The organism is Actinokineospora pegani (assembly GCF_009745975.1).
Classification (GTDB): Bacteria; Actinomycetota; Actinomycetes; order Mycobacteriales; family Pseudonocardiaceae; genus Actinokineospora; species Actinokineospora pegani.
In genome coordinates this window covers 1-56,381 of record NZ_WHOL01000070.1, presented here as the reverse complement: position 1 = coordinate 56,381, position 56,381 = coordinate 1, and the positions used below count along the sequence as shown (strand labels likewise).

The 56,381-nt window shown below is 73.3% G+C and carries 54 protein-coding genes; 18 read left to right on the top strand and 36 right to left on the bottom strand.

Annotated features, from left to right (window positions below):
• Nucleotides 1–19 precede the first annotated feature (19 nt).
• The 5 genes from GCL84_RS10840 to GCL84_RS10820 all read left to right on the top strand — a co-directional run bounded on the left by GCL84_RS10840 (nucleotide 20) and on the right by GCL84_RS10820 (nucleotide 7,164).
• Nucleotides 20–991: a carbohydrate ABC transporter permease gene (locus GCL84_RS10840; protein WP_156755290.1), complete on the top strand. Its 972-nt coding sequence runs from the start codon at nucleotides 20–22 to the stop codon at nucleotides 989–991.
• Nucleotides 988–1,872, top strand: coding sequence for a carbohydrate ABC transporter permease (locus tag GCL84_RS10835; protein ID WP_156755289.1), 885 nt, complete (start codon nucleotides 988–990; stop codon nucleotides 1,870–1,872). The genes GCL84_RS10840 and GCL84_RS10835 overlap by 4 nt, the downstream gene beginning before the upstream one ends.
• 302 nt (nucleotides 1,873–2,174) lie before the next feature.
• The gene (locus tag GCL84_RS10830) at nucleotides 2,175–3,122 is read left to right on the top strand and encodes a choice-of-anchor P family protein (RefSeq protein WP_156755288.1); all 948 of its coding nucleotides are present in this window, start codon (nucleotides 2,175–2,177) and stop codon (nucleotides 3,120–3,122) included.
• Between the two features lie 188 nt (nucleotides 3,123–3,310).
• Nucleotides 3,311–6,718 (top strand): alpha-amylase family glycosyl hydrolase, encoded by a 3,408-nt coding sequence (locus tag GCL84_RS10825; protein WP_197523158.1) that lies wholly within the window; start codon nucleotides 3,311–3,313, stop codon nucleotides 6,716–6,718.
• A 95-nt stretch (nucleotides 6,719–6,813) separates the two neighbouring features.
• Nucleotides 6,814–7,164, top strand: coding sequence for an STAS domain-containing protein (locus GCL84_RS10820; RefSeq protein WP_156755287.1), 351 nt, complete (start codon nucleotides 6,814–6,816; stop codon nucleotides 7,162–7,164).
• An 81-nt stretch (nucleotides 7,165–7,245) separates the two neighbouring features.
• Here GCL84_RS10820 and GCL84_RS29205 read toward each other — a convergent pair whose 3' ends face one another.
• From GCL84_RS29205 to GCL84_RS10770, 10 genes are all read right to left on the bottom strand, one after another.
• The gene (locus tag GCL84_RS29205; RefSeq protein ID WP_235926144.1) at nucleotides 7,246–9,132 is read right to left on the bottom strand and encodes a serine/threonine-protein kinase; all 1,887 of its coding nucleotides are present in this window, start codon (nucleotides 9,130–9,132) and stop codon (nucleotides 7,246–7,248) included.
• A 187-nt stretch (nucleotides 9,133–9,319) separates the two neighbouring features.
• The gene (locus tag GCL84_RS10810; RefSeq protein WP_156755286.1) at nucleotides 9,320–9,970 is read right to left on the bottom strand and encodes an HAD family hydrolase; all 651 of its coding nucleotides are present in this window, start codon (nucleotides 9,968–9,970) and stop codon (nucleotides 9,320–9,322) included.
• Nucleotides 9,971–10,016: 46 nt separating this feature from the next.
• Nucleotides 10,017–10,844, bottom strand: coding sequence for a spermidine synthase (locus GCL84_RS10805; protein WP_235926143.1), 828 nt, complete (start codon nucleotides 10,842–10,844; stop codon nucleotides 10,017–10,019).
• A 99-nt stretch (nucleotides 10,845–10,943) separates the two neighbouring features.
• Nucleotides 10,944–11,933: a zinc-dependent alcohol dehydrogenase family protein gene (locus GCL84_RS10800; RefSeq protein ID WP_156755285.1), complete on the bottom strand. Its 990-nt coding sequence runs from the start codon at nucleotides 11,931–11,933 to the stop codon at nucleotides 10,944–10,946.
• Nucleotides 11,930–12,793 carry a carbohydrate ABC transporter permease gene (locus tag GCL84_RS10795; RefSeq protein ID WP_156755284.1) on the bottom strand — a complete coding sequence of 288 codons (864 nt, stop codon included), beginning with the start codon at nucleotides 12,791–12,793 and terminating at the stop codon, nucleotides 11,930–11,932. Before GCL84_RS10795 ends, GCL84_RS10800 begins: the two co-directional genes overlap by 4 nt.
• On the bottom strand, nucleotides 12,790–13,752 hold the full coding sequence (locus GCL84_RS10790) for a carbohydrate ABC transporter permease (RefSeq protein ID WP_156755283.1): 963 nt from the start codon (nucleotides 13,750–13,752) through the stop codon (nucleotides 12,790–12,792). The genes GCL84_RS10795 and GCL84_RS10790 overlap by 4 nt, the downstream gene beginning before the upstream one ends.
• Before the next feature lie 22 nt (nucleotides 13,753–13,774).
• Complete coding sequence (locus GCL84_RS10785) at nucleotides 13,775–15,121, bottom strand: ABC transporter substrate-binding protein (RefSeq protein WP_156755282.1); 1,347 nt, start codon at nucleotides 15,119–15,121, stop codon at nucleotides 13,775–13,777.
• A 97-nt stretch (nucleotides 15,122–15,218) separates the two neighbouring features.
• Complete coding sequence (locus tag GCL84_RS10780; protein WP_156755281.1) at nucleotides 15,219–15,980, bottom strand: DeoR/GlpR family DNA-binding transcription regulator; 762 nt, start codon at nucleotides 15,978–15,980, stop codon at nucleotides 15,219–15,221.
• 455 nt (nucleotides 15,981–16,435) lie between these two features.
• The gene (locus GCL84_RS10775) at nucleotides 16,436–16,840 is read right to left on the bottom strand and encodes a histone-like nucleoid-structuring protein Lsr2 (RefSeq protein ID WP_156755280.1); all 405 of its coding nucleotides are present in this window, start codon (nucleotides 16,838–16,840) and stop codon (nucleotides 16,436–16,438) included.
• Between the two features lie 276 nt (nucleotides 16,841–17,116).
• On the bottom strand, nucleotides 17,117–17,767 hold the full coding sequence (locus GCL84_RS10770; RefSeq protein ID WP_156755279.1) for a thiaminase II/PqqC family protein: 651 nt from the start codon (nucleotides 17,765–17,767) through the stop codon (nucleotides 17,117–17,119).
• A gap of 521 nt (nucleotides 17,768–18,288) precedes the next feature.
• Between GCL84_RS10770 and GCL84_RS10765 the strand changes: the two genes are divergently transcribed.
• The 4 genes from GCL84_RS10765 (at nucleotide 18,289) to GCL84_RS10750 (ending at nucleotide 23,595) form a co-directional block, all read left to right on the top strand.
• A complete protein-coding gene (locus tag GCL84_RS10765; RefSeq protein ID WP_156755278.1) occupies nucleotides 18,289–19,443 on the top strand; it encodes a coiled-coil domain-containing protein in 1,155 nt (384 codons plus the stop codon).
• Nucleotides 19,444–19,730: 287 nt separating this feature from the next.
• Nucleotides 19,731–21,833: a diguanylate cyclase gene (locus GCL84_RS10760; RefSeq protein WP_156755277.1), complete on the top strand. Its 2,103-nt coding sequence runs from the start codon at nucleotides 19,731–19,733 to the stop codon at nucleotides 21,831–21,833.
• A gap of 139 nt (nucleotides 21,834–21,972) precedes the next feature.
• Entirely contained in the window at nucleotides 21,973–22,644 is a 672-nt protein-coding gene (locus GCL84_RS10755) for a hypothetical protein (RefSeq protein WP_156755276.1), read from the top strand.
• Nucleotides 22,645–22,788: 144 nt separating this feature from the next.
• A complete protein-coding gene (locus GCL84_RS10750) occupies nucleotides 22,789–23,595 on the top strand; it encodes a TetR/AcrR family transcriptional regulator (RefSeq protein WP_156755275.1) in 807 nt (268 codons plus the stop codon).
• A 74-nt stretch (nucleotides 23,596–23,669) separates the two neighbouring features.
• On the opposite strand, the gene GCL84_RS10745 is transcribed toward GCL84_RS10750, so the two are convergent.
• Nucleotides 23,670–24,446: an ABC transporter permease gene (locus GCL84_RS10745; protein WP_156755274.1), complete on the bottom strand. Its 777-nt coding sequence runs from the start codon at nucleotides 24,444–24,446 to the stop codon at nucleotides 23,670–23,672.
• A complete protein-coding gene (locus GCL84_RS10740) occupies nucleotides 24,443–25,390 on the bottom strand; it encodes an ATP-binding cassette domain-containing protein (protein ID WP_156755273.1) in 948 nt (315 codons plus the stop codon). The genes GCL84_RS10745 and GCL84_RS10740 overlap by 4 nt, the downstream gene beginning before the upstream one ends.
• 75 nt (nucleotides 25,391–25,465) lie before the next feature.
• Between GCL84_RS10740 and GCL84_RS10735 the strand changes: the two genes are divergently transcribed.
• A complete protein-coding gene (locus GCL84_RS10735; RefSeq protein ID WP_156755296.1) occupies nucleotides 25,466–26,392 on the top strand; it encodes an LLM class F420-dependent oxidoreductase in 927 nt (308 codons plus the stop codon).
• Nucleotides 26,393–26,530: 138 nt separating this feature from the next.
• Here GCL84_RS10735 and GCL84_RS10730 read toward each other — a convergent pair whose 3' ends face one another.
• From GCL84_RS10730 to GCL84_RS10720, 3 genes are read right to left on the bottom strand one after another with little or no spacing between them, the layout of a single operon-like run.
• Nucleotides 26,531–26,740 (bottom strand): helix-turn-helix domain-containing protein, encoded by a 210-nt coding sequence (locus tag GCL84_RS10730; RefSeq protein ID WP_156755272.1) that lies wholly within the window; start codon nucleotides 26,738–26,740, stop codon nucleotides 26,531–26,533.
• The gene (locus GCL84_RS10725; protein WP_156755271.1) at nucleotides 26,740–27,219 is read right to left on the bottom strand and encodes a DUF2975 domain-containing protein; all 480 of its coding nucleotides are present in this window, start codon (nucleotides 27,217–27,219) and stop codon (nucleotides 26,740–26,742) included. Before GCL84_RS10725 ends, GCL84_RS10730 begins: the two co-directional genes overlap by 1 nt.
• A 39-nt stretch (nucleotides 27,220–27,258) precedes the next feature.
• A complete protein-coding gene (locus tag GCL84_RS10720) occupies nucleotides 27,259–29,259 on the bottom strand; it encodes a tetratricopeptide repeat protein (protein WP_156755270.1) in 2,001 nt (666 codons plus the stop codon).
• 246 nt (nucleotides 29,260–29,505) lie between these two features.
• On the opposite strand from GCL84_RS10720, the gene GCL84_RS10715 reads away from it, so the two are divergent.
• Both GCL84_RS10715 and GCL84_RS10710 read left to right on the top strand, forming a co-directional pair.
• On the top strand, nucleotides 29,506–29,973 hold the full coding sequence (locus GCL84_RS10715; protein ID WP_156755269.1) for an ATP-binding protein: 468 nt from the start codon (nucleotides 29,506–29,508) through the stop codon (nucleotides 29,971–29,973).
• Nucleotides 29,974–29,982: 9 nt separating this feature from the next.
• On the top strand, nucleotides 29,983–30,333 hold the full coding sequence (locus tag GCL84_RS10710) for a PRC-barrel domain-containing protein (RefSeq protein ID WP_156755268.1): 351 nt from the start codon (nucleotides 29,983–29,985) through the stop codon (nucleotides 30,331–30,333).
• A gap of 34 nt (nucleotides 30,334–30,367) precedes the next feature.
• Here the strand turns inward: GCL84_RS10710 and GCL84_RS10705 are convergent, their stop codons facing one another.
• The gene (locus tag GCL84_RS10705; RefSeq protein WP_156755267.1) at nucleotides 30,368–30,874 is read right to left on the bottom strand and encodes a hypothetical protein; all 507 of its coding nucleotides are present in this window, start codon (nucleotides 30,872–30,874) and stop codon (nucleotides 30,368–30,370) included.
• Nucleotides 30,875–30,930: 56 nt separating this feature from the next.
• Complete coding sequence (locus GCL84_RS10700; protein WP_156755266.1) at nucleotides 30,931–31,503, bottom strand: TetR family transcriptional regulator; 573 nt, start codon at nucleotides 31,501–31,503, stop codon at nucleotides 30,931–30,933.
• Between the two features lie 123 nt (nucleotides 31,504–31,626).
• Between GCL84_RS10700 and GCL84_RS10695 the strand changes: the two genes are divergently transcribed.
• From GCL84_RS10695 to GCL84_RS10675, 5 genes are all read left to right on the top strand, one after another.
• Nucleotides 31,627–32,262, top strand: coding sequence for a LuxR C-terminal-related transcriptional regulator (locus tag GCL84_RS10695; protein ID WP_156755265.1), 636 nt, complete (start codon nucleotides 31,627–31,629; stop codon nucleotides 32,260–32,262).
• A 243-nt stretch (nucleotides 32,263–32,505) separates the two neighbouring features.
• Nucleotides 32,506–33,219: a maleylpyruvate isomerase family mycothiol-dependent enzyme gene (locus tag GCL84_RS10690; protein WP_235926142.1), complete on the top strand. Its 714-nt coding sequence runs from the start codon at nucleotides 32,506–32,508 to the stop codon at nucleotides 33,217–33,219.
• A gap of 7 nt (nucleotides 33,220–33,226) precedes the next feature.
• Entirely contained in the window at nucleotides 33,227–34,132 is a 906-nt protein-coding gene (locus GCL84_RS10685) for an NAD(P)/FAD-dependent oxidoreductase (RefSeq protein ID WP_197523157.1), read from the top strand.
• Entirely contained in the window at nucleotides 34,133–34,630 is a 498-nt protein-coding gene (locus GCL84_RS10680; RefSeq protein WP_156755264.1) for a DUF6328 family protein, read from the top strand.
• Nucleotides 34,631–34,676: 46 nt separating this feature from the next.
• The gene (locus tag GCL84_RS10675; RefSeq protein ID WP_156755263.1) at nucleotides 34,677–36,269 is read left to right on the top strand and encodes an adenylate/guanylate cyclase domain-containing protein; all 1,593 of its coding nucleotides are present in this window, start codon (nucleotides 34,677–34,679) and stop codon (nucleotides 36,267–36,269) included.
• A gap of 122 nt (nucleotides 36,270–36,391) precedes the next feature.
• Here the strand turns inward: GCL84_RS10675 and GCL84_RS10670 are convergent, their stop codons facing one another.
• From GCL84_RS10670 to GCL84_RS10655, 4 genes are all read right to left on the bottom strand, one after another.
• Nucleotides 36,392–36,859 carry a carboxymuconolactone decarboxylase family protein gene (locus GCL84_RS10670; RefSeq protein WP_235926141.1) on the bottom strand — a complete coding sequence of 156 codons (468 nt, stop codon included), beginning with the start codon at nucleotides 36,857–36,859 and terminating at the stop codon, nucleotides 36,392–36,394.
• Complete coding sequence (gene sigJ, locus GCL84_RS10665; protein WP_235926140.1) at nucleotides 36,856–37,716, bottom strand: RNA polymerase sigma factor SigJ; 861 nt, start codon at nucleotides 37,714–37,716, stop codon at nucleotides 36,856–36,858. The genes GCL84_RS10670 and sigJ overlap by 4 nt, the downstream gene beginning before the upstream one ends.
• 389 nt (nucleotides 37,717–38,105) lie before the next feature.
• Complete coding sequence (locus GCL84_RS10660; protein WP_156755261.1) at nucleotides 38,106–38,732, bottom strand: DUF6801 domain-containing protein; 627 nt, start codon at nucleotides 38,730–38,732, stop codon at nucleotides 38,106–38,108.
• A 127-nt stretch (nucleotides 38,733–38,859) separates the two neighbouring features.
• Nucleotides 38,860–39,000, bottom strand: coding sequence for a hypothetical protein (locus tag GCL84_RS10655; RefSeq protein ID WP_156755260.1), 141 nt, complete (start codon nucleotides 38,998–39,000; stop codon nucleotides 38,860–38,862).
• A gap of 443 nt (nucleotides 39,001–39,443) precedes the next feature.
• On the opposite strand from GCL84_RS10655, the gene GCL84_RS10650 reads away from it, so the two are divergent.
• The gene (locus GCL84_RS10650; RefSeq protein WP_156755259.1) at nucleotides 39,444–41,693 is read left to right on the top strand and encodes an MMPL family transporter; all 2,250 of its coding nucleotides are present in this window, start codon (nucleotides 39,444–39,446) and stop codon (nucleotides 41,691–41,693) included.
• On the opposite strand, the gene GCL84_RS10645 is transcribed toward GCL84_RS10650, so the two are convergent.
• The 15 genes from GCL84_RS10645 to GCL84_RS10575 all read right to left on the bottom strand — a co-directional run.
• Nucleotides 41,635–42,561 carry a DMT family transporter gene (locus GCL84_RS10645; RefSeq protein WP_156755258.1) on the bottom strand — a complete coding sequence of 309 codons (927 nt, stop codon included), beginning with the start codon at nucleotides 42,559–42,561 and terminating at the stop codon, nucleotides 41,635–41,637. The genes GCL84_RS10650 and GCL84_RS10645 overlap by 59 nt on opposite strands.
• A 364-nt stretch (nucleotides 42,562–42,925) precedes the next feature.
• Nucleotides 42,926–44,140, bottom strand: coding sequence for an RNA polymerase sigma factor (locus GCL84_RS10640; RefSeq protein ID WP_156755257.1), 1,215 nt, complete (start codon nucleotides 44,138–44,140; stop codon nucleotides 42,926–42,928).
• Complete coding sequence (locus GCL84_RS10635; protein ID WP_156755256.1) at nucleotides 44,137–44,505, bottom strand: YciI family protein; 369 nt, start codon at nucleotides 44,503–44,505, stop codon at nucleotides 44,137–44,139. The genes GCL84_RS10640 and GCL84_RS10635 overlap by 4 nt, the downstream gene beginning before the upstream one ends.
• Before the next feature lie 90 nt (nucleotides 44,506–44,595).
• Nucleotides 44,596–45,432, bottom strand: coding sequence for an LLM class flavin-dependent oxidoreductase (locus tag GCL84_RS10630; protein ID WP_235926139.1), 837 nt, complete (start codon nucleotides 45,430–45,432; stop codon nucleotides 44,596–44,598).
• Nucleotides 45,433–45,483: 51 nt separating this feature from the next.
• On the bottom strand, nucleotides 45,484–46,332 hold the full coding sequence (locus GCL84_RS10625; RefSeq protein ID WP_156755254.1) for an LLM class flavin-dependent oxidoreductase: 849 nt from the start codon (nucleotides 46,330–46,332) through the stop codon (nucleotides 45,484–45,486).
• Nucleotides 46,333–46,373: 41 nt separating this feature from the next.
• Nucleotides 46,374–47,582, bottom strand: a complete 1,209-nt coding sequence (locus GCL84_RS10620) for an MFS transporter (RefSeq protein WP_156755253.1) — start codon at nucleotides 47,580–47,582, stop codon at nucleotides 46,374–46,376.
• Complete coding sequence (locus GCL84_RS10615; protein WP_156755252.1) at nucleotides 47,579–47,842, bottom strand: hypothetical protein; 264 nt, start codon at nucleotides 47,840–47,842, stop codon at nucleotides 47,579–47,581. Before GCL84_RS10615 ends, GCL84_RS10620 begins: the two co-directional genes overlap by 4 nt.
• 1 nt (nucleotide 47,843) lies before the next feature.
• Complete coding sequence (locus GCL84_RS10610; RefSeq protein ID WP_156755251.1) at nucleotides 47,844–49,100, bottom strand: glutamate synthase-related protein; 1,257 nt, start codon at nucleotides 49,098–49,100, stop codon at nucleotides 47,844–47,846.
• Nucleotides 49,097–50,080, bottom strand: coding sequence for an asparagine synthetase A (locus GCL84_RS10605; RefSeq protein ID WP_156755250.1), 984 nt, complete (start codon nucleotides 50,078–50,080; stop codon nucleotides 49,097–49,099). Before GCL84_RS10605 ends, GCL84_RS10610 begins: the two co-directional genes overlap by 4 nt.
• Nucleotides 50,081–50,097: 17 nt before the next feature.
• A complete protein-coding gene (locus GCL84_RS10600; RefSeq protein ID WP_156755249.1) occupies nucleotides 50,098–51,300 on the bottom strand; it encodes a methylaspartate mutase in 1,203 nt (400 codons plus the stop codon).
• Nucleotides 51,297–51,704: a cobalamin B12-binding domain-containing protein gene (locus tag GCL84_RS10595; RefSeq protein ID WP_235926138.1), complete on the bottom strand. Its 408-nt coding sequence runs from the start codon at nucleotides 51,702–51,704 to the stop codon at nucleotides 51,297–51,299. Before GCL84_RS10595 ends, GCL84_RS10600 begins: the two co-directional genes overlap by 4 nt.
• 100 nt (nucleotides 51,705–51,804) lie before the next feature.
• Nucleotides 51,805–52,281 carry a GNAT family N-acetyltransferase gene (locus tag GCL84_RS10590; RefSeq protein ID WP_156755247.1) on the bottom strand — a complete coding sequence of 159 codons (477 nt, stop codon included), beginning with the start codon at nucleotides 52,279–52,281 and terminating at the stop codon, nucleotides 51,805–51,807.
• Nucleotides 52,282–52,295: 14 nt separating this feature from the next.
• Complete coding sequence (locus GCL84_RS10585; protein ID WP_156755246.1) at nucleotides 52,296–53,096, bottom strand: GNAT family N-acetyltransferase; 801 nt, start codon at nucleotides 53,094–53,096, stop codon at nucleotides 52,296–52,298.
• Between the two features lie 69 nt (nucleotides 53,097–53,165).
• Complete coding sequence (locus GCL84_RS10580; protein ID WP_156755245.1) at nucleotides 53,166–53,372, bottom strand: MbtH family protein; 207 nt, start codon at nucleotides 53,370–53,372, stop codon at nucleotides 53,166–53,168.
• A 27-nt stretch (nucleotides 53,373–53,399) separates the two neighbouring features.
• Nucleotides 53,400–56,381 (bottom strand): non-ribosomal peptide synthetase (locus GCL84_RS10575; protein WP_156755244.1); only part of this gene is annotated, 2,982 nt, incomplete at its 5' end.

Below are 56,381 nucleotides of genomic sequence, written 5' to 3'. Positions count from 1 at the left end.
ACGACCGCTGGAGACAGCCATGTCCACAACCACAGAGGCCCCGCCGACACCCTCGCCGCCACCGCCCAGGCAGAGCCGCAGGGCGGGCGCGGGCAGGCTCGCCGCCGCGCTGGTCACGCCCACCATGCTGGTGCTGGCGCTGGTGGTCGCCTACCCGGTCCTGGCGGCCTTCCGGCTCGCCTTCTACCAGAAGAAGGACGGCATCGACCCGGAGACGGGTCTGCTGGAGCAGGGCGAGACGTTCGTCGGCCTGGAGAACTTCACCGACATGCTCGTCGGGGACGCGGGCGACCGCTTCCGCAACGCGCTGTTCAACACCACCTCGTTCACCGTCGTCGCGGTCTCGATCGAGGTCGTGCTCGGTGTGCTGATGGCGCTGGTGATGCACCGGGCGTTCAAGGGCAGGGCGCTGGTGCGGGCCGCCATCCTGGTGCCGTGGGCGGTGCCGACCGCGATCGCCGGTCTGCTGTGGCGCTGGATCTTCCAGGCCGACGGCGTGGTGAACAAGGTGCTGGACCTGGAGACGCCGATCCTGTGGACGACCGACGGCTTCCAGGCCTGGGTCGCGGTGGTCATCGCCGACACGTGGAAGACCGCGCCGTTCATCGGGCTGCTGGTGCTGGCCGGGCTGCAGGTCATCTCGAACGAGGTCTACGAGGCGGCCAAGCTCGACGGGGCCTCGCCGTGGAAGACCTTCTGGGCGATCACGCTGCCGCTGGTGAAGCCGACGCTGCTGGTGGCGGTGCTGTTCCGCATCCTCGACACGCTGCGCATGTTCGACCTGCCGTTCACCCTGATCGGTCCGGGCAAGGACGCCACGGACACGATCACCGTCATCGCCTACGAGGAGGCGGTGAAGTTCGGCAAGTACGGGCCCGCCTCGGCGTACTCGGTGTTCCTGTTCCTCTACGTCGCGGTCGTGGCGTTCGTGTTCGTCAAGCTGCTCGGCGCCGACGTGCTGGGCACCCGCGCGGGGAAGAAGGGCCGATGAGCACCACACTGGACCCCACACCGCAGGAGGTCTCCACGTCGCCCGCCGCGGCCAAGGACCGGGCCTGGTGGTGGTGGCTGCCCTACGCGGGCATCGGGCTGATCGTGCTGTACTGCCTGTCGCCGTTCTACTGGATGCTGGTGTCGAGCCTGCGCCGCACCAACGACATCTTCGCCGACTCGCCGGTCCCGACCCCGTTCTCGATCGAGAACTACACCGCGGCGTTCGCCGACAACAACGGCTTCCTGCGGGCGCTGCTGAACAGCTTCCTGGTCGCCGGGATCACCACGGTGCTGGTGCTGCTGATCGGCACGCTGACCGCCTACGCGCTGGCGCGGCTGGACTTCCGGGGCAAGAACGTGGTGCTGGGCATCGTGATGATCACCTCGATGTTCCCCACCATCTCGCTGCTGGTGCCGCTGCTGGAGCTGTTCAGCTCGATCGGCTGGATCAACACCTACCAGGCGATGATCGTGCCCAGCATGAGCTTCGCGCTGCCGCTGGCGGTGTGGAACCTGACGACGTTCTTCCGGCAGATGCCCACGGAGCTGGAGGAGGCGGCGCAGATCGACGGCTGCACCCCGGCGCAGGCGTTCCGCAAGGTGATCCTGCCGCTGGCCGCGCCCGGCGTGTTCACCACCGCGATCATCACGTTCATCGCGGCCTGGAACGAGTTCATCATCGCGCTGTCGGTGGTCAACGAGAAGGGGCTCAAGACCGCACCGGTCATCATCAGCCAGTTCACCGGCGAGTACGGCCGGGACACCCCCTTCGGCGCGCAGATGGCCGCGGGCGTGATCGTGACCATCCCGCTGGTGATCCTGGTGCTGCTGTTCCAGCGCCGGATCGTCGCGGGCCTCACCGCGGGCGGCGTGAAGTAGATCAGGGCTTTATCTGTCGAGGCGGCGGGGGCGTTACAGCCCCGCCGCCTCGAACTTTTTCCAGGACAGTGATATGCGACACGTCGCACCCGGTGTCGGCGCCGAAACCACGCGTGCTGTTCGAAGGATGTCCACTCGGGTCTATCCCGATAGGCGGAATTGTGGACTCCGGACGGGCTCCTGTTGCGTCATACCGCATCCACGCCGGAAAAGGTCACGGTTTGAAACTTGCCGGGGGCGCGGGCGTACCGCCATTCTGACGCACACCCACCCCCATTCGGTCCCCAGCTTGGAGAAACACCGTGCACCGTTCCCGTGCGCTCGCGCTCGCCTGCACCATCGCGGGCTCCGCTGCCCTGACCGCGCTCACCGCGCCGCTCGCGGTCGCCGAGGGCGGTCCGAAGGGCAGTGCCTTCGCCCTGTCGATCCAGGCCCAGGGCCTCGGCGTCGCACAGGTGCAGCTCGGCCCCGTCCCCCAGGCGACCTACCCGGCGGGCGGCGACAAGTCGCTGGTCAAGGCGGATCTGGACAAGCTCGGCGTGCACGCCAAGGTGATCAACGCCGAGTCCACCCTCACCGGTGGTGTCCTGACCAGCGCGGCGAGCATCGCCGACGTGGACCTGATGGGCATCCTCAAGGCGGAGGTCGTCAGCGCCACCTGCACCACCGAGGGCGGCAAGACCACCGGCAAGTCCACGCTGGCCGGGGTCACCCTGCTCGGGCACAAGATCGACGTCGCCGCGCGCGGCAAGATCAACGTCGCGGACCTGGCCACGGTGGTCCTGGACGAGCAGGTCACCGCCGAGGACGGCACCCTGACCGTGAACGCGCTGCGGGTGTCCTTCCTCGGCGGCAAGCTCAAGCAGCTCGGCGCGGGCGAGATCATCCTCTCCCAGGCCACCTGCTCGGGGGGCACCGGCAACGGCGGAGGGGGCGGCGACGACGACACCAACCCGACCACGACGCCCACCACCACCAAGGGCGACACCCCGGACACCGACGGCCCGGGCGACACCCCGGACAGCACGGACACCCCGTCGTCCACCGACCCGTCGACGACCACCGCCCCCGGCGACGGCAGCGGCGCCCCGACCACCAGCACCCCCGCCATCACCCCGGTCGCCAATGACGGCGACCTGGCCTCCACCGGCGCCAGCGGCATCCTGCCGATGACCCTGGGCGGCGTGGCGCTGCTCGGCGCGGGCGCGGGCGCGTTCTGGTACTCGCGCCGCAAGCGCACCACCGCGTAACACGCGCGCAGCAGACCCGGCGGGCCGTCCCTGACACCAGGGGCGGCCCGCCGCCGTCCTGGCGGGCGCCTGCCCGCCGCGCGTGGGAAAGCAGGGGTCGAGAGCGCCCGAACGGGTCTATCCCGCACCGCGGCTCCCGTGGTTTCGTGCGTTTCGCCCACCTGCGGGCGCGCGACAGGGAGGTCGGCATGGGTCCTCGGGGCGTTCTCGCCATGGCCGCGGCGGTGGCGCTGCTGCCGGTCACGGTGCTCGGCGCGACGGCGCAGCCGCCCGCGGGGCCGGGGCCGGGGCTGGCGGTGGCGTCGGTGGTCGACACCGCGCCCGGGGTGGGCAGGCACGACCGGCGGCTGGCAGGCGACGCGCTGCGCGCGGACCTGCGCGGCGAGCGGTTCTACTTCGTCATGCCCGACCGGTTCGCCAACGGCGACCCGCGCAACGACCGGGGCGGCACGAACGACCCCGACCGGCTCAAGACCGGGTACGACCCGGCGGACAAGAGCTTTTACCACGGCGGCGACCTGGCCGGCCTGCGGTCCAAACTGGACTACCTGGACGGCATGGGCATCACCGCGCTGTGGATGACGCCCATGTTCGCCAACCAGTGGGTGCAGGGCAGCGGCGCGGACACCTCAGCCGGCTACCACGGCTACTGGACCACCGACTTCACCCGGCTCGACCCGCACTTCGGGACCACGGCCGACATGCGGGCCCTCATCCGCGACGCGCACCGGCGCGGCATCAAGGTCTTCTTCGACATCGTCGCCAACCACACCGCCGACATCATCGAGTACACCGAGGGCTCCAGCGACTACATCTCCACCGGCGCCTCGCCCTACCTCGACGCGCGGGGCGACGTCGTCGACATCAAGGCGGCGGCGGGCAGGCCCGGCTTCCCCGAGCTCGACCCGGCGAAGTCCTTCCCGTACACCCCGGTCGTGCGGCCCGGGTCGCCGAAGAAGGTGCCGGACTGGCTCAACGACCCCGCGCTCTACCACAACCGGGGCGACTCGACGTTCAGCGGCGAGTCCACCGAGTACGGCGACTTCTCCGGCCTCGACGACCTGATGACCGAGAACCCGGTGGTCGTCGAGGGCATGAAGCGGATCTTCACCCACTGGATCGACACCCTCGGCATCGACGGCTACCGGGTCGACACCGTCAAGCACGTCAACATGGAGTTCTGGCAAGCGCTCGCACCGCACGTGCGGGCGTACGCGAAGAGCAGGGGCAAGCGGGACTTCTTCGTCTTCGGCGAGGTCTACGACTCCTCCGCCGCCAACACCTCCCGGTACACCACCGAGGGCCGCATGCAGGCCACACTGGACTTCCCGTTCCAGAGCGGCGCGCTGGACTTCCTGTCCGGCAAGGGCTCGGCCCGGCTGGCCGAGGTCCTGACCGACGACGACCGCTACACCGACGCCGACTCCAACGCCTCCTCGCTGCCGACCTTCCTCGGCAACCACGACATGGGCCGGATGGCCTGGATGCTGCGCGCGGCGGGCATCCCCGAGCGGGAGCTGCTCGACCGGCTCAAGCTCGGCAACGCGCTGATGTACCTGTGGCGCGGCAACCCCGTCGTCTACTACGGCGACGAGCAGGGGTTCGCGGGCGGCGGCGGGGACAAGCTCGCCCGCCAGTCGATGTTCGGCAGCACGACGCCGGAGTTCGCGGGCGAACGGCTCATCGGCGGCGACCGCACCGGGGCCGTGGACAACTTCAACACCGCCCACCCCCTCTACCGGCAGCTCGCCGAGCTGGCGCGGTTCGTCGACCGGGACCGGGTGTGGGCCGAGGGCAACCAGACCCTGCGCCACAGCCAGGGCGACGTGATCGCGTTCAGCCGCTCGACCGAGAACGACCAGCGCGAGCACCTGGTCGTCGCCAACTCGGGCGCCGCCGCGGCGACGGTCGAGATCCCGGCGTCCTCCCGCGCCTACCGCACCGAGTTCCCCCAGGCGGGGCCCGGTCCCGTCGCCGCCGACGGCGAGGTGCGGGTGACCATCCCGCCGATGTCGGTGCTCTCGTTCGTCGCGCTGGACAGGGCCAAGGCGGCGAAGCCGACCCCGACCCTGGTCGCGCCCGCCGTCGGGACCGTGCTCGACGGCCGGGTGGAGGTCCGCGCCGACGGCATCACCTCGCCGTTCGCCCAGGCCACCTTCGCCGCGAGGGTGGCGGGCAACCGGGACTGGACGGTGCTGGGGACCGACGACGCCGCGCCCTACCGGGTGTTCGCCGACATCGCCGCGCTGCCCGGCGCGGCGGTGGGCGGGGAGGTCGAGCTGCGGGTGGTCGCCAAGGACGCCGTGGGCAGGCTGGGGGCCGATGGCGCGACGCTGGTGCTGGGGGCCGCGCCGCCCGCGGGGCCGGGGGTGGGGCAGAGCCCGGAGTGGCTGGTGGTGCACTACGCGCGGCCCGCGGGCGACTTCGACGGCTGGGGCCTGCACGTGTGGGGCGACGTGGCGTCGCCGACCGACTGGGCGGCGCCGCTGCCGTTCGCCGGGGAGACGGCGTTCGGGCGGTTCGCGTGGGTCAAGCTCAAGCCGGGGGCCCGGCAGGTCGGGCTGATCACGCACAAGGGCGAGGAGAAGGACGGCGGCGACCGGCTCGTCGACCCGGCCGCGACCCCGCAGGTGTGGCTCAGGCAGGGCGCGGCCGAGCAGTTCGGCTCGGAGGTGGCGGCGACCGGGCAGGCCGTCGTGCACGTCGCCCCGGGCACGCCGGGCACGGCCGTCCGCGCGAACGGGCAGGACTACCCGCTGTCGGGCAGTGACGACTTCGGGTCGTTCGCCGTCGTGCCGACGACGGCGGTGCCGCTGGACTTCACGGTGGTGGGCGGGGTGTCGGGCAGGCTGACCTCCGGGTCGGCGTGGGTCTCCGGCGACGGTGTCTTCGCCAGCCGCGCGGCGGCGGAGAACCGGGCCGTCATCCACTACCACCGGCCGGACGGCGACTACGCGGACTGGACGCTCTACCACTGGACCGGGTCGTTGGAGCCCAGCCCGGGCTGGACGCGGTCGCGGCCACCGGACGGCGCCGACGGGTTCGGCGTGGTGTGGTCGGTGCCGCTGGCCCCGGGCGCGACCGGGCTGAGCAACATCATCCACCGGGGCGACGCCAAGGACCCCGGCCCCGACCAGTTCCTCGACGTCGCGGGCACCGGACACGAGGTGTGGTTCGTGTCCGGGTCGGCGCGCTCCGACGGGACCGCCTCGTTCGTGCTGCCGCCGTCGACCGCCCCGGCCGCCGACGCCGACCTGTCCCAGGCCACGGCCGCCTGGGTCGACCGGGACACCCTGGTCTGGGACATCCCGGCCGTGGCAACCGACGGCTACCAGGTCCGCTACGACCCGGCGGGCGGCATCGCGGTCGTCGACGGCCAGGTCCAGGGCGGCAAGGTGCTGCGGCTGGCGCCGTCCGGGGTGCTCGGCGGCGACCTCGCGGCCCGGTTCCCACACCTGGCGGGCAGGCAGACCTTCACCGTGCGGACCGCCGACGCCCCGCGCGTCGACGACGCGCGGGGCGCCCAGCAGGCCGCAGTCCACCTCGACTCCAGCGGGTCCCTGCGGCACGCCACCGGGGTCCGGGTCGCGTCATAAGCCTGGCCGGAGTCGCCCGAAGGGGGTCTGACCTGCGGTTTGCGTAGTATGCGCGCACTCCGGGTACGTGCGTGGTGACCAACGTAGGGAGTGACATGGTGATCACGGACTCGCCGCTGACTATCACGCACCACGCGAGCACTGACGGGCAACGGATCGCGCTGTCCGGGGATCTGGACTACACCAACTCCCCCGACCTCGACACACTGCTGCGCGACCTGGAACTGCGCGCGGGTGACACGCTCACCCTCGACCTGGGCAACCTCGTGTTCTGCGACTCCACCGGCCTGTCCACGCTGATCTCCGCGCAGCGCACGGCCGCGTCGGCGGGCGCCGCGCTGACCGTCTCGACCATCGACGTCAAGCTGGCCAGGGTCATGGAGATCACCGGGGTCGACCACCTCTTCGGGATCACCGAGGAAACGGTGCGGACCGAGGCGGTCTAGGTCGTGTTTCGAAAGCCGCTGTCCGCGATAGCCGCGCCGGGGTGGTCCCGACTCTCATCGAATGGACTTCCGAAACACGACCTAGCGCTTGGCGGGCTCGATCTCCTTGGCGGCGTGCAGTGAGCCGCCGTACCAGGTGAGGGCCGCGCGCAGATCCGCGACGTCGCGCTTGCGCCTGCGGCCGCCGCGCCACGGGGCGACCTGGGCTGCCCTGGCGGGCTTGCGGCCGCCGCCGTCCCGGGTCGTCCAGACGAGGAGCCAGGGGCTGCCGCCCCGGCCCACCTCGACCCGCGCGATCTCGCGCCAGTCGTAGCGCTCCCGGCGGCCCGGGCGGCGGACCGCGATGCCGCGCTCGTCGACCTCGATGACCGTCTTGGGCCGCAGGCCGCCCCACAGGCCCGCCAAGCCGATCATCCCGAACACGACCGCGAGCGCCAGCACCGGCCCCTGCACGCTGGGGTGCCTGCCGCCGTACGCGCTCACCGCCGTCGCCAGGCAGATCACGGCGCCCAGCGAACCGACCAGCCCCCACCAGAGCGCGCGCAACCGCCCGCTGCGGAACTCCCGGCGCCGGGGCGGCACCCCGCGCCGCCACCCCTCGCCCCGGCCGACCTCGGCGGCCACCACGGGCACCGCGTTCGACACCGCGCCGCGCCCCTGCTCGGGCCTGTCCTCCCCGGCGGGCTTGTCCACCCACCGCCGGACCGCGTCGACGACCTCGCCCAGCGCACCCGCCTTCGCGACGGGCACAGCCACCGCGGCACTCTCTGACGGACCGACGACCGGCACCTGGCCCGACACGGCCGCAGCCCCGGTCACCCCGCCGCCTGCCACCCCCGAAGGCGCGCCACCGCGTCCGCGCCCGACCCCCCAAGCCCTGGCGACTTCCTCCGCCCGCTCCACGTCCCGACGCCGCTCTTCCTCGTCGACCGGTGGCGAGACGGCGCCGAACGGGCCCGAACCAGGATCGTCCCGCCCGGGGGTCCCCCGGTTCTCACCGTCGCCGGGAATGGCGCTGGTCGTGCGATCGGTCGTCCACAGGCCCGGGTCGGCAGGCGGGGCCGAGTCCGCGACGCCGGTGTGCTGGCGGGTGCCGGGGCGGGGCACGGGGGCGAGCATCCGGGTTCGGTGCTCCTCGACGAACTCGCGGACGGGCCCGGGAAGCCAGTCGGCGTGCTCGGGGTGGCCGATCTCGTCGAGCAGGTCGTCGGGGGTGGGGCGCAGCTCGGGGCGCGGGTTGAGGCAGCGCGAGGCCACCGCGCGCAGGCGCGTGGGCATGCCCTCCAGGTCGGGCTGGCCGTGCACGATCCGGTAGAGGGTCGCCGCGAGGCCGGTGTCGCCGAAGGGGCCGCGGCCGGTCGCGGCGTTGACCAGGACCGAGCCGAGGGCGAACACGTCGCTGGGCGTGCCGACCGCGCCGCCCTCGATCTGCTCCGGGGACAGGAAGCCGGGGGTGCCCACGACCAGGCCGGTGCCGGTCAGGTCGGCGGCGGCGCCGCGCACGCCCTTGGCGATGCCGAAGTCGATGACGCGGGGGCCGTCCGAGGCGAGCAGCACGTTGGACGGCTTGAGGTCGCGGTGCAGCAGCCCGGCGGCGTGGATGGCGGCCAGCGCCTCGGCCAGGCCCGCGGCCAAGCGCAGCACGGCGGCCTCGGGCAGCGCGCCGTGCCGGTCGATGGCGTCGGCCAGGGTCGGGCCGGGCACGTACTCGGTGGCCAGCCACGGGCGCGGGGCCGAGGGGTCGGCGTCGACGACGGCGGCGGTCCAGAAGCCGCCGACGGCCCGGGCGGCGGAGATCTCCTGCCGGAAGCGGTCGCGGAACTCGGGGTCGCCCGCGAGCTCGGCGCGCACCACCTTGAGCGCGACCGGCCGCCCACCCGGCGACGTCGCCAGGTAGACCGTGCCCATCGCGCCCTGGCCGAGCCTGGACCGAACCGCGTAAGCGCCGACCCGTTCCGGGTCTCCCACCTGTACCGGATGCACGTGCTCCCCCTCCCGACCTACGCCAGCGAGGCTACCTACTGGCTGCCCGGAACGTGAGCGGCACTCCCGGCGGATCGTGGTGGAGCAGGTGGTGAACACCGCGCGAACCGCCCTCGGGGCCGTGGCCCGGCAGTGGCGCGGTCCCGCAGGCGCGGGGGCTCGTCCGGGCGGCTCAGCCCCGGCCGAACGGGCTGGTGTCCAGGTCGGCGACCAGCTCGATCACCGACGGGTAGACCGCCTCCGCGCCCGCCGCGGTCAGCTCGGACTCGGCGGTGCCGCCGGTGAGCAGGCCGACCGAGCGCAGGCCGAGCTTGGTGGCGGCGTGGAAGTCCCAGACGGAGTCGCCCAGCGCCACGCCGCCGGTGGCGCCGACCTTGGCCAGGGCGACCTGGAGCAGGTCGGGGGCGGGCTTGGTGTCGTCGACGTCGTCGGAGGTGGTGTGCGGGTAGGCCGAGGCGTCGAGCAGGGTCAGGAAGTGGTCGACGTGCTTGGGGTTGCCGGAGGTGGCGAGCACGATCCGGTAGCCGCGCTCCTCGAGCGTCTCCAGGAGCCGCTGGGTGCCGTCGAAGGGGCGCACCTCGTCGATGACGGCGTCGAACTCCGCCTCCCACGCCGAGCGGACCTCGTCGCCGAACGCGCGCTCGAAGTCCATCCCGGCCACCGCGGGCACCAACTTGTCACCGCCCATGCCGATCGCGCGGTGCAGCCGCCACACCGGCACCGTCCTGCCGTGCTTGCGGAAAGCCCGGTGCCAGGCGATGGCGTGGTGGTAGTTGGTGTCGACGAGGGTGCCGTCGACGTCGAGGACAGCCGTCTGCTCCATGCACGCGGGTGCCCGGCGGGCGGGCGCTCAAACGCCCGCGCGGGTCTCAGGCGAACAGGCCTGGTGGCGGCTGCGGGCCGCCGACCTGGTCGCCGTCGAGGATGGGCGCGCCGCGCCACTGGTCGATGTCCGCCGCGTCGACCACCCTGGCCGGGAACGGCGCGCCCGCCGCCCGACCGGCCAGGCCGGCGGTGGGCAGCGGGGCGGCGGAGGCGGCCAGGACCAGGTTGGCGAAGCGGCGGCCGCGCAGCACCGCGGGCTCGCCGACGAGGACGACGTGGTCGAAGACCTCGGCGAGGGTGCCCACGACCCGGCGGGCGAAGGGCAGGCCGGGCCCGTCGGTGACGTTGAGCGCGCACACCCCGCCCGGGCGCAGCACCCCGGCGACGTCCTCGACGGCGGACACGGTGATCATCCCGGCGGGCACCGCCGCCCGCTCGAACGCGTCGAGCACCACCACGTCGCGGCTGGCCGGGGCCGCCGCGCGCAGCGCCTGCCTGCCGTCGGCCACCTCGACCTCGACACCGGGCAGCGCGCGCAGGCCGAACAGCTCGTCCACCACGGAGACCAGCAGGTCGTCGGCGTCGACGACGCGCTGCGCCGAGCCGGGCCGGGTGGCCGCGACGTAGCGGGCGAGGGTGCCCGCGCCGCCACCGACGTGCAGCACGTCCAGCGGGCCGGGGCGCAGCAGGTCGAGCACGTCGCCGATCCGCCGCGTGTAGTCGAACTCGAGGTGGGTGGGGTCGTCGAGGTCGAGGTAGGACTGGGCCACCCCACCGACCGACAGCAGCCACCCGTTGTCGCGGTCGATGTCCTGCTGCACCTCCAGGACCCCGAACCGGACCTCGTACCGCCCTGGGCGCACGCCGCTCACCCGCACAGCAGACCACACGGCGAGAGCGCCCGCGCCCGCCCTCCGCCGCGGAGTGGGACCGGCGGGGCCCGGCGGACTATGGCCGGGCCCCGCCGGGGGTCAGCAGAGGACCTGGATCTTGCGGCCGACGCCGTTGCGGAACTTGTCCAGGGCCTCGGCGTAGTCCGCCAGGGGCATGCGGTCGGAGATGAAGACGTCCGGGTCCAGGACGCCGGTGGCGAACAGGTCGGCGGCTCGTTCGTAGGAGTGCAGGACGGCCATCGAGCCGGTGATCGTGATCTCCTGGTTGTAGATCTTGTAGGGCTCGATGGTGACCCGGGCCGAGTAGTCCGACACCCCGAACTGGAGGAAGGTGCCGCCGGGGGCGACCCGGCCCAGACCGTCCTGGATGGCCTTTTCGTTGCCGGTGGCGTCGATGACCAGGTCCCAGCCGCGGGGGTTGTCGAGTTCGTCGGCGGTGTGGGCGGTGTTGGTGACGCCCAGCCGCACGGCGGTCTTGAGGCGCTCGTCGTTGAGGTCGAGGACGTCGATGGACGAGGCGCCGGTGAGCTTGCCGAGCTGGAGCATCATCAGGCCCATGGTGCCGGAGCCGTAGATCAGGACCCGGCTGGCCATCTTGGCGCGCAGCACGTCGTAGCCGCGCACGGCGCAGGACAGCGGCTCGATCAGGGCCGCGTCCTCGGTGCGCACGTGGTCGGGGAGCTTGACGCAGTTGGCGACCGGGGCCACCGCGTACTCGGCCGCCCCGCCCGGCTTGGACACGCCGATGGCGTTCCAGCGCTCGCACAGGTTGTTGCGGCCGTCGCGGCACATGCGGCACTCGTGGCAGTACAGCGACGGGTCGACGGCCACCCGGTCGCCCACGCGCAGCTCGGTGACCTCGGAGCCGGTCTCGGCGACCACGCCCGCGAACTCGTGGCCGGGCACGATCGGCAGCGTGGGCGCGAACTCGCCCTGGAGGATGTGCAGGTCGGTGCCGCAGATGCCGCAGGCGGCCACGTCGACGACGACGTCGCGACGGCCCGGGGTGGGGTCGGGCACGTCGGTGACCTCCACCGAGCCGATCCCGGTGATGACAGCGGCCTTCATTTCACAGCTCCCAGCGAGAGGCCCTGGACCAGCTTGTCCTGGGCGGCGAACCCGGCGATGAGCACCGGGAGGGACACGACCACGGCCGCGGCGCACACCTTGGCCAGGAACAGGCCCTGGCTGGTGACGAAGCCGGTGAGGTACACCGGCGCGGTGCCCGCGACCACCCCGGTGAGCACCCGGGCGAACAGCAGCTCGTTCCAGCTGAAGATGAAGCAGATCAGCGCGGTGGCGGCGATGCCGGGCATGGCGATCGGCGCCACCACCCGCCGCAGCGTGGTGATCAGCCCGGCGCCGTCGATGGCCGCGGCCTCCAGGATCTCCCTGGGGACCTCGGCGAGGAACGAGCGCATCAGCCAGACCGCGATGGGCAGGTTCATCGAGGTGTAGAGCAGCGTCAGGAAGGAGATGTTGTCGAGCATGCCGCTGAACTGCGCCACCAGGTAGATCGGCAGCAGCCCGGCCACGACCGGCAGCATCTTGGTGGACAGGAAGAAGAACAGGACGTCGGTCCACCTCTCCACCGGTTTGATGCTCAGCGCGTACGCCGCGGGGATGGCCAGCAGCAGCACGATGACGGTCGAGCCGATGCTCGCGCTGAACGAGTTGACCAGCGGCGGCCACGGGCCCGCGCCGCCGATGCCGCCGAAGAAGTCGGCGTAGCCGTCCAGGGTCAGCGGCGCGAGCAGCGACGGCGGGTTGGTGGCGGCGTCGGGCTCGCTGTGCAGCGAGGTCAGCACCATCCACAGCACCGGGGCGGCGAAGACCAGCGCGCTGGCCCAGGCGATCACGCCCCAGGGCCGCCACGCCCTCCTGGTCGGGTTGGCCCGCGCGGCGGGCTCAGCGGTCGTGGTGCTCATCGGCCCTCCTCGGCCTTGAACAGCGACGACACCGTGCGCAGCGCGAACGTCGCAATGATGATCGAGCCGACGACCACGACGACACCGGCCGCGGAGGCCCGGCCGTAGTCCTGGGCCTTGTAGAAGGTCTGGTAGATCTGGTACGGCAGGTTCGCCGCCTCGAGCGAGGCCCCGGTGATGGTGAACACGGCGTCGAAGTTCTGCACGATGTAGATCGACCCGAGCAGCCCGCCCAGCTCCAGGTACCGCCGCAGGTGCGGGAAGGTCAGGTGGCGGAACACCTGGAACCCGGTCGCGCCGTCGATCGCGGCGGCCTCGACCACGTCCATCGGCCGCGACTGCAGCCCGGCCAGCAGGATCAGCATCATGAACGGCGTCCACTGCCACACCAGCGAGACGATGACCGCCGTCAGCGGCATGTCGCTGATCCACTCCGGCTGCGGGGCGTCGAACCCGAACACCCCGCCCAGCCAGGTGAGCCCGCCGTTGAGCAGGCCGAACTCGGGGTTGAACAGCGCGTGCTTCCACAGCAGCGCCGCCGCGACCGGCACGACCAGGAACGGCGCGATGAGCATGGTGCGCACCGCGCCGCGGCCGAAGAACCTCTGGTCCAGCAGCAGGGCCAGCCCCAGGCCGAGCACGAGGCTGACCACGACCACCACGGCCGTGAGCACGACCGTGTTGACCACCGAGTCGCGCAGCGCCGGGTCGGAGAAGACCGCGGCGTAGTTGTCCAGCCCCGCGAAGCCGCGGTCGTCCGGGTCCGACAGGTTCCACCGCAGGAACGAGATGCCCAGCGTGGCCAGGAACGGCAACTGGGTGACGATGATCGTGAAGATCAGCGCGGGCAGCAGCGGCGCCCGCCGCGCCCAGCGGGCGGCCCGGTCCAGGCCCGGGCCGGACCGCCCCGTCGACGACGCGCCCGCGCGGGTGGGCGGTGGTGCGGTCTCGAGCGCCATGTCGCTCCCCTCTCCCGGTCGGCTACTTGCGGTACTTCTCGGCGACCTTCTCGGCCAGGCCCTGGCTCTCCTCGAGCGCCTCGTCGACGGTCTTGCCGCCCGCGATGGCGGCGCTGACCCGCTGCGAGACCTGGGTGCCCAGGTCGGTGAACTCCGGGATGCCGACGAACTGGATGCCCGGCGCCGGGCGCCGCTGGACGCCGGGGTCGTCGGGCTTGGCGCCCTTGATCGCCTCCTCGACCGACTTGGCGAACGAGCCGCCCTTGGCCAGGTAGTCCGGGTTGGCGTAGGTGGAGGAGCGCTTGCCGTCGGGCACCTTCGCCCAGCCCTGGGTGTCGCCGACGAGCTCCTCGTAGCCCTTGCCCGAGGCCCAGGAGATGAACTTCCAGGCCGCGTCCTGCTTCCGCGACGCCTTCTGCACGCCGAACGCCCAGGTGTAGAGCCACTGCGAGGCCTCGGTCCGCACCGTCGGGGCCTGGGCGTAGCCCAGCTTGCCCTTGACCGGGGAGCCGTCGGCCTCGAGCTGGCCCGCGGCCGAGGTGGCGTCGTACCACATGGCGACCTTGGACTGGGTCATCGAGTTGAGGCACTCGGCGAAGCCGGACTGCGCGGCGCCGGGCTGGCCGTGCTCGCGCACGAGGTCGACGTAGAAGTTCGTGGCCTCCTTGAACTCCGGGGAGTTCAGCCGGGCCTGCCAGTCCTCGGTGAACCAGGTGCCGCCGAAGGTGTTGACCACGGTGGTCAGCGGGGCCATCAGCTCGCCCCAGCCGGGCAGGCCGCGCAGGCAGATGCCCTTCATCCCCGCCTCGGCGCCGTCGACCCGGGCGGCGATGTCGGCGACCTGCTGCCAGGTCGGCTTGGCGGGCATCCGCACGCCCTTGGCCTCCAGGACGTCCTTGCGGTACATCAGCATCGAGGCCTCGCCGTAGAACGGCTCGGCGTAGATCTTGCCGTCCTCGGCCTTGAGCGACTCGGCGATGGGCGGCAGGATGTCGGCCTGGTCGAAGGCGGGGTCGCCCTCGACGTAGTCGTCCAGCGGCGCCAGCCACTGGTTCTTGGCGTAGATCGGCGTCTCGTAGTTGGAGATGGTGGCGACGTCGTACTGGCCGGACTGGCTGGAGAAGTCCTGGCTGATCTTGTCCCGGACGTCGTTCTCCGGCAGCACGGTGAAGTTGACCGTGATCCCGGTGTCCCTGGTGAAGTTGTCCGCGGTCAGCTTCTGCAGGTCCACCATCTGCGGGTTGTTGACCATCAGGACGTTGATCGACTGGGCGTCGTCGGACGACCCGCCGCCCCCGGCGCCGCTGCACGCGGCCGCTGTGAGACCGGCCGCCGCGACAGCGGCGGCGAACCGCAGGTGAGACCTCATCGGCTTCCCTTCCTCCCGGCCGAGCACGGCCGTCCTCCACCGTGGCCACCGCTGGGGTTCGCGGTGCCCATGGACAGTTGTGGTCGTCGCGGTGGGCCTAGGTGCGCAGCACCTTCGGGCCCAGGGCCGCGTAGCGGTGCGCCTCGGCGGCGGGCAGCCCCGAGTCGGTCACGATCGTCTCGAAGTCGGGGACGCCGGCGAACCGGCTGAAGCTGGCCACCCCGAACTTGGTGTGCACCCCGACGAACACCCGGCGCCTGGCGACCTTGACCGCCTGCGCCTTGACCGCGCCGACCACCGGGTCGGGGGTGGTCAGGCCGTGCTCGCGGGAGATGCCGTTGGCCCCGATGTAGGCCAGGTCGATCACCATCTCACCGAGCATGGCCACCGCCCAGTGCTCGACGGTGGCCAGCGTCCGCCCACGCACCCGGCCGCCGAGCATGAGCACGGTGGTCAGCGGGGAGGTCGACAGGCTGGCGGCGGTGGGCAGCGACGCGGTGATGACGGTGAGCGGGCGGTCGGTGGGCAGCGCCTCGGCGACCAACTGCGGGGTGAACCCCTCGTCGACGAAGATCGTCTCGGCGTCATCGGCGCGCTCGGCCGCCACCTGGGCGATCCGCCGCTTCTCGGCGACCTTGGACACCGCCCGCGAGGCCAGACCGGTCTCGAACCCGGCGCTCTCCACCGGCAGCGCGCCGCCGTGCGTGCGGCGCACCAGGCCGTGCTCGTGCAGCAGCCGCAGGTCGCGGCGCACGGTCTCGGGGGCGACGGCGAACTCCGCCGCCATGTCCATGACCTCGACCCGGCCGTCGGTGCGGGCCCTGGCCAGGATGCGGCGCTTGCGCTCTTCGGCTTGCACGTCACCTCCCGCCGCTGGGACCGACCAGCCGAGTGCCTGCTCGGTCACCGGTGTGCCCGCTCGGGCACCGCTTATGAGTAGCACCGGACCCACGCCCGAACAACCCGGAGAAGCACTGCCCGAGCGGCCGAGTGGTGCCCGAAATCCCCGCGGGCCACGGGGCTGACCTGCGTCGTCATTCCACGTGATGGGTGACACATGCCCGAGTGCTGGTCGCGATGTGCCCGATTGGTCGCCACCGCGCCCGCGACCGCCCGGATCGCCGCCCGTCCGGTTCACCCGGACGGCGGCCACCGCGCCGCGTTCCGATCGGCCGCCCCGACCACGGCAGGCAATACGCGGGCCGGGGGAATAAGTCGGCCGCCGGGCCGCGGCGGTCAAGCGCGAAAACGGGCGCGGCCGTCCCCGGATTTCCGGGGACGGCCGCGCCCGTGACTGCTCGGTGCCCGAGTGGGTCAGCCGGAGAAAGTGGCCTTCTTCGCCGACCGGCCGCCCTTGGGCTTGCTGGTGTGCGCCTCCTCGAAAGCTTCCACGACCGCGGACGGGATGCGCCCGCGCTCGGAGATCTCGTGGCCGTTCTGGCGCGCCCAGTCGCGAATGGCCTTGGTCTGCTCCTTGGAGCGGGCCTCGCCACCGGCCTTGGCGACCGCGGCCGGGGCGGCGTTGCGCTTGATGCGGCCGCCGGTGCGGCGGGCGGCGTCGATGTACTCGGCCAACTCGTCGCGCAGGCGGTTCGCGTTCGCCTCGGTCAGATCGATCTCGTAGCGCACCCCGTCCAGGCTGAACTCGACGGAGCGAATGTCGTCACCAGTGGAGCCGTCCAGGTCGTCAAAGAGCTGGACAATTGTCTTCTGAGCCATGAGGGCACCTCGTGTGAGCACGTTAGCGTGGAACCGGCAGTTCGGTGTGGACCAAAAGTTAGCAGCAAGAAGCATTCACCGGCAAAGCCGACTCGCCCGGCAAATCCGGAACGACACGACCGGGTTAGCCCACGACGTGCTCGAAGCTTCCTCGTTTACCCGGCGACCGGCGCGGCGAGTGGCGATCGACACCGCCGCACCGCGCGCGGGGATGGCCATACCGACGGTTTATCGAGGATTTCTCGGCGGCCCTTTACCGTGAAGTCACACCGCGTGTCACGAGATGCCCGCGAGGGTGTTCCAGAACATCAGCTCATAGCCCTGGAGCAGGCGGCCGTACCCCATCGCCCGCTCGGGGGTCCACCCCGCGTCGAGCGCCTCCTGCAGGGCGCGGGCGTACCCCGCCTCCAACTCGGGAACCGGTGTGGCGAAGAGGTCGAAGAACGCGGTGGCGTCCCCGTCGAGGCCGTAGTGCTCGCGCAGGCCCGCGGAGACCGTGGCGCAGTACCCGCCCCAGGCCGCGAAGTTGCCCAGGATGGCCAGCAGGGCGTCGCGGGGGTTGCCGTTGAGCGCGAGCCAGGCCAGGTAGGAGGGGTAGGCCTGGCAGCCGTGCAGCGGCTCGTGCTCCGCGTCGGGGTCCAGGCCGATCGCGGTGGCGAAGTCGCGCAGCCCGGCCAGGGCGACCCCCTCGCCCCCCGCCAGGGCGGCGAACACCTCGCGCGCCGCGGGGTCGGTGGCCTGCGCGGCCAGTGTGAGGAAGGTGCGCCAGTCGCTGGGCACGATGCGCAGCTCCTCGGCCGCCAACGCCCGCAGCGAGGCGATCGAGGCGGTGCCGTCGGCGACCTTGGGCACGAACAGGTTGTCGTGCTCGCCGGGCATCAGGTCGCGCTGGGCGCCCGCCAATAACTCACTCGCCGACCGCGTCATCGCCTTCTCTTCCCTCCGCTGGCATCCGGGCGGGGTCAGCGTAGATCACCGGAGTCCCCGCGGACCTCCGCCGCGGACGCAGAGTGATCAGATGATCACGATTGCCCACCGCGCTTCCGCGCGGTGGGCGGTGGCGGGAATTCATTCCCCGGCAACGGGATCGGTCTCGAACTCCGACTAACGCGCGACTAGTGACAATCCCGACAACGATCGGCCTTCCAACCCGTAACGGATTGAGCAAGAGTCGACGCGACACCGGATCGACGTGCCCGGGCGGCACGTCCCACCACGTGGACGCGACGCCGGGCGGGAACCCCGCCCGCGTCGGCGCCGTTGTGACGATTGAGTGACAGGGCCGACAGCGCCCACATCGACGGCCCCACCCGCCGCGGTGTTCCCAGCAGCGGCGTTGTGTCGTCCTTTGTGGATCATCCGGGGGCGGTCGACGTTTGAGCTGGTCGCTTTCGGGGAAAAATACTGGTAATAAAGGAAAAGATCCACCACCCGGGAAGGAGACGATCATGGGCGCTTTCGACAGCTCGTGGCGGGGCTACCACCGGGGTCAGGTGGATCGCGCACTGGCCGAGCTGCGCGCGTCGGCGGCGCGGCACGAGCGGGTGGCGAACGCGCTCGTGGCCGATGTCACGGCGCTGAGCCAGGAGAACCAGGTGCTGCGCGGACGACTCGCCCGCATCCGGCGCGCGCCGCTGTCGGCGGAGTCGCTCACCGAGCGCCTGGCCGGGATGGTGGAGATCGCCCGCGAGGAGGCGGCCGAGCTGCTCTCGACGGTCCGGCTCGAGGCGGCTGGCACCCGGGCCGCCCTGGCCGACGAGCGCCGCAGGCACGACGCCGAACTGGACGAGGAGCGCAGGCAGACCCTCACCGAGCTGGCCGAACTGCGCGCCAAGACCGAGGCCGAGGTGGAGAACACCTTCGCCGACCTCGACGAGCAGCGCCGCGAGGCCGCGGCCGCGCTGGCCGCACGGCGGGTCGAGCTCGACGAGCTGCGCGCTCAGGTCGAGGCCGAGATCGAGACCGTGCGCGAGCGGGCCGAGGCCGAGATCGCCGAGCTGCGCCGCGACGCCGAGGCCGCCGTCGACGCCCGGCACGCCCAGACCGACGTCGAACTCGCCGACCGGACCGCCGCCGCCGAGCGGGTGCTGAGCACCGAGCGCGACCGGGTCGAGCGCGAGATCGCCGCGGCCAAGGCCCGGCTCACCGAGGAGCGCAGGCAGACCAGCGCCGAGATCGCCGCCCGGCACGAGGAGGCGGAGGCGGCCATCTCCGCCGAGTGGAACCGGGTCAGCGACGCGCTGGCCGCCGAGCGGGCCAAGGCCACCGGCGACGTCGCCGCCCTGCGCGCCTCCCGTCCGGCCGAGCCGGACCTGGACGTCGAGGCCGAGCGCGCGCGCATCCGCGCCGAGGTCACCGCCGAGGTCAGGGCTGAGGTCGAGGCCGCGGCGCGGGCCGAGGTCCGCGAAGAGGTCCTGACCGAGCTGCGCGCCGAACTCGACACCGCGCGGGCTGAGGCGCGCGCGGAGCTCAACGCCCTGGCCGAGCAGACCCTGACCGAGCTGGCCGAGCGCGAGGCGCAGACCGTGCGCCGCTGCGCCGAGGCCGAGGCGCGGGCCGCCGAGGCCCCGACCGTGCGCGTCCCGGCGCCCGCGGGCGCCTGACGTCCGCCCCACCCCCGGCGCGGCGTCCGCGCGGGGTGGGGTCGCCTGCCGGGCGGCGTGGACCGCCCCGGCGGGATCCCGGAACGCCTCCTGCCCGGTCCTCCCACCCCGCAGGGGAGCCGAGGACGGTGCGCGGACCGCTCGTCCTGTGTCATGCTGCTGGGCCAATCGGGTGATTCGCCGGATACCGCCGGTTCTGGCTCGGCGCCCGAGCCGGATGCGGCATGATCGTTGTCTGCCGACAGTTCACGGCGGCCGACGGTGGGCCACCGGGGAGATCCGGGGTGATGGAGACACGCAGCGGCGCCGACCGGGCGGCGCGAGGCACGTGGCTGGTGTACCTGCTGGCCGGCCTCGCGCTGGTCGTCGCGTACTTCTTCGTCCCGCTGTTCATCGGCGGCTTCCCGGCGAAGGTCGTGCTGTACTGCGCGCTCAGCGGCTCCGCGGGCGTGGCCGTGTGCTGGGGCGCGCGCCGGGCGAAACCGGGCAGCAGGCTGCCGTGGGCGCTGCTGGGCGCGAGCCAGTTGACCTACTTCACCGCCGACACCGTCTTCTACGTCTCGCACTACCTCATCGGGGTCACCGCGTTCCCGGCCTGGGCCGACCTGTTCTACCTGGGCCACTACCCGATGGCCGTGCTCGGCGTCATCCTGCTCATCCGCCGCCGGACCCCCGGGCGCGACGTGCCGGGGCTGCTGGACGCGGCGACGCTGGCCGTGGTGGCGGCGATGCTGTCCTGGGTCTACCTGATCGGGCCGCAGAGCAGGCGCGGCGGCTCGCTGTTGGCGGAGCTGGCGTCGGTGGGCTACCCGGTGATGGACCTGGCGCTGCTGACCGTGGGCCTGGGCCTGCTGCTGGGCGCGGGCGCGCGGCCCACGGCGTTCCTGCTGCTGGTGGCCTGGCTGGCGCTGATCCTGACCGCCGACACCATCTACGTCGCCCAGCAGGTCATGGGCGTCTACTCGGCGGGCAACTTCCTCGACGCGATCTGGCTGACCGGCAACCTGGTCATGGGCGCGGCGGCGCTGCACCCGACGATGGCGCGGGTCAGCGACCGGGCCCCGGTGCGCGACGGCACGCTCAGCCCGCCGCGGATCGCCCTGCTGGCCGGGGCGGCGCTGCTGGCCCCCACCGTGCTGGTGGTGCAGTACTACACGTCGACGCTGCGGGACGTCCCCGTCGTGGCGGGCGCGTGCGCGGTGCTGTTCCTGCTCACGATCACCCGGCTCGGCATCCTGGTGTCCGACCAGCGCAAGCTGGCGATCACCGACGCGCTCACCGGCCTGCACACCCGCCGGTTCTTCGAGGCGCAGCTACCGCTGGAGATGGCCAGGGCACGCCGGGCGCGGTCCTCGGTGGCCGTGCTGATCATCGACGTGGACCACTTCAAGACGATCAACGACCGGTACGGGCACCCCGCGGGTGACCGGGTGCTGGTCGAGATCGCCGCCCGGCTGCGCTCGACGGTGCGCGACGGCGAGGTGCTGGCCCGCTACGGCGGCGAGGAGTTCGCGCTCATCGTGCCGGGGGCCGAGGGCGAGACCCTGCACACGCTGGCCGACCGGCTGCGCGAGCAGGTCGCCAGCGCGCCGATCGTGGTCGACCAGGGGCAGTGGGTGGCGGTCACGGTGTCCATCGGCACCGCGCGCCACCCCACCCACGGGACCACCCCGGCCGAGCTGGTCGCCATCGCCGACCGCGCGCTCTACAGCGCCAAGGCCGCGGGCCGCGACCGGGTCGTGGTGGCCAGCGACGCGCCGCTGCCCGAGCATCCGCAGCAGCACCCGCGCGAGCATCCGGAGCTGGGCGGGTCGGAGTACCTGCACCTGGTGGCCGACGCCGTCGACGACCTGCTCGACGACCACGGGCACAGCCGCTCGGTGGCGCGCTGGTCGCGGATGCTGGCCAAGGAGTGCGGCTACGACGCGGAGCTGGTGCGGCGCGCGGAGCTGGCCGGGCGGCTGCACGACGTGGGCAAGGTGCTGCTGCCGCGCTCGGTGCTGGTGAAGCCGGACGAGCTGACCGAGCAGGAGTGGGAGCTGATGCGCCGCCACCCCGAGCACGGGTTCCGGATGGCCGCGCTGCTGCCCGGGCACCTGGGCGTGGCGCACGTGATCCGCCAGCACCACGAGCGCTGGGACGGCCGCGGCTACCCCGACGGCCTGGCCGGGCGCGACATCCGGGTGGAGGCGCGGATCGTGGCGGTGTGCGACGCGTGGGCGGCGATGCGCTCGGAGCGGCCCTACCAGCCCGCGATGTCGGTGGACCGGGCGCGCGAGGAGATCCGGGTGGCGCGCGGCACCCAGTTCGACCCGGACGTGGCCGACCTGTTCCTCGACCTGCACGCCAGGGGCGCCATCGCCGACCTGCACCTGGTCCACCGGGGCTGACGGCTCGGAAGCCGTGGACCGCTTGCGGCGCAGCCGATCGGTCCGTCCGGCCCGCCGAATAGCGTCAGGGTCTGGATCAGGGTCTTATCAAGGGTTGTCCCGGACGCGGCACGCCCCCGGGCAGCGCCAGGGTGTGGCCATGCGAAAAGCGGGGAAGAACCAGCAGCGGTGGCGGCGGCTCCTGGTGTGGCTGCACGTGCTCACCTCGGTGAGCTGGATGGCCCAGGCGCTGGCGTTGCTGGTGCTGCTGGCCACGGCCGAGGCGGCTGACGACCAGGCCGTGCGGGTCGCGGCCACCACGATGGCCGAGCGGCTGGACATGGTGCTGCTGGCGGCCATGGCCAGCACCTCGGCGATGACCGGGATCGTGCTGTCGGCCTCGACGGCGTGGGGGTTCTTCCGGCACCGGTGGGTGCTGGTCAAGTTCGCCATCACGCTCATTCAGCTCTATATCGGGATATTCGTGCTATCGGGAAACCTGTCCGACGCGGTGGCGGCGGCCGAGACCGGGGCGGCCTCGCCCAGCACCATCCTGCTCGGACCCGCGGTGATGGCCTCCGCGATCGCCTTCCAGGCCTGGTTGTCGGTGGCCAAGCCGTGGGGCCGGGGCCCGACGGCAGGCAGGCCCCGGCCCGGGACCGCGCCGACCTGGGTGTTCGTCATGGCCTGCGCCGCGGTCGCCGGTGAAGTGACCATCACCGCGATCGTCGGTAACCCGATGCCGCTACTGTCGTTGGTCACGGTGTTGGTCGCGGTCGGCAGGCGGTCCGCCGCGTCCTCAGTGGACTCCAACGCGACGGCCCCCGCGTGACCAAGTCCACACAGGACCTCGAGCCCGAGGACGGCTCGACATGAGCGGGGGCCGGAGGTCGCATGGCGCAAGTGGGAAAAGCCCCCTCTTGGGGGTCCGTCGACGGCGACGCGAACGCCTGGTACCCAGTACGATCGAGGCACGATGGCTAAGGACGGCGGGACCAGGGGTCGAAGCAGGGACCACAGCGGCGGCGGCGGCGATCCGACGCGCAGCCTGGCCCTGCTCTGGCGCGACCAGGCGCGGCCCGCGCGCGTCGGCCGCCGGGAGCTCAGCGTCGAGCGGATCGTCGCCGCGGCCATCGAGGTCGCCGACAGCGAGGGCGTGGTGGCGCTGTCGATGCGCCGGGTCGCCGACGCGCTCGGCGTGGGCACCATGTCGCTCTACACCTACGTGCCGGGCAAGGCCGAGCTGATCGACCTGATGCTGGACAAGGTCTACGCGGAGACGGGCAAGGCCGAGGTCGCGGGCGGGTGGCGGACCCGGCTCGAGCAGATCGCCAGGGAGAACTGGGCGCTGTTCCACCGGCACCCGTGGATGCTGCAACTCGGTGTCAGCCGGGCCCCGCTGGGCCCGAACGTGATGCGCAAGTACGAGTACGAGTTGAGCGCGCTGTCCGGCCTGGGCCTGGGCGAGGTCGAGATGGACACCATCCTCACCGTCGTGCTCGGCCACGCGGAGAACACCGCCCGCCGGGCGGCCGACACCCGCCAGGCCCAGGGCGAGGCGGGCCTGACCGACGAGGAGTGGCGCGCGGCCACCGCCGAGGTCGTGGGCAAGTACGTCGACCAGAGCGCGTTCCCGACCGCCTCGGCGGTCGGCGCCGCCGCGGGCACCACCTACGGGCTGTCCTACGACGCGGCGCTCAACTTCGACTTCGGCCTGCGCTGCATCCTCGACGGGGTGGCGGTGCTGGTGGAGTCGCGCGGCGCCCGCCCACCGGCGGACTAGTCCGCACAGGACGGTGACGGGCCGCCGCCCCGGGGCCTCCCCGGGGCGGCGGTCCTCATCCGACCGGTCGACGCTCAGTCACCCAGGCGCGCGAAGGCGCGCGCCGCGAGTGGGAAGAACACGGCCAGCAGCACCGCGGGCCACACCACCGCCAGCAGCAGCGGGTGCTCCGCGGGCCAGGACCCGGCCACGGCCGGGCTCCCGGTCAGCTCCCTGGTCGCGGCCACCGTGCTCGACAGCGGGTTCCAGTCGGCGATCGCGCCCAGCCACCCCGGCATCGTCGAGGTCGGGATGAACGCCCCGGACAGGAACCCGACCGGGAACTCCACGGTCTGCACCACGGTCACCACGCCCTCGCGCAGCCGCAGCGCCAGGTACACCCCGACCCAGGTGAGCGCGAACCGGAACCACAGCAGCAGCACCAGGGCCAGCGCGAAACCCGGGCCCACCTCGGGTCGCCACCCGATGAGCAGGCCGACCCCGACCATCACCGCGAGGGTGAGCACGGCCAGCAGCAGGTCGGCGACGGCGCGTCCCACCAGGACCGCCGAGGGCGCCATCGGCATGGAGCGGAACCGGTCGACGACCCCGCGCCGCAGGTCGGTCGCGATCGCCTCGGTGGTGCCGCCGGTGCCGAACAGCATGGTCATGCCGAGCATGCCCGGCATCAGGTACGACCCGTAGTCCTGCCCGCCCGGCACGGTGATCGCCCCGCCGAACAGGTAGGCGAAGACGAGCACCAGCATCGCGTTGAACAGCATGCCGAACACCAGCGGCCCGGGGTTGGCGCGCCAGTGCGCCAGGGCCCGCCTGGTCAGCGTCATCGAGTCGACGACAACCCACGTGCTCATGCGACCACCTGCCCGGTCAGCGCGAGGAACGCCTCGTCCAGCGTCGGCGCCCGCAGCGCGATGTCGGCCACCTCGATCCCGTCGGCGTCCAGCGCCCGGACAGCGCGCACCAGGTCGCCCGCTCCCCCGGACACCGCCAGGTCGACCCGGCGCCGCTCGAGGTCGGTGCGCGGCGCGCCCAGGCCCGCCACCGCCGCGGCGGCCCGGTCGAGGTCGTGGCCCTCCCGCACGACGAACACCAGGTGCGCGCCGCCGACCCTGGCCTTGAGTTCGGCGGGCGTGCCCTCGGCGAGCACCCGGCCGCGATCGACCACCGTCACCCGGTCGGCCAACTGGTCGGCCTCGTCGAGGTACTGGGTGGTCATCAGCACGGTCGTGCCGCCGCGCACCAGGTCGCGCACGGCGTCCCAGACCTGGGCCCGGCCGCGCGGGTCGAGGCCGGTCGTCGGCTCGTCGAGGAACAGCACGGCGGGCGAGAGCACCATGCCCGCGGCCAGGTCCAGCCGTCGCCGCATCCCGCCGGAGTAGCCGGAGACCGGCCGGTCGGCGGCCTCGACCAGGCCGAACACCTCCAACAGCTCGTCCGCCCTGCTCCGCGCCCCCGCGGCGGACAGGTGGTGCAGCCGGGCGAACATGCGCAGGTTGGCCCGCCCGGTCAGCACCTCGTCGACGGCGGCGTGCTGGCCGACGACCCCGATCCTGGCCCGCACCCCCGCCGGGTCGGCGGCGACGTCGATCCCGGCGACCTCGGCCCGCCCCCCGTCGAGCCCGCTCAGCGTCGCCAAGGCGCGCACGAGCGTGGTCTTGCCCGCCCCGTTGGGCCCCAGCAGGGCCCGCAACTCCCCGGACGGCACGGCGAGGTCGACCCCGTCGAGGGCCACCACCTCGCCAAAGCGCTTGCGCGCGCCCTCCACCACAACAGCGTCCACGGACGCTCCTCTCATTTTCGTATGAGATACGATAATACACGGATCGGGCGCCGCGGCTACGGTGGCCGGGTGACCGCCACTTCGGGACCACTGCGACTCAGGGTCTTCACCGAGCCCCAGCAGGGCGCCGACTACACCGATCTGCTCGCCGCCGCGCAGCGCGCGGAGGCGGCCGGGTACGACGCGTTCTTCCGCTCCGACCACTACCTGCCGATGGGCGGCGCCGACGGCATGCCCGGCCCCACCGACGCGTGGATCACCCTGGCGGGCCTGGCCCGAGAGACCAGCACCATCCGGCTGGGCACCCTGATGACGGCCATCACCTTCCGGCTGCCCGGCCCCACCGCGATCGCGGTCGCCCAGGTCGACCGGATGTCCGGCGGCCGCGTCGAGTTCGGCGTCGGCAGCGGCTGGTACGCCGACGAGCACACCGCCTACGGCATCCCGTTCCCGGACCTGGGCGAGCGCTTCGAGCGCTACGCCGAGCAGCTCGCCGTCATCACCGGGCTGTGGCGCACCCCCGAGGGCGAGACCTTCACCCACACGGGCAAGCACTACCGGCTGACCGACTCACCCGCCCTGCCCAAGCCCGCGCAGTCCCCCGCCCCGCCGGTCATCATCGGCGGCTTCGGCGCCAAGCGCACCCCGCGCCTGGCCGCCCGCCACGCCGACGAGTTCAACCTGCCGTTCGCCTCCATGGACGACTCCGCCGCCCAGTTCGCCCGCGTCGACGCCGCCTGCGCCGCGGCGGGCCGCACCCCGCTGGAACGCTCGGTCGCCCAGGTGGTCTGCGTCGGCCGCGACGACGCCGAGGTGGCCCGCCGCGCCGCCGCGATCGGCCGGGAGCCCGCGGAGCTGCGCGCCAACGGCCTGGCCGGGACGGTGGAGGAGGTCACCGACAAGATCGGGCGGTGGGTGGACAGGACCGGGATCAGCAAGCTGTACCTGCAGTTCCTGGACCTGTCCGACCTCGACCACCTCGACTTCGTCGCCGCGGAGGTCGCCCCCCGGCTCTAGGTCGTGTTTCGGGAGTCCGTTCGGTGAGAGTCGTGATCGGTGTGGTTCCTGGCGGCGCGGGGTGGCAATCGCGAACAGCGGCTTTCGATACACGACCTGGGTCGCGCTGTGGGGCCACAACGCGACCCAGGCCGTGTCTCACTCGTCCTCGACCCACTCCAGCAGGTCGCCCGGCTGGCAGCCGAGGGCCCGGCACATGGCCTCCAGCGTGCTGAACCGCACCGCCTTGGCCCGCCCGTTCTTCAACACCGCCACGTTGGCCGGGGTGAGCCCGACCAGCTCGGCGAACTCGCCGACGCTCATCTTCCGCTTGGCCAGCTCGACATCGATGCGCACGACGATCGCCATCAGATGACCCCCTCCAGGTCGGCGCGCAGGGTCGCCGCCTGGCGCAGCAGTGCGCGCATCACCAGGACCACCAGGCCGAACACGGTCACGCCCGCGCCCAGCAGGATCAGCAGCAGCGGCACGCCGGGGTCATCGGCGTTGAGGAGCACGAACACCAGCACGCCGCCCAGCGTCACCCACGCGGCCAGCACCGCCCACAGGATGCCGTCGACCCACTTGAACGCGACCTCGCTGAAGATGCGGTCGCGCCGGACGAGCGTGAGCAACTGCCAGGTGCACACCAGCACGACCTGGGCGCACAGCACCCAGAACACCGTCACCGCCGTGGCGGGCCATCTCAGGTGGGCCGACCCCGGGTCCTCCTCGGCCATGTGGGCGAACTGACCCGGCAGCGACATCGTCTGGAACAGCACCAGCAGCGCGAACAGCAGCACGAGGAACACCCGGAGCGCGGTCACCGCGCGACGCTCAATCATCATTGATCGAGTTTCGCTAAGTATCTATCGAAAGTCAATAGGTCATGGTTGCTGGAACTTCACCGGGGGCCACGGGTTGGCCGCGCGCGCGGCGCGGACCCGGGTCAGGAAGCGGGAGACCTCGGGGTACTCCGACTGCGCGCGCAGGTAGTACTGCTCGGCCTCGTCGAAGGCGCCGCGGCGCTCGGACATCTGGCCGAGGTAGCCCATCGCCCGCAGCTTGCCCGCGTCCGCCGCGGACAGGAACAGCAGTTGCGCGCTGAACGTGTCCGTCTTGAGCAGCCGCACGCCCAGCTCCTCCACCGCGTCCGCGCGGCCCAGGCCCTGCGCCAGCTCGCACCACTCGGCCAGCGCCAGCCTGCCCTTGCGGTCGTTGGCGAAGTGGCCGTAGACCAGCAGGGCGTCCATGAGCCCGGTGAGCGCGGCCCGGCGCAGCCAGTGCTCGGCCTCCTCGTAGCGGCCGGGGCGGTTGAGCAGCATCCCCAGCAGGACCATCGCGTCCGAGCGCGGGCAGGAGAACTCCAGGTGGTCGCCCGCGACCCGGCCCGCGCGCGCCGAGCCGGGCGGGACCTCCAGCGCGACGCCGTCGGTGATCGGCAGCAGCTCGACCTCCAGCGGGCTGCTCTCGATCACCTTGCGCAGCCAGCGGTCGGCCTCGGTGCGCTCGCCGCGCTCGATCAGCCTGCGGCCCAGGGCGACCATCGTCTCCGCGTTGCCCTGGTGCGCGCCCCGGCGGGCCCACAGCTCCACCGCGTCGCCGTCGCCGATCTCCTGGTACAGCGCGACCAGGTGGCCCGCGGCCTCGGCGTTGCCCGCCTCCACCGCGCGCACCAGCCACGGCACCGCCTCCGAGGCGCGGCGCTGCGGCGAGACGTCGGCCCCGCCGCGGAACAGCATCGCCCCGACCAGGCCCCACACCTGCGGGTCCGGCGAGGAGTCGGCCCAGCGGACCAGGATGCGGCGGCCGATGTCCTCCTGCTTGGCCCGGTGCGCGGCCAGTGCCACCAGCGGCAGGTCGGACGGCGCGAGGTGGCGCAGCAGCACCTCCCACACCGACTCCGGCACCGGCGCCTCCGCGCCGTCGACGAGGTAGTCGAAGGCCTCGTAGACGCCCTCGCCCCGGGAGACCAGGCAGCCGCCCGCGCCGCGCACCGGCTGGGTGGCCCAGGCCAGGCCCGCGTCGAACAGCGCCGGGCCGACGGGGGCGGCCTGGTCGAGGTAGTGCGAGTACAGCTCGGCCAGGGTCTTGCGGCTGACGGCGGTGGCGCAGCCCGCGCGCTTGATGTCGACGGCCGCGGCGACGATGGCCGCGCCCGCCCTGGCCCCGCCGCTGTCGCTGTCGATGCCCGCGTGCCACTTGGCGGCGATGGTGCGCCCGGCGCACAGCCGCTCGGGCAGCGCGCCGTCCTCGCCGCGCGCCAGCGCGTCGTCGATGCGCGGGTCGGCGCGCAGCGCCTCGGCGCGCACCAGCTCCTCGGCGCTGAACCCGCGCCGCAGCCGGACCGTGGTGGCCCCGCCCAGCACGTCGGCGGCGCGGCGGGCCAGCTCGGCCTCGGCCTGCGAGCCCGCGGCGGTGAGGGTGAGCCTGGCCCGGGAGCGCAGGGTGGCCAGCAGCAGCGTGTCGGGGCTGTCCCCGGGGGCCAGCGCGGCGAGCAGGGCGCTGTCGAGGCCGCCGGGGACCAGGAACCGCTCCAGGTCGTCGAGCCAGACCACGACGTCGGCCCGGCGCTGCTCGGACTCGGCCCAGGCGCGCAGCTCGGCGGCGTCGCCGGGCTGGACCAGCGCGCGGTCGGCCAGGACGCGGCGGGCCGCCTCGGCGGCGGTGCGGGTCTTGCCGGAGGCGGAGTCGCCCTCGATCACGACCAGGCCGCCGCCCGCCAGCAGCGCGTCCAGCTCGGGGTCGACGTCGCGGGCGATGTACGGCGGCGCCCCGGCGGGGGAACCCTTCACGGGCGCGGCCGGGTGCACACCCAACTGCTCGGGCCCGACGTCGCGCACCCGCTGCCCGCGACCGCGGCGCCCGAGCCGTCTCAAGCCGAGCATGCCGCCCTCCCGCCCCTCCTAGTCCAAGCCCACCACGCCGCGCACCGTGTCCCCCCATCGTCGGTCCTCGCGAGGGTGGTCGGGTACCGCCGGAGTGAATCGTTATCGGGTGGGGTGGTCGACGACCTGGGTCACCCGTGCCGGATCGTACGCACCCCCGCCGTCCCGGCGGCGCACGACCGGTCGGGAGTACGGTGATCGTCGAGGACGGCCGAAGGCGCGGAAGACCCGGGAGGGGACCTGGCGATGATCGACGCGCAGACCCCGGACGCCGAGCACCCCGGGGCGGACGGGACCACCCGCGGTCCCGGCGGGTCGAAGGCGCTGGTGGTGACGGTCCCGGCGCACAGCGACCGGCTGCCCGGCCTGCGGCGCAGGCTCGGCCGCTGGCTGGCGGGCCGCGGCGTGGCCGAGGACCTGTGCGCGGACATCGTCCTGGCCTGCGACGAGGCGGTGGCCAACGCCATCGAGCACGGCTACGCCGACGCCGAGGGCTCGGTGTCGCTGACCGCCACGGTCCACCCGGACTCGGTGACGCTCGTGGTGGTCGACCGGGGCACCTGGCGGCCGCCGGTGCGCGACCCGGCCAGCCCGCGGGGCTGGGGGCTGCGGATGATCGAGGCCCTCGCCGACAGCGTCCGGCTCACCCACTCCGACAACCGGACCACACTCACCGCCAGGTTCGGCGTTTCACCCACCGCCGACGAGGGGTAACCAGGGGACATGTTCCCCGCGGAGAACCTGCGCGACTGGATCGGCCACAGCGTGGTCGACCCGGACGGCAAGACGATCGGCGCCCTCGAGGCCATCTACGTCGACACCCTCACCGACGAGCCCAGCTTCTTCACCGTCAAGGTCGGCTTCATCGGCAAGCACCGCCTGGTGTTCGCCCCGGCCCTCGGCGCCACGGTGGCCCCGAAGCACATCCGGGTCCGCTTCGCCAAGGACCTGGTGAAAGACGCCCCCGCCATCGAGACCGACGGCGAGCTCCTCGCCGCGGACGAGCCCTCGATCTTCACCCACTACGACCTGGACTACGGCACCGGGGCCGAACGCCGCCTCGCCCGCCGCTGACCGCCCGCCGTGGAGCGCCCCCGCCCGGGGCGCTCTACAAAGGACGGCGGGCGGCGAGCACCCTCTCCAGGTACTCGGCCAGGCCCTGCGTGCCCGAGTCGAGCTCGACCTCCACCGGCGCGGGAAACGGCTCCCAGCCAGCGATCGCGGACCGCACGAGTATCCCATCGCGACGCAGCGCCACACCGTCCCCCCGGGAGACCGGCACGTACTGCGGCTGGACTGTGCGCTGCGCCATGCTGATCACCACGCCGTTGCCCAGCAGCCAGCCCCGGGTCTCGCCGGGGACCAGGTGCGCGCGGAAGCGGATGCGGGCGCCGTCCGGGGCGTCGCGCACCTCCCCGCGCGGCAGCTTCTCCACCTGCTCCACCGGGAGCGGGGTCGGCAGCATCCCGATGGCGAACGCCGCGGCGGGGAACTCGCGCACCGCGTGGTCCACCGTGGCCAGCGCCTCGGGATCCATCAACTTCCTGCGCTCGGCGTCGCGGGCCAGCCAGCGGGGCCAGCGCATGGGGTCCAGCAGCGCCCTGTGGTCGGTCACCGCGCGATCCTACGTTCGCCGGAGCGGGCCTGCCCGCGATCGACTCCGAATCGGGATCAGGCGGGCAGCAGCGGGGCGAGCGCGTGCCGCAACGCCTCGGCGGGCAGGCCGTCCGGGTCCACCAGGCGTTCGATGGTGAGGCTGGTGACCAACGCGAGCAGGACGGCGGCCAGGACATCGGCCCGCACGGGCGGTGTGAGCCCGCGCGCGGCGGCGTAGGCGGTGATGGCCTCGGCGACGACGCGGCGCTGCCTGCGCCTGGGTTCGGCGAGCGTGGCGCGCAGCCCCGGGTCGCGACTGGCCTGCACGGCCAGTTCCAGCGCCAACCGCCGGTCGACCAACGGTCCACCGGCGACCAGCGCGCCCAGGGAGTCGGGCAGCGCGCTCGGCGCCACGGCGGGGTCGAACACCGCCGCGCCCCGCGCGGCGACCCGGTCGGAGGCGGCGTCGACGACGGCGGCGACCAACTCGGCCTTGTTGGCGAAGTTCGAGTAGACCGCGCCCCTGGTGAACCCCGCCGCGGCCGCGACGTCGGCCATCCTGGCGGCGGCGATGCCCTTCTCCGCGAACACCCCGGCCGCCGCCGCGAGCACCCGCTCCCTGACCTCGGCCCGTCTCACCCGTGCCATGCGCGCGACCGTACCGCGTGCGGGTCCGCCTGCGTGGGCGGTGATTGACCTTCGCCGGGTTCCCGCCTACGGTGCCCGATACATCCGCGTATCCGACTTGTCCACCCGGGAGGGACCGGCGGCATGGACCCCGACATGCTCGCGCGGGACCCCCTGGTGGAGACGGTCTCCGACCCCAGCGACCGCTCGCGCGCCCTGCGCGCGCTGCACCGCGGCGCCCGCGCCCAGGTGCGCTCGATCGAGCAGGGCGACGCGGCGGCGGCGCGGGAGTCCGCCGCGCTGCGGGAGACGCGCGCGGAGGCGCGGGCCGAGCGGATCGCCGCCGGGGTGCGCTACCGCACGATCCACCCCGCCTACACCCCCGACGCCCTCGCGCCCGCCGCGGGCGAGGTGCTGCGCACACTGGCCGCGCCGCCGATGGGACTGGTGCTGGCCGACGACGACCGGGCGCTGCTGGCGGTCGGCGGGACCTCGATGCTGATCGCGTCGGCGCCGCTGGTGGCCGCGCTGGCGAGCACGTTCGAGTCGTTGTGGACGCTGTCGGTGCCGGTGACCGTTGCCGACGGGCACGAGATCTCCGACCGCGACCGGCGGGTCGTGGCGCTGATGGCCGCGGGCGCCACCGACGACGCCATCGCCCGCAGGCTGGGGCTGTCCCGGCGGACGGTGGTGCGCCGGGTGGCGGTGCTGCAAGCCCAACTGGGCGCGACCACCCGGTTCCAAGCCGGAGTCGCCGCAGCTCAGCGTGGCTGGCTCTGACCGGCGCACTTGCGCCATTCGAGTGATACGCGCCCCTCTTTGCTGGCCAACCCGAGCACAGAATGTGCATCATTCACCCGTTGGTGAGCGAGCCAGTGAATCCAGCCCGCTCCCGGTCCCCAGTCCGGGGTCTGCGGTGCGGCGGACCCCGGACGCCCACCTCTCCCTGGAGCAGCCGTGAGCAACGGAACCCGCGTCACCACCTGACAGCGGACAACCGCCCGGTGCGGTTTGATCGGGGGCATGCCTCCCATCGACCACGCCGCCGCGCTCGTCGAGTACACCCGCCGCTTCGCCGGGACCGTCGCACCCGGCGCCCCCGAGACCCCGGTGCCCACCTGCCCCGGCTGGTCGCTGACCCAGTTGTCGCGCCACGTCGGCCGGGGCACGCTCTGGGCCACGACCATGATCCGCGACCGGGCGACCGAGGCGCTCGACCCCCGCCAGGTGCCCGGCGGCAAGCCGCCCGAGGGCGGACTGGTCCCGTGGCTGGAGCAGGGCCCGGTCGCGCTGTTCGACGCGATCGCGGCCACCGGCCCGGACGAGCCGGTGTGGACGTTCGTCGGCCCCCGCCCCGCCCAGTGGTGGGTGCGCAGGCGGCTGCACGACGTCACCGTCCACTTGGGCGACGCCGCGCTGGCCCTCGGCGTCCCGTTCGACATCGAGCCCGCCGTCGCCGCCGACGGGGTCTCGGAGTTCCTCGACCTGGCCGTCCACAAGGGGACCCCCCCGTTGTCGCTGCACCTGCACGCCCACGACGGCGCGGGCGAGTGGCTCGTCGTGTCCGACGGGGACGGTGCGCGGTGGGACCACAGCCACGCCAAGGCCGACGTCGCGGTACGCGGTCCGGTCGCCGACCTGCTGCTCGCGGTGGCGGGCAGGCCGGAGTCGGACGCCCTGGACGTGGTCGGCGACCGGGCTGCCTGGTCCGCCTGGCTCGCGGCGACCCGGTTCTGAGGCCGCCGTGGCGGTCCTGGTGATCGGGGCGGGCATCTCCGGCATCGCCTGCGCCCGCGCCCTGCACGACGCCGGGGTCGGTGTCCGCGTGGTCGAACGCGGGCACGTCGTCGGGGGGAGGCTCGCGACCAAGCGCTACGCGGGCCGTCCCACCGACATCGGCGCCGCCTACCTCACCGCCCGCGACCCCGGCTTCCGGGCCGTGGTGGACGACTGGACCGCGCGCGGACTCGCCCTGCCCTGGACCGACACCCTGCTGGCGATCGAGGGCGACACCCGCGAGCGCAAGACCGGCCCGACCCGCTTCGCCGCCCCCGGCGGCCTGCGCCGCCTGGTCGCCGACCTCGCGACCGGCCTCGACGTCACCACCGGCCACACCGCGACCGCTGAGGAGGTCACCGGCACGGTCGTGCTCGCCATGCCCGGCCCGCAGGCCGCGCGCCTGCTCCCGGCCGGCCACCCCGCGCACCGCGCCGCCGCCGAGCAGCGCTGGCACCCGGCCCTGGCGGTGACCCTGGAGTACGCGGACCGGACGTGGTCGGACTTCAAGTCCGCCTTCGTCAACGGCCACCCGGTGCTCCAGTCGGTCTCCGACGACGGCTCGCGGCGCGGTGACGCCGCCCCCGTGCTCGTCGCCCACACCACCCCGGACTTCACCGGCGGCCACCTCGAGAACCCCGACGCGGCGGCCCCGGGGGTGGCCGAGTCGGTCGGCGCGCTGTTCGACCTCCCCGCGCCGATGACCACGCACGTGCACCGCTGGACCTTCGCCACCCCCGCCCACCCGGCCGGGGCCCCGTTCCTGCTGACCGACGGTGTCGGGCTCGTCGGCGACGCGTGGGGCCCTCCCCGCGTGGAGACGGCGTGGCTTTCGGGCACGGCACTGGCGAGAGCGCTCATCGATGGGATGTAGATGAACGACGACGCCGAGTCGGAGACAGCGCAGGAGCGGCTGAACCGCAACGTCAACGAGCTGCTGCAGGAGCTGCGGGTCGCCCAGGCGGGCGTGCAGATCCTGTTCGGCTTCCTGCTGTCGATCACGTTCACCGACGTCTACCAGGAGCGGACCGGGGCGTTCGAGCGCGGCACGCACCTGGTCGCGGTGCTGTTCGCGGTGGCGGCGGTGTGCCTGCTGACCGCGCCGGTCGCCTGGCACCGGCTGTCGTTCCGCTGCGGCCAGCGGCCCCGGATCATGCGCCAGGCCAACCGCACCACGGTGGCTGGCCTGACCTGCCTGGCGGGCGCCATCGCCGCGGCGCTGCTGCTGATCTCGGAGATGGTGCTGGGCGGCGTGTGGACGTTCGTCGTCGCGGGCATACCGACGGTGCTGATCGGCGTGATCTGGTTCGCGGTGCCCGCGCGCTGGCCGCGCCGCCGGTCGACCTCCGCTAAGGTCGCCCGGACCAGTTGACAGCCCGGTTAACCTACTCATGAGTAGGTTAAGGGACGGGGGCGCGATGGGTGAGGGGCGGGCTCCCTTCGGTTCAGTGTTGCTGGGTCCGGAGGGCCAACAGGGCCTGGTGCTGCGGATCAGGGTGCAGGCACTGCTGACGATCACACTGGTCGCGGCGAACATCATCGGGGCGGTCGTGGTGATCGCGCTGTCCGGCTTCGTCATCCCGGCGCCGGAGATGACCAGCGGCACCGCGCTGGCGCTGGCGATCGCCGTGCCCGCCTACGTCGTCGCGGCGCTGATCGTCGGCGCCGTCTGGGGCACCGGCCGGGCGTTGAAGACGCTGCGCTGGGCCATCGAGCAGCGCGAGCCGACCGAGACCGACCGGCGCGCGACCCTGCTGGTGCCGCTGGGCCTGACGCTCATGCAGGCCACGCTGTGGGGCGTGGGCACCATCGTGTTCACCGTCGTCACCGTGATCACGCAGCCCGAGCTGGCCTCCTCCATCGGGTTCACCGTCGGGTTCAGCGGGATCACCGTGTGCGCCAACGCCTACCTGCTCAGCGAGTTCGCGCTGCGCCCGGTGGCGGCGCGGGCGCTGCACGGCGACCCGCTCGGGCGCGTGGTCGGCGCCGGGGTCTCGGCCCGGCTGCTGCTGTTCTGGGCGCTGGGCACCGGCGTGCCGGTCGCGGGCGTGGTCACGGTCGGGATCTTCGCGCTGGCCCGGGGGAACGTGACCCCGACCCAGCTCGCGGTCACCATGATCGTGCTCGGCGGCATCGTGCTGGTCGTCGGCCTACTGGTGATGATCTTCAACGCGCGGGCCACCATCGCCCCGATCGACTCGGTGCGCGACGGCCTGGCCCGGGTCGAGCGCGGCCACTTCGACACCGAGATCCCGGTGTTCGACGGCACCGAGCTGGGCCTGCTGCAGGCCGGGTTCAACCGGATGGCGGCCGGGCTGCGCGAGCGCGAGCGCATCCGCGACCTGTTCGGCCGCCACGTCGGGCAGAAGGTGGCCGAGGTCGCCGTGGCCGCCGACGTCGAGCGCCTCGGCGGGCAGGTGCGCGAGGTGTCGGTGGTCTTCGTCGACATCGTCGGCTCCACCACCCTGGCCGCCACCCGCCCCCCGACCGAGGTCGTGGAGCTGCTCAACCGGTTCTTCACCGTCATCGTCGACGAGGTCGACGCCCACGGCGGCCTGGTCAACAAGTTCATCGGCGACGCCGCGCTGGCCATCTTCGGCGCCCCCATGCCCCTCGACGACCACGCGGGCCAGGCCCTCGCCGCCGCCCGCGCCATCGCCGCCCGCCTGCCCGCCGAGGTCCCCGAGTGCCCCGCGGGCATCGGCGTGGCGACCGGCCCCGCGGTGGCGGGCAACATCGGCGACACCCGCCGCTTCGAGTACACCGTCATCGGCGACCCCGTGAACGAGGCCGCCCGCCTCACCGAACTCGCCAAGTCCTACCCCGGCAGGCTCATCGCCTCCGCCGCCGCTCAGGCCTCGGCCAACGAGGCCGAGGCCACCCTCTGGACTTCCGCGGAGACAGTCACCCTCCGCGGGCGCACGGCCGAGACCACCGTGGTGCTCCCCAAAACGGCCGTGGAGGCCACGACCACCCCGGACAGGGCCGAACTGGACGAGCCCACCCCGTAGCTCCCCCGCCCACCGCACCGCGAGTCGGCACCGCCTACCGCTCGCTGGGGTGGATCGCCTCCCCCGAGCAACCCGATCCACCCCAACGAGCCGACTACTCGACGACCTCGTCCTTCAGCCGGTCACCCCTTGCGCAGGGACCCCGGCACCAGCCGCAAGATGGTGCCGAAGCGGTTCCAGGCGTTGATGGTGGCGATGGCGACCACCAGCGCGGCGACCTGCTCGTCGTCGAAGTGCTTGCGGGCATCGGCCCAGACCTCGTCCCCGACGCCGTGGCGCCCCAGGTCCGTGGCCTCCTCGGCGAGGGCGAGCGCGGCGCGCTCCTGCGGGGTGAAGAACGGGGCCTCGCGCCAGGTCACGACCGAGTGCAGCCGCTCGTCGACCTCCCCTTCCGCCTTGAGGTCGTGGGCGTGCATGTCGACGCAGAACGCGCAGCCGTTCATCTGGCTGACGCGCAGCTTGACCAGTGCGTGGATGGTCCTGGGCAGCGCGCTGTCGGCGACGAAGCGCTCCAGGCCGAACATGTGCTTGTAGGCCTCGCCCGCGTGGGCCTTGACGTCCAGGCGGGGAGCGAACTCGGTGTCGGTCACTTGTCCTCCAGGTGTTCGGCCCGCACGCGGGCCAGTTTGTCGGGGTTGACAACGATGTCGACGGCGGTGATCCGACCGTCGGCGACAGTGAGGGCGAAGACGCCGTCGAGCAGGCCGTGGCGCACGCGGAGCAGGCCCGCCGCGCCGTTGACCCGGACCAGCCGCAGGGCGGCGGGGTTCTTGCGGTGCACGCCCAGCAGGAACCGGGCGACGCGGTCGGCGCCGACGACGGGGTTGCGCGCGGCGGTGATGACGCCGCCCCCGTCGGTGCGCAGGACGACGCCGGGGTCGAGCAGGGCCAGCAGGGCGTCGAGGTCGTCGCCGCCGCAGGCCCTGGCGAACGCCGACACGACGGCCTTCTGCCGCCCCGGGTCCGGCTCGAACCTCGGTGCCCGGTCCGCGACGTGCCGCCGGGCCCGCGAGGCGAGCTGCCGGACCGCGGCCGGGGTGCGCCCGACCACCAGCGCCACCTCGGTCAGCGGCGTGCCGAACACCTCGTGCAGCACGAACACCGTGCGCTCGGCGGGGGTCAGCGTCTCCAGCACCACCATCAGCGCCAGGTTCACCGACTCGTCGAGCGTGACCCGGTCGGCCGGGTCGGCGTCCGGCTCCACCAGCGGCTCGGGCAGCCACGGCCCGACGTAGCGCTCCCGCCGGTGCCGCGCGGACCGCACCACGTCCAGGGCCAGCCGCGAGGCGACCACGACGCACCACCCGGCCACGTCGTCGACCGGCTCGGCGGCGCGGGCGAGGCGCAACCACGTCTCCTGCACCACGTCCTCGGCCGCGCCGCGGTCCCCGGTGATGCCGTAGGCCACGGAGGTCAGCCGGTCCCGCACGCTCTCGAACTCGTCCACACCACTAGGACGGGACAGCCCGCCGGAGTGTGACACCGGTGGGAGGCCGGGGGTGCCGCCTGCGTCGGCACGTCCCGCCGACGGCCGTGCGATCGAGTGGCACCGCTGATTGAGCCATACGGCAGCGGGTACCTCATCCCCATGTCGCACCCACAGCCGGACCCCGGCCCCGCCGACCCGATCCCGTCGCCCGCCCCGGCGCCGAACCCGAACCCGGACCCGATCCCCTCGCCGGACCCGGCCACCGAACCGCCGGTCCCGCCGACCCCGGATCCGCCTTGGCGCTGAGGCGCATATCCGGCCGGAAAACAATAGGCCAAGTTACTGAATGTGAATGGACCCCGGGCCGACTGCGCCCGGGGTCCATTCACATTCAGTAACTCACTGGATCAGGTGACGGGGATCGAGACGAGCGACGGGTCCTGACCCGCGTTCTGCGAGCAGTTCAGGTCGAAGGTGCCCAAGCCGGTCTCGGCGCCGGTGGCGGTCCTCGGGGTGATCTTGCCGGTGAAGGTGTTGCCGATGGCGATGTCCACCTGGCCGGGGGCCTTGACCGTCAGCGAGGGCACCGCGCCGGTGATGTTCAGGGCGACCGGGGCCGGGCCCGCGATGTTGGTGACCGGGATGGTCAGGCCGGGCAGGGTGACCCCCAGCTCGGTGCCGTTGACGTCCAGGTCGACCCCGGCGGTCGAGGTGCCCTCGACCGTGGTGGCCCCGATCAGGGACAGGGCCTGCAGGGTGAGCGAGTCCAGCTCGACGGCGACGGAGAAGTCGGTGGTGTGGATGGGCGAGCCCGCGGCCACGGTGTCCGGGAAGGTCGCGGTGACCGTCGCGGGGACGTCGCGGGCGCCGATCAGCGGGTAGGTGCAGCTGAAGGTGATCTGCTTGGTGATCACCGACTGGGTGCCGAGGGCCGCCTCGGCGGGCGCGGCCTGGGCGGTGGCGGCGGGGATGACGACGAGCGCGGCGATGCCGAGCGCGCTTGCGGCAGCGGCCGCGAACCTGTTCCGGGACATGCGAAACTCCTCGCTGAATACGCACGAAGGAAACGGAAACAATAAGCAGGGATAATGAGAGAGTGCTGGCTCCGACCTGAACCGAACCGGTCGGCGCGTATTTGGAGCGTAACCACGCAATAGCTGACTAGGCAAGGGAAAACCAACCGGTGAACAGCGCGGAAAATGACGCGCCCCCAACCTTGTCACCGACCGACAGCCGGTTGATCACGCGGCGACACAAATCCGCGCACCCGACCTCGAGTGGATCGCGACCGAACAGGCTCACCCGGACCACGTCCCACGAACTGGCGAGAATTCCCTCAATGCCAACAAGTTCAGTGAAACTCAAACGTACCACGTGGAGTCACCGGCGGGCCCGGACAAGCGCTCACCCGGTTGCCGGGCGGTCCCGCATCCCCGCGGCGGGACGCTGTTGTCGCACTCGGAGGACTCCGAGCACCCCGGGTCGCTCTCGACCTCGCCGCGGCGGCGCCGCCCCACATGATCATGCCCTCCGCCGATCCTTTCCCGAACACCCCTCGACCGGGTGAGCGGCAGTACTCCGTTGGGGCGGTGACTTTCCGGGCGCGCGAGCGCACACTGGAGGTGCCAGGCGCGGTCGGAGCCGACCGGGCTGCCGACCGGCGATCGGACCGGCACAACTTCGCCGTGCGCTTTTGTCACCGGCGCACGTGTTGCCCGGTCACCGGGTGAACTAGGCTGCTGCCCGTGCGGGCTCTCGCGATCTTCTGCTACCGCCACGCGCGACTCGTCATCGTGTTGTGGCTCGCCGTGCTGGCCGGGGCCACCTACGGGGCCCAGTCGGCGGGCATCGACTTCCGCGACGTGCTGGCCCTGCCCGCGTCGGACAGCAGCACCGCCCAGGACCTGCTGGCCGACAGCGCCGGCGGGATCGGCGGCGCCCAGGAGCGGGTCGTGGTCAAGACCGACGGGGTGTCCGTCGTGGACCCGTCGGTGCAGGCCAGGGTCGAGCCGATGCTGGCCGAGATCGCCAGGCTGCCGCACGTCGCCGCGGTCGTCTCCCCCTACTCCGAGGCCGGGCGGGCGCAGATCTCGCCGGGGCAGCAGGTCGCGTTCGCCACCGTCACCCTCGACGTCAAGGCCGACGACCTGACCCAGGAGGAGGCCGACAACTTCGTCGCGACCGCCAAGGCCGCCTCGGGCGGGGTGCTCAAGGTCGCCGTGGACGGCGCGGTCGCCACCCGCACGATCGGCCCGCCCAACCTCGACGACGCCGGGTTCGGCCTGCTCGCGGCAGCGATCGTGCTGCTGTTCACCTTCGGGTCGCTGTTCTCGATGCTGGTGCCGATCGTCACCGCGGTGATCTCCGTGGGCACGGCGATCGGCGTGGTCGGGCTGATGACCCACGTCATGGACGTGCCGACGGTCAGCCAGGAGATCGTGATCCTGCTCGGCCTGGGCGTCGGGGTGGACTACGCCCTCTTCGTCGTCACCAGGTACAGACAAGCCCTGGTGGGCGGGGCCCGCCAGGAGGACGCCCTGGCCCTGGCGGCGGCCACCTCCGGGCGCAGCGTGCTGTTCGCGGGCGTGACCGTCTGCGTGTCGCTGCTCGGCCAGTTCACCGTCGGCATCAGCTTCCTCGACGGCATCGCCATCAGCTCCTCCATCGCGGTGCTGATGACCATGTTCGCCGCCCTGACCCTGCTCCCCGCCCTGCTCAAGGTGCTGGGAATGCGCATCCTGTCCTCGTCGGTGCGCCGCGACATGTCCCTGCGCCACCGCAAGGTGCTCCCCGAGGGGCGGCGCTGGGGCGCGCTGGCGCGGGCGGTCACCCGCAGGCCGTACCTGTCCACGCTGCTCGCGCTGCTGGTCATCGGCATCATGACGATCCCGGTGTTCTCGCTGCGCCTGGGCATCCCGGACGCGGGCCTGCTCAAGGAGGAGTCCACCAGCAGGCAGTCCTACGACATGCTGGCCGAGGGCTTCGGCCCCGGCTTCACCGGCCCGCTGGTCGTCGTCGGCCGCGCCGACACCCCGGAAGAGCGCGCCGCGGCCGAGAAGGTCCACCGCGAGCTGGCCACCCACCCCGACGTGGCGCAGGCCGTGCCGCCGGTGGTCACCCCGACCAAGCAGGGCGGCCAGATCACCGCCGTCATCGTCTACCCGAAGGCGTCCCCGCAGGACGAGGCCACCAGCGCCCTGGTCGACAACCTGCGCAACCAGGTCATCCCGACCGCCGCGGGCACGAGCGGCGCCCAGCTCTACGTCGGCGGTGTGACCGCCGTGCAGACCGACTTCTCCGAGGCCATCACCGACCGCCTGCCGCTGTTCCTGTTCACCGTCGTGGCGATCTCGTTCCTGCTGCTGGTGCTGGTCTTCCGCAGCATCCTGATCCCGCTCACCGCGGCGGTGATGAACCTGCTCGCCGCCGCGGCGATGTTCGGCGTGCTGGTCGCGGTGTTCCAGTGGGGCTGGTTCGGCATCGCCGACACCGGCCCGATCGAGCCCTACATCCCGGTGTTCCTCTTCGCGGGTCTATTCGGCCTATCGATGGACTACGAGGTGTTCCTGGTCAGCCGGATCCAGGAGGAGTACCACCGCCGGGGCGACACCGTGGAGGCCACGGTCAACGGCCTCGCCGCCACCGGCCGCACGATCACCGCCGCCGCCCTGATCATGGCCCTGGTCTTCGTGTCCTTCGTGACCACCGGGGAACGCGTCGTGCAGGAGTCCGGCCTGGGCCTGACGGTCGCGGTCCTGCTGGACGCGGTCATCATCCGCATCGCCCTGGTCCCCGCCGTCATGACCATCTTCGGCAAGGCCAACTGGTGGCTGCCCGAGTGGGTCAACCGGATCCTGCCCCGCCTCGACGTCGAGGGGACCGGCCACAGCCACCGCCTCGAAGACCCCGAACTGCCCACCGGCCCCTTCGACTGGTTCAAGGCGACAACCGACGAGGACCAGCCCAAGGAGCTCCCCGCCGCATCGAGCCGCTAGGTCGCGTGTCGGGCGCGGCCCACATGCCGATGAGCAGACCCGCGAGGACGAAGGCCGCGCCGAGCACGTGGCCCAGGGTCGGGTCCCCGACGCCGAGCACGGCGGTGAGGGCGACGGCGCTGACGGGCACCAGGCTGGTGAACAGCCCCGCCCGCTCCGGGCCGATGGCCGCCACGGCGGTGAACCAGCAGACGTAGGCGCACGCGGTGACCGCCCCCGCGAGCCACAGCAGCGCCAGCACCTCGGTCCCGTCCGGCCGCGCGACCTCCCCGGTGACCACCACCCCCACCAGGCACAGCGGGACCGCCGCCACGCACGCGCAGGTGGACACCCGCAGCGCCCCGAGCCGGGGCAGCAGCGGCGCGGCCACGAGCGCGAACGCGACCTCGCCCAGCAGCGCGCACACCGACAGCAGGACTCCCAGGGCACTCCCGCCCAACCCGAAGCCGTGCGCGACCGCCGCCCCCGCCGCGACCACGACGCCCGCGAGCACCAGCCGCCCGGTCGGCCGACCGCGCGCCACCAGCGGGCTGACCAGCGTAATGACGATCGGCGCGCACCCCACGATCACCCCGACCAGCGCCGGGTCGGTGTGCTTGCCCGCCTCCGTCAGCGCGACGTTGAACCCGACCATCCCCAGCGCGGCCAGCACGGTGACGCGGACCCAGTCAGCCGCGGCGACCCTCGGGGGAGCCTGACCACCGCGCCGTCGCAGCGCCTTGAGCACGATCAGCAGCAGCACCGCGGCCAGGCCGAACCGCAGGGCTTGACCCGCGTGGACCGGGAAGTCCCTGAGCAGGCCGACCACCGCGACCGAACTGCCCACCATGATCATCGCCAAGGCGGCGAACGCGCTCCCCCGAAGCATTCCCGGACCGTACAAGCGCCGGGTGGTCTCCTCCCAGGGCCGATCCGGGGCTCTTCCACGCCACGGCCGAGGCCTGTGCGCCTCGCTGGTCGAGGCGCGCGCCGATCCCGCGGTCGTGCTCACCCCCGCACCCGGCTGGGCCGGTCGGCCGCCCCGGGTCCGTGGCACACCCGGCTGACGCGCCTGCGCGCGGTGGTCAACCCCGCCCGGCCAGATCGCGTTCGCGCACCTGCTCGTCGACCCGCCGTTGGCCGACGGGTGCGGCATCCAGGCCTCGACCGGCACAGGTTCGGGGCGGCGTGGTCATCGGGTGCGCGGAGCCGACGGCTCGCGCGGGTCCTCGGCCGCCCGGGCGGCCGGCCCCTCACCCCGCCCCGGCGCCGTCCCCAAGACCCAGGCGGGCGGCTCGGGACTCCAGGTGCAGGCGCTCCGGCAGGCTCAGCGTGAGCCGCGCGGCCGTCCGGTACGCCTCCCGCGCCGACTCGGTGTCCCCCGCCATCTCCAACAGGTGTCCCCGCACGGCGGCGAACCGGTGGTGCCCGCCCAGCTCGGCCGCCACCGAGGCGAGCAACCGCAACCCGGCCGCGGGCCCGGAGGCCTCGGCGACGGCCACGGCCCGGTTCAGGGTCACCACCGGCCCGGGCGCCAGCCGTTCCAAGATCCCGTAGAGCACGGCGATCTGCGCCCAGTCCGTGGCAGCAGTGCTCGGCGCCTCCGCGTGCAGAGCCGCGATCGCCGCCTGCACCTGGAAGGGCCCCAGGGCCGCGGTGGCCATGGTGCGCTCGATGAGCAGGGTGCCCTCGGCGATCTGCTCCCGGTCCCACGACGACCGGTCCTGCTCGGCCAGCGGCACCAGCGACCCGTCCGGCCGGGTGCGGGCGCGGCGCCGGGCGTCGGTGAGCAGCATGAGCGCCATCAGGCCCGCGACCTCGCCGTCGGCGGGCAGCAGGTGGTGGGCCAGGCGGGTCACCCGGATCGCCTCGGCGGACAGTTCGACGTTGTGCAGCGCCGTGCCCGAGGACGCCGTGTGGCCCTCGTTGAAGATCAGGTAGAGCACGTGCAGCACGGCCCGGACCCGCTCCGGGCCGCCCGCCCCGCCGAACCCGGCCTGGCGGATCTTGGCCTTCGCCCGGGTGATGCGCTGCCCCATCGTCGCCTCGGGGACCAGGAAGGCCCGCGCGATCTGGGCCGTGGTGAGCCCGCCGACGGCGCGCAGCGTCAGGGCGACCTGGGAGGGCTCGGTCAGCTCGGGGTGGCAGCAGAGCAACAGCAGCGACAGCGTGTCGTCCGCGTCCGGGACCAGCGGCGCCTCGACCGGCTCCATGGCCGCGACGGCGGCCTCGCGCCGGGTCCTGGCCGCCTCCGCGCGGAAGGCGTCGACCACCTTGTGCGAGGCCACCGCGACCAGCCAGCCCCACGGGTTGTCCGGCACGCCGTCGCGCGGCCACTGGGCGCCCGCGGCGAGCAGGGCCTCCTGGACGGCGTCCTCGCACATGTCGAACCGGCCGTGCCTGCGCACGAGCAGGCCGAGGACCCGGGGCGCCAGCTCGCGCACCAGGTCCCCGACCGCCCGGCTCACAGGTCCGGGCCCGCTGCGAACATCACCGGCCGGACCTCGACGCCGAGGCCGTCGACGGCCGCGTCCGGGATCTTCGCCGCCAGCTCCAGCGCGCGCTCGCGGCTGTCGACATCGATGTGGTAGAAGCCGCCGAGGTACTCCTTGACCTCCGCGTACGGGCCATCGGTCACCACCGGCACGCCGTCGCGGACCCGGACGACCGCGCTGGTCGACGGGTCGCCGAGGGCCTGGGTGCCGAGCAGCTCGCCGGACTCGGTGACCTCGGTGATGAAGCCCTCGTGCCCGGCCATGACGGCCTTGCGCTCGGCCTCGGTCAGCCCGTCCCACACGGCCGGGTTCATGTGCATGATCAACAGAAACTTCACGGGTTCCTCCTGGTGCTCCGCTCGGGGTTCGCCAGGGGGTCGGAGCCAGGCCCGCGATCCCTACACCCGTGGCCCGGTGGATTCTCGCACTCAGCGCGGCGGCCCGGCCTCGACCCTGCGCAGCACCGGCCCGAGCTTGTCCTGGTCGGGGCTGTCCATGGGCAGCCGCTCGTCCCACCAGGTCGCCCCGGCCGCGGCCAGGGGCGCGACGAGGTCGGCCCCGCCGGTCGGCGGGGTCGGGCCGCCCACCACGACGTCGAAGGGGCCGCTGCCTGGTCGCCGCTCGCCGATGTAGTCGACGAGGTCGCGCAGTTGCGCCACGGGCGGGAAGACCCCGTGCCGGGCCGAGAGGAACATCGGGACGACGCCGTCCCAGCGCGCGGCGCGGCGCATCGGCGGCTTGTTGGGCCAGTAGCCCGCCACCCAGACCGGCACGCGCGGGCGCTGGACCGGGGTGGGCAGGAGGGCGACGTCGTCCACCCGGAAGTGCGGGCCGGAGTGGGTGACGGGCTCGCCGGTCCAGTAGCGGTCGATCAGCTCCAGCCCCTCGTCCAGCAGCCCGGCCAGGGCGACCGGGTCGGTCGGCTCACCGAACGCGCCGAACTCGTCGGCCAGCGGGGCCCCGAGCCCGGCGCCGAGCACGACCCGGCCGCCGGTGAGGTGGTCGAGGGTGGCGACCTGGCGCGCCACCTGGTGCGGGCGGCGGCGGGCGACCGGGGTGACGAGCGTGCCGAGGGTCAGCGTCGAGGTGGCCAGCGCGGCGGCGGCCAGCAGGATCCACGGGTCGCCCAGCGCGCGGCGCTTGGCCTTGATGTGCACGACATGGTCCCACACGAACAGGCCGTCCCACCCCGCCTGCTCCGCCGCGGCCGCCACCCGCGCCACCGCGCGCGCGTCCGCGAAGTCGCCGAAGTTGGGGATGTTCACCGAGTAGCGCACACCCCACTGTGGGCCCCGCCGAGCCCCACCGCAATCGGATTAGCGCGGCGGCCCCGCCTCGACCCGGCGCAGCACCGCGTCGAGCCGGTCCAGGTCCGGGCTGTCCACCGGCACCCGCTCGTCCCACCAGGTCGCGCCCGCCTCGGCGAGCGGCCCCACGACGTCGACGCCCCCGGTCAGCGGCGTCGCCCCGCCGACCACCACGTCGAAGCGCCCGCCGCCCTCGCGGTGCGAGCCGACGTAGTCGACCAGGTCGCGCACGGCGGCCACCGACGGCGCGAACCCGTGGTCGGCGTCGGCGAACATGGGCGCGACACCGTCCCACCGCGCGGCCCGGCGCATCGGCGGCTTGTTGGGCCAGTAGCCCGCGACCCAGACCGGCACCCTCGGCCGCTGCACCGGCGTCGGGAGCAGCCGCACACCGTCGACCTTGTGCGCCGGGCCGTCGTGGGTGACGGTCTCGCCGCTCCAGTACCGGTTGAGCAGGTCCAAGCCCTCGTCGAGCAGCGCGGCGACGACCTTCGGGTCGGTGGGCTCGCCGTAGGCGCCGAACTCCTCGTCCAGCGGCGCGCCCAGCCCGGCGCCGAGGACCACGCGCCCGCCGGTGAGCCGGTCGAGGGTGGTGACCACGCGGGCCAGTTGGTGCGGGCGGCGCCGGGCGACGGGGGTGACGAGCGTGCCGATGGTCAGCGTCGAGGTGGCCAGGGCGGCGGCGGTCAGCAGGACCCACGGGTCCCCGACCTCGGGCCGGGGTTGCCGGAACCCGCGCAGGTGGTCCCAGACGAACAGGCCGTCCCACCCCGCCCGTTCGGCCGCGGCGGCGAGGTCCGCCACCGCCCGCGGGTCCGCGAAGTCTCCGAAGTTGGGGATGTTGACCGAGTAGCGCACACCCCCACTCTCCGGACCCCGCGGGGTCCCCGCAACCCCGGCTACCGCGTCCGCAGCGCGAGGATCCCGACCACCGGTCCCGCGAAGGCGATCACCCCGCAGGTCACCCAGGTCGCCTGCACCCCGACCAGCAGCGCCAACCCGCCGAACACGGCGGCGGAGAACGGCGCGGTGCCGATCCCGGCCAGCGCCAGCGCCGCCATCGCCGAGCCCATCTGCCCCGGTGGGGCGGCGGCCTGGAACAGGGTGACGGTCGCCGGGCCGTTGAAGCCGGACGCGGCCCCGGCGCCGAACGCGATGGCCGACAGCACGACCGGGTCCGGCGCGAACGCCATCGCCAGCAGCGCCGCGGCCAGCACGAACCCGCTCACGACCAGCCGGGCGAACAGCGGCAGCCGGTGCGCGACAGCGGCCCCGAGGGCGGTCGAGGCCAGCGCGCCGCCGCTGAACGCGGCGATCACCGAGCCCACCGCGCCCACGCCCCAGCCGCGCTCGACGGCCAGCAGGGGGACCGCGGCCAGCAGCGGCCAGCCGAAGCAGAAGTCGATGAGGAACGAGGAGACGAACAGCCTGCGCAGCCGCGTCGAGCGGCCCAGCACCCGGAACCCGTCGAGGGAGCGCCGCAGCAGCGGGGTCCTGGCCGGGTCGGGCCGCGCCCGCATCCCCCGGGTCACGTGCGCCAGGCACGCCAGGGCCACCGCGCAGGTCAGCGACACCACCGCCATGGCCATCCACAGGTGGCCCACGGCGATCAGCGCGGCGCCGAGCGGGGCGCCGAGGATCGGGGCGAGCCGGGTGACCGTGGAGTACCCGGAGTTGGCGCGCAGCAGGTCGTCGCCCGAGGCCAGCCGGGGCAGGATCGTGCCGAACGACGGCCCGCCCAGTCCGAGCAGCACGCCCTCGACGACGGCGATCACCGCCAGCACCGGCAGCGACTCGGCCACCAGCACCCCGACCGCGCCCAGCGCCAGCAGCACCACGCGCCCGGAGGTGGTGCGCAGCAGGGTGAACCGCGGCCCGAGCGCGTCCGCGACCGCCCCGCCGACCAGCAGCATCACGGCCTTGGGCAGCGTCGAGCACAGCATCAGCAGGGTGACCGCGCCCGCGCCGCCCAGGCGAACCGCGCTCCAGGACAGCGCGATCGACAGCATGCTGTCGCCGATCAGCGACACCGCCTGCCCGCTGACCAGGGTCCCCATCCGGGGCCAGTCGGTCCGCTCCCGGACCTGTTCACCACGCACGGCGGTCATCGCGGCCTCCTCCCCCTGAGCACGGCGTCGTCCACGGCGCGCGCGGCGGCCAGCCGCGCGGCCAGGTGGTGCTCCACGTCGGACACCACCACCAGGTCCCCGCCGAGGTGGGCCTGGCCGTGCGCGGCCAGCGTCCACCGCGCGGCCCGCCCAGCGCCCGCCCGGCACCAGGGCGGCCACACCGTCACCACGGGCACCTCCGACGGGGTGAAGAACGCGTGCAGCGCCCCGGCCCGCCCGATCCCGACCGAGTCAGCCACCTCACCCTCCCCGCACCGGGTCCGCGACCCGGTCGGCGGCCCGCGTGCCCGGCCACCACAGGTCGTCGGCGTCGAGGTCGGCGGGGGCGTACTTGCCCAGCGCGCTGATCAGCAGCCTGGCCTCCAGCGCCAGGCACTCGGCCAGCCGCAGCAGGCCGGCGCCGGGGTCCTCGGCCACCGCGACCAGGGCGGCGCGCCCCAGGCCCGCGGCCGAGGCGCCCAGCGCCAGCGACCGCACGACCCGGCTGCCCTCCCACATCCGCCCGGTCACCAGCAGGCAGCCCGCGGGCGGGCCGATCCGGCGCAGGCACTCGGCCAGCGGCAGCCCCACGTGCCGCAGGAACGCGGTGGGCGCCCAGCCGGTGCCGCCCTCGGCCCCGTCGACGGTGACCGCGTCCGCGCCCGCCGCCCACGCCACCTCGGCGGCACGGCCGATGTCGCGGCCGGGGTGGAACTTCACCCAGACCCGGGCGCGCGGGAAGTTGTTGCGCATGAAGCGGATCTGCTGGCGCACGATCTCCTCGGTGAACGTGCCGGGGGTGGCGCAGCGCAGCCGCGCGTCGGTGCCGAACACGTCGTGCAGGGAGAACCGGTCCGCCAGCCGCGCGGCCTCGGCGGCGTCGAGCACGGTCATGCCGCCGAGCCCGGGCTTGGCGCCCTGCCCGACCTTGAGCTCGAACGCGAGCCGCCCCGATTCCAGCAGCGGCGCGGCGGCGGGTGAGCTGTAGACGAGGTTCCACACCTCGGAGTCGGCGTCCTCGGTGCTCTGCTGCACCACGACGCCGCCGACCCCGTCGGCCACGGTCTCGAGGTAGGCCGAGATCCTGGCCAGGATCGGCGAGCCGCCGAACCCGTGCACCGGCACCATGTTCTCCCCGATGACCATCGGGACGCCCAGCCGCCCGGCCTGGGCGCTGGCGGCGACGCCGAGTTCGCGGCTGCCGATCCGGGTCGACCCGAACGCCGAGAGGAACAGCGGCAGCGTCGAGCGGAACCCGCCCACGGCCGCGGTGAGGTCGACGTCGGTGTGCTCGGGCTCGCGCCCCAGGTCGATCAGCTTCTCCAGCCTGCGCGGCATGAACACCGGCGGCACGAGCCGCGCGACGTCCAGGTCGTCGAGCGGCGTGGACGGGTCGGCGCCGAAGACGCCGGCGCCGTAGGTGTCGGCGGGCGGGAACGCGGCGGCGGCGCCCGTCCTGGCGCGCTCGCGGACCTGCTCCTCGGGGAACCCGGCCGCCATGGTGGTCAGGCCGCTCACGGCGTCGCCACCCCCGGCAGCTTCGGGTACGCGCTGACCTGCCAGAGCGCGTCGAGGCCGGTCAGGAAGCGGGTCAGCCGCTCCACGCCCATGCCGAACCCGGCGCTGCCCGGGATGCCCTCGCGCGCGGCCCGCAGGTACCAGGCGTACTTGGCCGGGTTCTCGCCGCTCTCGCGCATCCGGGTGACGATCGTGGCGTAGTCGGCCTCGCGCTCGCTGCCGCTGACCAGCTCGCCGAACCCGCCGTGCGCGATGAGGTCGAAGTTGCGCAACTGGCCGGGGTTGTCGGGGTCCTCGCGGTCGTAGAACCCGCGCGAGCCCTTGGGGTAGCCGGTGATGAAGAACGGCCGCTCCGCCTTGTGCGACAGCAGCTCCTCCCCCGCCCAATCGATCTCGCCGTCCGGGTTCTGGTCGTGCCCGACCGAGCGCAGGCCCGCCACCGCGTCGTGGTGGGTGACCTGGTCGAACGGCCCGGCGAGCAGCTCGGCGAAGGACTCGCGGTCGCGGCCGAGCTCGGTGAGCGTCTCCGGGACGGCGCGCCACACGTGGTCGACCACGTGGGTCAGCAGCGACTCGGCCACGCCCATGGCCCCGGCCCGGGTGGCCCCGGCGACCTCGACGTCGATCTGGTGGAACTCGACCAGGTGCCGCCCGGTGCCCGCGGTCTCGGCGGGCTCCACCCGCACGTTGGGGGCGATGTAGAACAGCTTCGGGAACCCGCGCAGCGACGCCTGCTTGTAGAGGATCGCGCTGGTCATCATCTTGTAGCGGTGGCCGTAGAAGTCGACGTCGAGCGCCTTGGCGCCGCGCCCGCCCGGGTCGGTGACCGGGCCGATCAGCGGCGGCAGCAGCTCCTGGAAGCCCAGGGAGCGCAGGTGGTCGCGAGCGGCCTGCAGCGCCTCCTGCTGCACCCGCATGGCCGCCGCGGTCGACCGGGCGGTCAGGTGCTCGGCGAGCGGGGGCAGGGGTGATTCGGACATGGCTGGCTCCTCCGGGTTCAGCGGTCGAACGCCCTGGCGACGTGGGTCAGGGCGGTGAGCAGGCGCTCCGAGGTGAGCGGGTGGTCGGCGGCGGACGGGGGGATGGGCATGGCCCCGGTGGCGGTCCAGCGCAGGGTGCCGTCGTCGCCGACGGTGCTGCGGGCCTGTCCGGTGTTGTCGGGGTGCAGGCAGAACGGGACGTCGAGCACGCCGCGCGCGAAGGCCTCGGCCAGGGCACGGCCCAGGTCGTCGTCGAGGTTGAGCACCGCGTCGATGAGCGCTGACGCTTCGTCGAGGATGCCTGTGTCGCGCGTGGACGGTTGGGGGGTGTGCGCTCTCGCAGCAGCAGCGGCGACTTCCAGCGCTTGCACGTTCTCTTCGACTGTCGGGATTCGCTGCGATTCGGCGACTGTCTTGACGATGAGCCGTTCCGTGCCTGTGCGCGCTGCCAGTTCGGCGGATGCCTTGAGCAGGTTGAGCGCGCCGTGCGTGGTTGTGGGGTAGACGCCCATGTAGCCGTAGAGGACGACATGCCAGTCGGCGTCTGTGGGCAGGTGGCGGGCCGCGAGTGTGCGCAAGGCCCGGATGGCTTCCTCGTCCTGGGCGGGGTCTGTCTGCTGCGCGTAGCTCAGCGACACGCTGGGGATTCCGTTGCGCGTGAAGAAGATCCCCTCAAGCACGCTGACGGCGATGAGCAGACTGGGCGGGCACAACTGACCCAGCAGACAGCCGCCGAAGCTCTCCAGGTGCGGCGTCTCCGCGCTGTCGGCGAGGATCCCGCATGTCTCACGCCAGTTCGCGATGGACTCCCGCAGCGGGGTGCGGCCGTAGGGCAGGCAGTAGGACACGGGCCCACCCTCGGTGGCGTCCAGCCCCACCGCCGTCAACGCCCGCACGATGTCCTGTGGCTTCGCCGACCCGTGGCGCACCTGCACCGGGAAGCTCTCGTGGGCGATGCCTTCGAGCAGGCGGCGGGTGGTGTCGACGCTGTGGGTGACGATCGGGTAGCCGTTGAGCGGGGACCCGTCCCGCAACGCGTCAGCGGCCGCCTTGAGGTCGTTGACCCGCGTGTAGCTGTCGAGCGTGAGCGTCCCACAGGTCGTCGCGTCGGCCGCCCACGTGGCGATGAGCCCCCGCCGCATGGCGTGCGGGTCCCCGAACCCCATCCTCGGCTGCACGACCAGCTCGCCCGCGCGCCGCACGAACCGCCCGAAGCTCATGACCCCACCGCCAGCGGCGCACCGGCCAGGTAGTCGCCGAACGCCTCCAGGTCCCCGCCCTGGAACACCGCGTCGAACCCGGCGTCGACCAGCGCGGAGGTCCACTCGCCGCGCCCCCGCCCGTCAATCCCCAGCTTCCCCCCGATCACCACCCGCGCGTCGGGCACCGCCGCCTTGAGCACCTGGACCGTCACCAGCCCATCGGTGTACCCGTGCCCGTTGACGCTGCTGAGCACCACCACCCCGGGCCGCAGCGCCACCGTCTCGGCCACCAGCAGCGCGTCGGGCACGCAGGGCCCCAGGTTGGCCACGCGCAGCCCGCGCTCCTCGCAGAACAGCTGCAGGAAGATCAGGTTCCACGTGTGCGAGTCCGACACCGTGCCCGCGACGAGCACATCGACCACACCGACTGCACCACCACTGCGCGAGGCCATGCCGCAAAGCTAGGTCGGCCCAGAGCCCCCGAGCGGTAGTTGGACCGGCAGTATTCAGGCAGTCCCGCCGCTACAGCTCCCGGTACATGATGTGCAGGCCCACCGGCCCGTGCACCGGGTGGCGGAAGCCCCCGGGCAGGGTGGCGACGACCTCGAAGCCGAGGGACCGCCAGAGGCGGACGGCGGCGGTGTTGGTGGACACGACGGCGTTGAACTGCATGGCGGTGAATCCCGCCGCCCTGGCCTCGTCCAGCACCCGGGCGCCGAGGGCGCGGCCGACGCCCTTGCCCGCGTGGGCGGGGTCGACCATGAAGCTGCCATTGGCGATATGGTCGGCGTTGCCGCCGTGGTTGGCGTGGAACTTGCCGATGCCCAGGACCGTGTCGCCCGCCACGGCGACGAGGGCGGTGGGGATCAGCCACATCGCGCGAGCCTCGGCCTCGGTGAGGTCCGTGGCGAGGGTGTAGGTCTGGCCGGCGGCGATGATCTCCCGCATGAACGGCCAGACCCGTCCCCAGTCCTGGTCAGTGACAGCGCGCAGGTCCACTCGGACATCCTGCCTCACGGCCGGTACGCCCGCGTCCGGGCGTACGGCGTGAACCCCAGTGACCGGTAGAACGCCTGCGCCCACCCCGTCACCGGGTACACCACGGCTTCCGCGCACCCCCGCTCGGCAGCGGCCCGCATCGCGGCCAGGCACACCGCGCGCCCCAGCCCGAGCCGCCGAAACGACTCCACCGTCCCCACTGGCTCCAGTTCCCCCACCGCGTTCACCTCGTCGGCCCACACCAGGCACTGCGCCGCCACCGTCCCGTCCGACGCGACGACCACCTGGTCCAGCGACCGCTCATACGGCCACGCCCCCATCACCACCCGATAACTCTCCTCGGTCACCCTCGACGGGCGCCACACCGACCGGTGACACGCCACCCGCGCCGCCACGTCGTCAACCGGCCCGACCCGGAAGCCCGGTGGCAGGACCGGCTCGGGCAACCCCGCCAACGACCGGCTCATGTGGGTGGACCGGACCTCCCGCGCCGTGAACCCGGCCGGGACCAGGTGCTCCTCCCCGTCGATCAACCACACCGCCTCCGGCTCGCCCCACGCCACGACCTCAGCGGCGAGGTCCGGGAAGTCCGGGTCGACCTGGTAGGCGAGCCCCCCGGGCTCCCGCACCCAGCCCCACGCGACCACCCTCCCGTCGACCTCCCACAGCGCCGTGGGCCACTCCGGCTCCCGACCCAGGTGCTGGAACCGCTGCCAGACCAGGTCGCCGATGTGCCACTGCGAGCGGTGCGACCACAGCCGCTGGGCCAGGCCCTGCATCAACCGCAGGTCGTCCGGTCCGGTGTACGGGCGCATGGGCTGTTTGTACCCAGCCCCCTTTGCCCCGGCCACCCGTTTTCCGGGCGGCCGGGGCGGACAGGCAGATCAGGCGTACTGGGCGACCAGGCTCTTGGGTCGCATGTCGGTCCAGTTCGCCTCGATGTGGTCCAGGCACGCCGCGCGGGTGGTCTCGGCCAGGGCCACGGTCCAGCCCGAGGGGACGGTCGCGAACGACGGCCACAGGGAGTGCTGGCCCTCGTCGTTGACCAGGACGAGGTAGGTGCCGTCAGCGTCCTCGAAGGGGTTCGACATGGTCTTTCTCCTTTGGTGTCAGGTGTTTCAGCGGATGAGTTGAGTGGACAGCGCGGTGGCGAGGGTCTCGCCGATCGTGGTCAGCGGGGCCGGGGCGGCCAGGCCGAGGTGGGTGGCGTCGACGTCGACGAGGGTCAGCCCGCCGGTCAGGTGCGGGTGCCACCGGTCGGGGGCGGGGCCGCTGCCCCGGGTGGCGCGGAAGAGCAGGGCGCCGCCGGTGACCAGCCGGGGCCGGTGGTCGCGCAGCAGGGCGGTGTGCCGTGCGGCGGCGGTGACGAGGGTGGTGACCTCGTCGTGGTCGAGGCCCGCCAGGACCGGGTCGCGGTCGCGGAGGGCGCGGGCCAGCGCCGGCGGGGTGGTGTCGGTGATGGCCGCCGGGTCGTCGAACAGGGCGCCGAGGAATTCGCGCCCGTCCCCCGCGCCCCCGGGCACGGCCGGGTAGGAGTCGAGCAGGGCGAGCAGTTCGACGTCCTCGCCCCGCTCCTGCAACTGGGCCGCCATCTCGTGGGCGACGACCCCGCCGAAGGACCAGCCCAGCAGCCGGTAGGGACCGTGCGGCTGGACACCGCGGACGAGGGTCAGGTACTCGGCCGCCATCTCCGCGATCGAGCCGGCGGTGGCGCCGCCGGTCAGCTCGCGGGTCTGGATGCCGTAGACGGGCTGGTCAGGCCCGAGGTGGCGGGTCAGCCCCGCGTACGGCCAGGCCAAGCCCATGCCGGGGTGCACGCAGAACAGCGGGGTCGCCGCCCCGCCCCGGCGCAGCGGCAGCAGGGTCTCCACCGCCCGACCGCCCGCGGCCCGGCCCGCGCTGGCCCCCAGGGCGGCGAGCGCCGCCGGGGTCGGGCAGCGGAACACGTCGCGCACCGCGATCTCCCGGCCGAGCGCGGCCCGCACCCGGCTGACCAGCCGCACGGCGAGCAACGAGTGCCCGCCGAGGTCGAAGAACCCGTCATCCACACCGACCGAGCCCGCCTCCCCGACCGGGGGAAGCCCCAGCACCTCGGCGAACAGCCCGCACAGGACGCGCTCGTCCGGCGTGCGCGGGGCCCGCCCCGCCCCGACCGCCCCCGCCGGGGCGGGCAGCGCCCGCCGGTCCGGCTTGCCGTTCGGGGTGAGCGGCAACTCGTCGAGCACCACGAACACCGAGGGCACCATGTACTCCGGCAGCGCCTCGGCGGCGTGGGCGCGCAGCCCGTCCACCGCCACCGCGGGCTGGGTCACGTAGGCGACGATCCGCTTGTCACCCGGCCGGTCCTCCCGCACCAGCACGACCGCCTGCCCGACGTGCGGCGCGAGCACCGACTCGACCTCCCCGGTCTCGATGCGGAACCCGCGCACCTTGACCTGGGTGTCGACGCGGCCGAGGAAGCGCAGCTCCCCCGTCGTCGACCAGGCCACCCGGTCACCGGTGCGGTACATGCGCTCGCCGTCGGGCCCGAACGGGTCGGCGACGAACCGGTGCGCGGTCAACCCGGGCTGCCTCACGTACCCGCGGGCCACCTGCTCGCCCGCGATGTACAGCTCGCCGACCCCGCCCAGCGGCACCGGCCGCAGCCGGTCGTCGAGGGCGTAGAGCCGGTTGTGGTCGAGCGGGACCCCCAGGTGGACGGACGCCCCATCGCGCTGGTCGGGTCCGAACCGCTGGCGGCTGGACGCGAAGGTGGTCTCGGTCGGCCCGTAGCTGTGCACCACGACCGTGTCCGGGCAGTGGGTCAGGACCCGCTGCAAGGTGGCCGGGGCGACCACGTCGCCACCGGTCCACACCTCGCGCAGCCTGCCCAGCGCGTCCACGTGCTCCTCGGCCACCAGCGCGAACAGCCCGGCGGTGAAGTAGGCGGCGGTGACGTCGTGCCGGTCGATCACCCGGGCCAGGTGCGCCACGTCCGCCCCGTCGCCGCCGGAGACCACCAGCGACCCGCCGACGAGCAGCGGCACCCACATCTCGTAGGTGGAGGCGTCGAACCCGAACGCGGAGTGCACCAGCATCCGCCGGTGGGTCCCCGGGTCCCAGCACCGGTCGCGCGCCAGCCGCGCCACGTTGCGGTGGGTCACGCCCACCCCCTTGGGCCTGCCGGTGGAGCCGGAGGTGAACATGACGTAGACGAGGTCGTCCACCCCCACCTCGACCTCGGGCGCCACCGGGCTGGGCGCGACCCCGCCCAGCGATTCCAGCAGCACCGACGCCCCCGCCTCGGCCAGCATCGCCGCCAGCCGCGCCGCGGGCAGCCCGTCGGGCACCGGCACGTACGCCGCACCCGCCTTGAGCACGCCCAGCACCGCAACCACCAGGTCAACCGAGCGCGGCATCCGCACCCCCACCGCCGACCCCGGGCCGACCCCGTCGGCCACCAGCCGACGCGCCACCCCGTTGGCCAGCGCGTCGAGCTCGGCGAAGGTCAGCGACCGGGACTCGTCGCACACGGCCTCGGCGTCCGGCGTGGCCCTCGCCCTGGCCGCGACCAGTTCGTGCACGCAGGCCACCGGGGCGTCCACCGGCTCCGGGTTGAACCCGGTGAGCAGCCGGGTCCGCTCCCCCTCGGTCAGCAGGTCGAGATCGCTGAGCCGCGTCCGCGGGGCGGCGGCGACAGCGGTGAACAGCAGCCGCAGGCGCTCGGCCAGCAGCTCGGCGGTCCCCCGGTCGTAGAGGTCGGTGGCGTACTCCAGCGTCCCCCGCACCCCGTGGCCCGCGACCTCCTTGACCGCCAGCGTCAGGTCGAACTTGGCCCCGGTGCCCGCGCTCGCCGACCCGGCGCCGATGGCCTCGGCCTCGGCGTTGTTCTGCAGCACGAGCATCACCTGGAACAGCGGGTGGTGCGCGGTCGAGCGGGCCGGGTTCAACTCCTCCACCAGCAGGTCGAATGGCAGGTCCTGGTGCTCGAACGCGGCCAGGTCGGCGTCGCGCACCCGGGCCACCAACTCACCGAACGTCGGGTCACCGGAGACATCCGTGCGCAGCACCAACGTGTTGACGAAAAACCCGACCAACTCGTCCAACGCCTCATCCAGCCG

Bases quoted from the DNA above. Each gene is read 5' to 3' on its own strand.
- GCL84_RS10840 (WP_156755290.1), top strand. From the start codon at position 20: ATGTCCACAACCACAGAGGCCCCGCCGACACCCTCGCCGCCACCGCCC.
- GCL84_RS10835 (WP_156755289.1), top strand. From the start codon at position 988: ATGAGCACCACACTGGACCCCACACCGCAGGAGGTCTCCACGTCGCCC.
- GCL84_RS10825 (WP_197523158.1), top strand. From the start codon at position 3,311: ATGGGTCCTCGGGGCGTTCTCGCCATGGCCGCGGCGGTGGCGCTGCTG.
- GCL84_RS10820 (WP_156755287.1), top strand. From the start codon at position 6,814: ATGGTGATCACGGACTCGCCGCTGACTATCACGCACCACGCGAGCACT.
- GCL84_RS10810 (WP_156755286.1), bottom strand. From the start codon at position 9,970: ATGGAGCAGACGGCTGTCCTCGACGTCGACGGCACCCTCGTCGACACC.
- GCL84_RS10800 (WP_156755285.1), bottom strand. From the start codon at position 11,933: ATGAAGGCCGCTGTCATCACCGGGATCGGCTCGGTGGAGGTCACCGAC.
- GCL84_RS10795 (WP_156755284.1), bottom strand. From the start codon at position 12,793: ATGAGCACCACGACCGCTGAGCCCGCCGCGCGGGCCAACCCGACCAGG.
- GCL84_RS10790 (WP_156755283.1), bottom strand. From the start codon at position 13,752: ATGGCGCTCGAGACCGCACCACCGCCCACCCGCGCGGGCGCGTCGTCG.
- GCL84_RS10785 (WP_156755282.1), bottom strand. From the start codon at position 15,121: ATGAGGTCTCACCTGCGGTTCGCCGCCGCTGTCGCGGCGGCCGGTCTC.
- GCL84_RS10775 (WP_156755280.1), bottom strand. From the start codon at position 16,840: ATGGCTCAGAAGACAATTGTCCAGCTCTTTGACGACCTGGACGGCTCC.
- GCL84_RS10770 (WP_156755279.1), bottom strand. From the start codon at position 17,767: ATGACGCGGTCGGCGAGTGAGTTATTGGCGGGCGCCCAGCGCGACCTG.
- GCL84_RS10765 (WP_156755278.1), top strand. From the start codon at position 18,289: ATGGGCGCTTTCGACAGCTCGTGGCGGGGCTACCACCGGGGTCAGGTG.
- GCL84_RS10760 (WP_156755277.1), top strand. From the start codon at position 19,731: ATGGAGACACGCAGCGGCGCCGACCGGGCGGCGCGAGGCACGTGGCTG.
- GCL84_RS10755 (WP_156755276.1), top strand. From the start codon at position 21,973: ATGCGAAAAGCGGGGAAGAACCAGCAGCGGTGGCGGCGGCTCCTGGTG.
- GCL84_RS10750 (WP_156755275.1), top strand. From the start codon at position 22,789: ATGGCTAAGGACGGCGGGACCAGGGGTCGAAGCAGGGACCACAGCGGC.
- GCL84_RS10745 (WP_156755274.1), bottom strand. From the start codon at position 24,446: ATGAGCACGTGGGTTGTCGTCGACTCGATGACGCTGACCAGGCGGGCC.
- GCL84_RS10740 (WP_156755273.1), bottom strand. From the start codon at position 25,390: ATGAGAGGAGCGTCCGTGGACGCTGTTGTGGTGGAGGGCGCGCGCAAG.
- GCL84_RS10730 (WP_156755272.1), bottom strand. From the start codon at position 26,740: ATGGCGATCGTCGTGCGCATCGATGTCGAGCTGGCCAAGCGGAAGATG.
- GCL84_RS10725 (WP_156755271.1), bottom strand. From the start codon at position 27,219: ATGATGATTGAGCGTCGCGCGGTGACCGCGCTCCGGGTGTTCCTCGTG.
- GCL84_RS10720 (WP_156755270.1), bottom strand. From the start codon at position 29,259: ATGCTCGGCTTGAGACGGCTCGGGCGCCGCGGTCGCGGGCAGCGGGTG.
- GCL84_RS10715 (WP_156755269.1), top strand. From the start codon at position 29,506: ATGATCGACGCGCAGACCCCGGACGCCGAGCACCCCGGGGCGGACGGG.
- GCL84_RS10710 (WP_156755268.1), top strand. From the start codon at position 29,983: ATGTTCCCCGCGGAGAACCTGCGCGACTGGATCGGCCACAGCGTGGTC.
- GCL84_RS10700 (WP_156755266.1), bottom strand. From the start codon at position 31,503: ATGGCACGGGTGAGACGGGCCGAGGTCAGGGAGCGGGTGCTCGCGGCG.
- GCL84_RS10695 (WP_156755265.1), top strand. From the start codon at position 31,627: ATGGACCCCGACATGCTCGCGCGGGACCCCCTGGTGGAGACGGTCTCC.
- GCL84_RS10690 (WP_235926142.1), top strand. From the start codon at position 32,506: ATGCCTCCCATCGACCACGCCGCCGCGCTCGTCGAGTACACCCGCCGC.
- GCL84_RS10680 (WP_156755264.1), top strand. From the start codon at position 34,133: ATGAACGACGACGCCGAGTCGGAGACAGCGCAGGAGCGGCTGAACCGC.
- GCL84_RS10675 (WP_156755263.1), top strand. From the start codon at position 34,677: ATGGGTGAGGGGCGGGCTCCCTTCGGTTCAGTGTTGCTGGGTCCGGAG.
- GCL84_RS10660 (WP_156755261.1), bottom strand. From the start codon at position 38,732: ATGTCCCGGAACAGGTTCGCGGCCGCTGCCGCAAGCGCGCTCGGCATC.
- GCL84_RS10645 (WP_156755258.1), bottom strand. From the start codon at position 42,561: ATGCTTCGGGGGAGCGCGTTCGCCGCCTTGGCGATGATCATGGTGGGC.
- GCL84_RS10620 (WP_156755253.1), bottom strand. From the start codon at position 47,582: ATGACCGCCGTGCGTGGTGAACAGGTCCGGGAGCGGACCGACTGGCCC.
- GCL84_RS10605 (WP_156755250.1), bottom strand. From the start codon at position 50,080: ATGTCCGAATCACCCCTGCCCCCGCTCGCCGAGCACCTGACCGCCCGG.
- GCL84_RS10600 (WP_156755249.1), bottom strand. From the start codon at position 51,300: ATGAGCTTCGGGCGGTTCGTGCGGCGCGCGGGCGAGCTGGTCGTGCAG.
- GCL84_RS10585 (WP_156755246.1), bottom strand. From the start codon at position 53,096: ATGCGCCCGTACACCGGACCGGACGACCTGCGGTTGATGCAGGGCCTG.
- GCL84_RS10580 (WP_156755245.1), bottom strand. From the start codon at position 53,372: ATGTCGAACCCCTTCGAGGACGCTGACGGCACCTACCTCGTCCTGGTC.